Origin of the sequence: Flavobacterium plantiphilum, assembly GCF_046000495.1 — a bacterium.
Taxonomy (GTDB): domain Bacteria; phylum Bacteroidota; class Bacteroidia; order Flavobacteriales; family Flavobacteriaceae; genus Flavobacterium; species Flavobacterium plantiphilum.
On sequence record NZ_JBELQA010000003.1, the window covers coordinates 173,015 to 230,685 of the forward strand.

A 57,671-nucleotide genomic window follows, 5' to 3' on the forward strand; every position below is an offset into this window, starting at 1 on the left:
TTGTGAACAAAAACATCAAAACCATCTGTTTTTTCTCCAGTTTCTTCAAGAAGATTTTGCGCAACAGCTTCTACTTCTTCCTGAATATGAATAAGCTCAGGTGTTTGTTTGTTGATTAATTCTTCAGCATCATAACCCAATAGTTGTTCTGCTCCTTCATTGAAAGTAGTAATAATTCCTTTAGTATCTGTTCCAATAATAGCAACTTGAGTACTAGCATCCAAGAGAGCTTGGTTATAAGCAATGATATTTGCTAATTGGATTTCAAAGGTTTTTTGAGTTGTAATATCTACAATTTGAGAAATAAAATAAAGAATTTTTCCGTTTTCATCTTTTACCATTGATACGCCCAGAATCACATAGACGATTTCTCCGTTTTTATGGAAATAGCGTTTTTCCATGGTATAGCCATCGCGTTTTCCTCCAATTAATTCTTCAAGGAGAATTAAATCGGTTTCTAAATCATTAGGAAAGGTAATGTCCTGGAAAGTGAGTTTTAGTAATTCATCTTTGGTGTAACCTAGTATTTTGCATAGTCTTTTGTTGACTTTTAACCATTGTCCTTTTTCATTAAGCAAAGCCATACCAATGGCTGCCTGTTCAAAGTTAGCTCTAAAAGTCTCTTCGCTGACACGAAGTTTTTCCTGTCTTTCTTTTATTTCAGTTATGTCTTGAAAAGTCCCAAAAAGTTTGGTTCTTTTTCCATTTTCTTCCAATACTTTTCCTGAGGAACGTACCCATTTAAAATTGTTTTTTGCAGTAATAAAACGGCATTGAACATCAAAAGGTTCTCCTGTATTTATAGTGTTTTCTAAGGCATTTATAATAATATGTCTATCGTCAGGATGGTAAAATTCAATTCCTTTGGTTTTGTCAAAAATGAGATCATTGGCTACTTCATGAATTTGATAGACTTCATCAGTCCAGAAAACACTTCCGGTTTTGATGTCGAGTTCCCAGGCACCAATTTTATTAATGCGTTGACTTTCGTTGAATAAAAAATTTGTTTTTTTGAGGGTGTTATTTTGTTCTTCTAATAATGATGTTTTTTTTCGAAGTTCGAGTAACTTGATGGCTTGCTTAGCAAGCAGTTTTAAAGAATTAATCTGTTTTTCGGACAGTTTTTTAGGATTATCATCAATAACGCAGATTGTTCCTAAAGGGAAACCATTTTCTGTTACTAATGGCATACCTGCATAAAAAATTACCGTTGGGTAACCCGTAACCAGCGGATTATCCTGAAAACGCTTGTCTTTTCGGGCATCTTCAACAATAAAAACATTTTCGGGTTGATTAATGGCATGTGCACAGAAAGCTAATTCTTTTGGTGTTTCTCTTTCTTTTATACCATGATGCGATAAAAACCATTGTTTGTCATTAGTTATTAAACTAATTAGGGCAATTTTAGTCTCGCATATTTGGGCTGCCATTTGAGTTAAAAAATCATAATCTTCACTTTCCTAATTCGCCTATTATTTTATAAGAATCTAATTCTGCAATTCTTTTTTCTTCATTTATGGGTATAGTAGGTTGTTGCATTCTTAGTGGGAATTTTAAATATCAGCATGCTTATAGGGGCTCCAAACATATGGCTGATTGCTGTGTTGTATAAATATATCAGTATTGTTTTGAATAACAAAATTTATTTTTAATTCTAATGATATTGAATAAATGAGTTTGCTCTGGTTTATAAAAAAACAAACTCGTTTTGTTGAAAACGAGTTTGTTGAGACTGTGGTGTTTTTTTTATTTGTTTGGTAACAAATAATTTTAAAATGAAGAAGCAGATAAATATGATGTCTGATTTTAATTCGTCTGAGTTTTTATCCACTTCGTTATTTCGGTTAAAGCAACCGGGGCGAGTGTTTGTTCAATGGTTGCATATTCCTGTGGTGAACCCGTTTCGCATTCCTGAAACAAATGGTTTAAGTTAGGAAGTTCTATTATGCTTACATTTTTATTTCCTCCTCTTGATAAGGCTGCTTTTATGGCTGCTAAATTTTCTTTTGGAGGTACTTGTAAATCTTTTTCGCCGTTAAGGGCTAATACCGGACATTTTACTTCTTCTAATGCTGTTGCAGGATTGTACTTGATGAAATACTGCATCCAGGGCGTTGCAATTTGTTGCATTTGCAATCTTACAAATTCTTCCTCAGTCATTCCGGACGGTTTTTCAGCGCTGGGATTTTGTTTTAAATAATGGGCTAAATCAGTTTGTAATTGTTCGGTGCTGGTAGATTTGTTTATAATGTCAAATATTTGAGTATTGTTGAATTTGATTTTTTCTAATGCTTCAGCACTCATTCCTGATGTTTTCCCGATTAATTGTTGTTGCAACAAAAGCAATTGGTCACCCTGAATTCCTGTTCCTGCCAGTAAAATGATAAAAGCTACGTCTTTAGATTGGGTTGCAACCATTGGGGCAATTATACCGCCTTCGCTGTGTCCGATTAAGCCAATTTTACTTTTGTTGATTTCCTTTCTGGTTTTTAAATACTCAATTGCGGCTTCAGCATCTGTGGCGAAGTCTGCAGTTGTGGCAGTTTTAAAATCCCCTTTTGAGGCTGCAACTCCTCTGTCATCATAACGTAATACGGCAATTCCGTTTTTAGTTAAGTAGTCAGAAAGTACCAGAAATGGTTTGTGCCCCATTAATTCCTCATCTCTGTTTTGAGGTCCGCTGCCGCTAATTAAAATCACCGCTGGGAAAACTCCTTCTTGTTTAGGTAATGTTAGTGTGCCTGATAAAGCTATTCCTGCTTTTTTATTTTCGAAAATAATATCTTCAGAATAATAAGAATACGGTTTTTTAGGTTCTTGTGGTCGAATAGGTATTTCTTTTTCTGCTTTTTCTTTTGATAGATTCAAAGGAAAATTTTGTCCCGATTGTTTAAAATTACCAATAATGGTGTTGTCTGTTCCTAAGGTTCCCTCGTATGCAATTTGAGCCTGAGCGATAGCCATTTTTAATACTGAGCTTTCAAAACTACTGCTGCTTACCGGAATTCCTTTGGCTCCCTGATCCGGGCTGTCCATTGTCGCGCTAATGCCATTTGCTGTTTTTTCGATATTAAATACCAATCTTAATTGTGCTCCCGGAACTTTTAAAACACCATGCCATTGACCTGTAATTTCCTGTCCAAAAAAGCTTAGAGAAATTAATCCCGCTAGAATTGTAAATGCTAATTTTTTCATTGATTGATTGTATTTTGTTTTTTTAATTCAATTTTTCCATCAAATTCTTTTGACTGGGTGTAAATTCTAATTCCTAACATTTTCCAGTCGATTGAGCCGGAAACATGATATTCATATAAATTATAGTTGATTTTATTTAGAAATACACTAGAAGGTTTCCATTCGGTTCCCATTTCGATTCCTGTTCTGTTTACAAAAGCTGTTAACAACTTGATTTCATTATTATCTGCTCCGTATCTAATTAACATGTGAAAATCTGTTAAAAGAGTGTGTTCAAGTTTTATGTCATTAAAAAAAGTGTTTCCTTTAAAATTTTCAGGTTCTGTTTTTTGGGATACATTTTGTAAGTCAAAAGTTTTTGTTTTTTTGTCTTCATCTTTTAAGTTTATTTTAAAAGATATAAGACCTAAAACAAGAATAAGAGTGGCTGTGCCTCCTAAATTTTCACGAATAACATTCACTGCTTTAAAGCAAATAATTACAAAGTAAATTAGCACTGCAAAATTGAATATTCCCCAGATTAATTCTAGCATGATGATGGTTATTGATTGCTTTTAGATTCTTTTTTTTATTTCATTTTGTACAGCAATAATTTCTTGATTGATGAGACTGTATTTTTTCTTTTTCTCTGAAATTACTCTGTCATTTTCGGGAATCCAGTATACAGGAAATGTTTTCTTTTGTTTTTTATAATCTTCCAGCATATACCTTGCAGTTGCTTTCCACATGGTTTTAAGGTTTCTGATATGATTTGTCGAAAGTTCTGTGTACTCATTTGGATATTTTGAACTTAAATAGTTTCTTATTGTTCGGTTTTCTCTCAGGTACACCTCTTTATCGATTGTTTTGTTTTTAAATTGGGTGCTTAATTCCTGAAGTTCCGGTGCATGCTCTCTTTCAAAAGCACTTATTTTTGAGACTGCTTCTTTCCAGTTCTTGTAATAGCTTTTTAACTCTGTAGCATTTTCCCAATAGGATGTTACAATTCCATGATCAATTTTTGTTAATGCCATGTGATTTACATCTTCTCTTTCTATTTGTTCTAAGTAATCATTTACTAAAATATAATTAGCTTCAAGTTCTAATTCTGTTTTTCTGTCATTCAATTCGCCAATAGAAAGAGAAGAGTATTTAGAAATATTAGCTTCCGTGGTATTTTTTAAGATTAATTTATCGGACTCGCTAATTAAATTTTTAATAACATCTGAAGTTAACTCATGTCCCTGTAAATAGGGAAAACCTTCCCATACTACAACTCCGGCCGGATTGATAATAACACAATGTGGTATTCCGGTTACTTCAAAAATATTGTATAATCTTTTTTTAGTGTCAATAGCGTTAAAATACTCAATGGCAGGATTGGTTTGGTTTTTGACTACAGGTTCAGGTTCGTCACTTATTCCTATTATAATTAAATCATCTTTAAATTCTTTTTGAAAATTATTTAATTTAGGGATCGCTCTTTTGCATGGACCACACCAACTGGCCCAAAAATCGATTAGTATAAACTTATCTTTTGTTATGTAAGGTTGTTCAGAGATCCATTTTTCCACAATGAGTTCAGGAGCTTGCTTGTTGATGAATGACTTAGCCCATATTTTTTTATCCTGAGCATTGGCTATCATTGATACAATGCATAGTATTAACAAAGTGTTTTTTTTCATGGTTAGTAGCGGTTATTTAATTTTTAATTATCAAATATAAAAAATATTCTTACAGTTGGTGGAGTTTTTTTGGAAAAGTATAATGTGGTTTTTTGTGGGACTGGCGTGAAGAATAGTAATGGAAATATAAAGATTACTTCACTCGATGTTTATTTGAATTAGGAGTTCTGTGAACTTTGTTTGTAGCAAACATCCTTAGTTCCATGGATCAGATTACGAAGGGACATGCCCAAATAAAAGCTTGGAAATGAGATGGACTTTAGCATCTTGAACTCGTTGAAATTCAATCCCGAAGCTTCGGGAAAAAAAGCTTGGTTGGCTGGTTAAAATTTTATAATTTTGCCAGCCAATTTTATTATGTAAATTAAAGAAGAAGATGGATATTAAAAGAGTAGCAATAGATGCTGTAACTGAAACCATTGTAATGACTGTGGTACACATGGATTACAAAGGTCAGGTAGCCAAAAGAATCAACGAAAAAATGCCTTTAGCACAAGTAAAAGGATTTAGAAAAGGGGCTGTGCCTAAAGACTTAGTTGAAAAACAATACGGAAGAGGAATTAAACAAGAAGAGGTTAAGAAAGTTGTTGACCTGGCTTTAGAGCGTTATATTCAGTCTGAAAGATTAAATCTTTTGGGTACTCCACTTCCTAAAGTAAACGAAGATTTAGATTGGTCAGCTGAAGAATTGACTTTTGAATTCGAAATTGGTTTAGTGCCAAACTTTGAATTGGATTTAGATGCTAAAAACGATATCGTAAAATATGTAGTTACTGCTGATGATAAATTAATCGACGGACAAGTAGCTCGTATCCAAAAACAATTTGGTAATGCAATTCCTCAGGATGCTGTTGAAGCAAATTCTGACATTAAAGGGATTTTTACTAACGAAGCGGAAGGAATTGGTAACACCACTACTATCACTTTAGATATTTTTAAAGACAAAGCGACTGCTGATAAATTTATTGGTAAAAAAGTGGGTGATGTTGTTACTGTAAACACTAGCGGTTTATTTGAAGACGATCACCAATTGATGGATTACTTAAAAGTAGGTCATGATAACGTTCACGGTTTAGCAATTGATGTAGATTTTACTATCGAAGCAATTACTGTTTCTGAACCGGCTGAATTGAATCAGGAATTGTTCGACAAATTATTCGGAGAAGGAAATGTAGCTTCGTTAGAAGATTTGAAAGCAAAAATCAAAGAAGATGCTGAATCTCAATTTGCGCAACAGGCAGACCAAAAATTATTAGGTGATGTGACAGAATTTTTAATCGAAAATACAAAATTCGAATTGCCTTCTGAATTCCTTAAAAAATGGTTACAGACAGTAGGTGAGAAAAAATTAACTGCTGAAGAAGCTGAAGTAGAATACGCACGTTCTGAAAAAGGATTGCGTTTCCAGTTAATCGAAGGAAAAGCTTTGGCTCAAAATGATATCAAAATCACTTTTGAAGACTTAAAAGAGTTTACAGCTAAAAATATCAGAGTTCAAATGGCTCAATTTGGTCAAACAAACCCAACTGACGAAGAAGTTCAGGGGATTGTTGCCAGAGTTTTATCTAATCAGGACGAAGTAAAAAGACTTTCTGATCAGGTAGTTGCTGAAAAATTATTGGAATTGTTTAAAGAAAAAGCAAACCCAACAACTAAAGAAGTGACTTACGATGAATTTATTGCTGCGTCTTACGGAGAATAAATATTAGTCTGTAAAGTCGAAAGTAATAAAGTCGAAAGTCAAAATAATATGATTTTATTACAAAGGCTAAATAATAAAAAATAAGTATATTTGAGCGTCAGAAGTTTTTTTTGACGCTCTTTTGTTTAAAAGTTTCGGGTACAAGGACTTGAAAACGGAAACTTTTTAAAGATACAAAGAAGACAAATTGGCATCATTTACAGAAAGGTATAAACTTTGATTTAAGGTTTTATATGACTTTCGGACTTTAGACTTTCAAACTTTAAACATAAAAAAATGAATTACGGTAAAGAATTTAAAAAATTTGCTACAAAGCACCAAGGAGTAAATGCAATGTACTATGATAAAATCGTAGCGGCAATGAATCCTACTAATATGACTCCCTATATTATTGAAGAACGTCAATTGAATATTTCGCAATTAGACGTTTTCTCAAGATTAATGATGGATCGTATTATTTTTCTGGGAACAGGAATTGACGATCAGATTGCAAACATCGTTCAGGCACAATTACTTTTCTTAGAAAGTGCCGATGCTTCTAAAGATATTCAGATTTACCTGAACTCTCCGGGAGGAAGTGTTTACGCAGGATTAGGGATTTATGACACGATGCAATACATCAAGCCTGATGTAGCAACTATTTGTACAGGAATGGCAGCTTCTATGGGAGCAGTATTGTTGTGTGCGGGTGCAGCAGGAAAACGTTCGGCTTTGCCACATTCAAGAGTAATGATTCACCAGCCATCAGGAGGAGCTCAGGGAGTTGCAACGGATATGGAAATCAACTTACGCGAAATGTTGAAATTAAAAGATGAATTGTATCATATTATTTCGCAACATTCCGGACAAACTTTTGATAAAGTGCATAAAGACAGTGAGCGTGATTACTGGATGAAAGCTGCCGAAGCTAAGGAATACGGAATGATTGATGAGGTATTAATAAGAGGATAATTTTTAAAGTTTTCAAGTTACTGAGATACTAAGTTTCTAAGGATTTTTGTAATTTGAAATTCAAACAAAAATAAAAATATTGAGCCACAAGGAAGTAAGTTTTTAAAGCTTATAAACTTAGTATCTTTGCAGCTTAGTAACTTAAATAAAGAATGGCAAAAGAAGTATTAGAGTGTTCGTTTTGTGGAAGGAAAAAGCCAGAAACTAATTTGTTGATTGCTGGTATTAATGCGCACATTTGCGACAGATGTATCGAACAGGCTCACGGAATTGTTCTGGAAGAATTGAAATCTAGCGGAAGTTCAAAATTAATTGGCGATTTGATTTTGCAGAAGCCAAAAGAAATCAGAGCTTTTCTGGATCAGTATGTAATAGGGCAGGACCAGACTAAAAAAGTAATGTCAGTAGCGGTTTACAATCACTACAAGCGTTTAATGCAACAGCAACTGGACGATGAAGTAGAGATTGAAAAAAGTAACATCATCATGGTGGGACAAACCGGAACCGGAAAAACATTAGTAGCAAAAACCATTGCTAAAATGTTAGATGTTCCTTTGGCTATCGTAGATGCTACAGTTTTAACCGAGGCTGGTTATGTAGGTGAAGATGTCGAAACTATTCTGACACGTCTTTTACAAGCGGCTGATTATGATGTGGCTAAGGCTGAACGCGGCATTGTATTTATTGATGAAATAGATAAGATTGCCCGTAAAAGCGATAATCCATCGATTACCAGAGATGTTTCAGGAGAAGGTGTGCAACAAGCTTTATTGAAATTATTAGAAGGAACAGTTGTAAACGTACCACCAAAAGGAGGGCGTAAGCATCCGGATCAAAAATTTGTAGAAGTCAATACACAAAACATTCTGTTTATTGCCGGTGGTGCTTTTGATGGAGTAGAACGTATTATTTCGAAACGTTTGAACCGTCAGGCTGTCGGGTATTCTACTTCAAAAAATGAAGATAATATTGATAAGGAAAACTTGTTACAATACATTATTCCTAAAGATATTAAAGACTTTGGATTGATTCCGGAAATTATAGGTCGTTTGCCCGTGTTAACTCATATGGATCCATTGGACAGAGAAACCCTGCGTTCAATTTTAACGCAGCCTAAAAATGCTTTAATTAAGCAGTACCAAAAGTTATTCTCAATGGATGAGGTAGTATTTTCTATTACTGATGATGCTTTGGATTTTATTGTAGATAAAGCATTAGAATATAAATTAGGAGCCCGCGGATTGCGTTCCCTTTGTGAAGCTATCTTAACGGATGCTATGTATGAATTGCCAAGTTCTGATGATAAAATACTTGAAATTGACGTAGATTATGCAAAGGAAACTTTGAATAAAAATTTATTGAAACGATTAGAGATTGCTTCTTAAAGATTTTTTTAAAAAATAAAATATTCAAAACCTGTTCATTAGTTTGAGCAGGTTTTTTTGTTGTGGTATTTTATTTGAAATTATCTCTGTGTAAAAAACACAAAATCTGTTTTTTTATAAGCAATTTATTGTCGATTTTTGTCGCTTCTAAAATCAATATAGATTAAAAATGGCAATTGAGGATAAAGAGGTTATTTTATTAAAAGTTTCTGGTCAGGATAAACCAGGGGTTACAGCTGGTTTAACATCAGTGTTGGCAATGTATAATGCCATTGTTTTGGACATAGGACAAGCTGATATTCACGACACACTTTCGTTAGGGATTTTGTTCGAAATCGAAGCAGGTTCTTCTTCAGCGCCGGTTTTAAAAGACTTATTGTTTAAAGCATATGAATTAGGTATCAAAGTAAAGTTTATCCCAATTACCGTAGAAGATTATGAAAAATGGGTAAAAACGCAGTCTAAACAGCGTTATATCATTAATATTTTGGGCGAAAAACTCACTGCAGCTCAACTGGCAGCGGTAACTAAAATAATGTCAGACCAAAATTTAAATATTGATTCTATAAAACGATTAACCGGAAGAACATCCATTGTAGAAACGGAGATTTATCCGCGTTCCTGTGTGCAATTATCTGTTTCGGGTGAAGTTGTTGATAAAACAGTATTGACGGCTAGTTTTATGTTAGTTTCCAGAAGTTTAGATGTAGATATTTCTTTTCAGGAGGATACTATTTATAGAAGAAACAGACGTTTGGTGTGTTTTGATATGGATTCTACACTAATTCAAACTGAAGTTATCGATGAACTGGCAGAGCTGGCAGGAGTGGGTGAGCAGGTAAGAGCAATTACTGAATCGGCCATGAACGGAGAGATTGATTTTAGTGAAAGCTTCAAGAAGCGTATGGCTTTATTAGAAGGTTTGAGCGAAGATGTGTTGCATAATGTAGCGATCAATTTGCCTATTACTAAAGGAGCACACCGATTGATGAAAGCATTGAAATACTACGGATACAAAACTGCGATTCTTTCAGGAGGTTTTACTTATTTTGGAAACTATTTGCAAAAAGAGTTAGGAATTGACTATGTTCATGCGAATGAATTGGAAATTAAAGACGGAAAATTAACAGGAAACTATATAGGTGATATTGTTGATGGTCAAAAGAAAGCTGAATTTCTAAAAGCTATTGCTGAAAAAGAAGGCATTCACATCAACCAAACCATTGCTGTGGGTGATGGGGCTAATGATTTACCAATGATTAATCTGGCCGGATTAGGAATTGCTTTCCATGCTAAACCTACGGTAAAAGAAAGCGCAGCTACTTCCATTTCCAGTTTGGGTCTCGATGGAGTTTTGTATTTATTAGGATACCATGACCGCCATATTGATATGATGGACGATATATAAAATGCTCAATGCTAGCATATAAGAAGCCTTAGTTCTGATTTTTGAACTAAGGTTTTTTTATGGAATTTAATTAAAAATTGTATTTTTATAATTCAAGAAAAGGAAAAAATAGTTACAGCTCAAGTAAAAATTCAGAAACTACAGCTACAATTTGTTTTTCTTTTATGGAACTAAAAATGATGTAAAATATAATTTTAACACATTAGAAAATGAAAACATTAACTTTTAAAATTGAAATTAATGCTCCCAAAGAAAAAGTGTGGTCACTTTTATGGGAGGATGCAACTTATAGAAAATGGGCAGCTGTTTTTTGCGAAGGTACTTACGCTGTAAGCGATTGGGAAGAAGGAAGTATGATACAGTTTCTTACCCCGAACGGTGAAGGAATGCATAGTGTTATTGAGAAAAAAACGGCAAACGAATACATGGCTTTTAAGCATTTGGCAATGGTTAAAAATTTTGAAATTGAGCCTGTAGATCTGGCAACTCAGGAATGGGTTAATGCGATGGAAACGTATAGTCTGACAGAGGAAAATGGAGTAACTGTTCTGGAGGCTAAAGTAGATACGACTGAAAAATATGTAGTTTTTTTCAATGATGCTTTTGCAAAGGCATTATCAATAATAAAAGAACTTTCGGAAGCATAATCATTAATTTAAAATACAATGTATGACAACAATTAATCCGTATTTGATTTTTAACGGCACTTGCGAAGCAGCATTTTTGTTTTATCAATCTGTTTTTGGTGGTGAAATACCGTATTTGGGAAAATTTAAAGATATGCCTAAAGACGCTGATTCTCCTGAACTGTCTGAAGAGGATGGTAATAGGGTTATGCATGTATGTCTGTCTGTTGGCTCAATGATGCTAATGGGAAGTGACAGTAATTCAGCAAGTGGTGATGTTACTTTTGGGAGTAATGTTTCTATTTCTGTGAATGTGGAAAGTAAAGAGGAGGCTGATAAAATATTTAATGGGCTTTCAGAACAGGGAAATCCTCATATGCCTATGAATGATACTTTTTGGGGGGCTTATTTTGGGATGCTTACCGATCAATTCGGGATTAACTGGATGGTTAATTTTGACAAAAACGGGAAACAATAATTATGAAAATGAATAATAGAATTGCTGACAAAACCTTAATTCAGCCGAATTGAGGTTTTGTTATACAATCACTTTCTCCTGCATCCCTTTCAATTGTTCGAGATAATCTCTTTGATTGGATAATCTCGGAATTTTGTGTTGTCCGCCCAGTTTGTTATTGTCTTTTAACCAATCATAAAATAAATTCTCTCTGGCAACATTGATGACCAAAGGATTTAGGGTCATGTTGTTGTAGCGTTTGGCTTCATAATCTGAATTTAAGGTTTGCAAAGTTTCGTCGAGCGCTTTTTGAAAAACTTTCATGTCTTCAGGTTTTTTCTTGAACTCAATCATCCATTCGTGAGCTCCTTTTTCTTTACCATTCATGAAAACCGGTGCAACGGTATAGTCTTTAATTTCTGCTCTTGTCAGCTGACAGGCTTTATCTAAAGCCATGTCAGTGTTTTCAACCATCAATTCTTCACCAAAAACATTGATGTGATGTTTGGTTCTTCCGGTTACTCTGATTCTAAATGGATTCAGAGAAGTAAAGCGTACGGTATCGCCCACTAAATAACGAAATAATCCAGAATTGGTTGTAATTACGACAGCATAGTTTTTATCTAATACTACGTCGACCAGACGCACAGCTTTTTGATTAGGAGTTGCAAAAGTATCCATAGGAATGAATTCGTAAAAGATTCCGTAATCCAGCATTAGTAGTAAATCATTGGAATGATTTAAATCCTGAATGGCAAAAAAACCTTCTGAAGCATTATAAATCTCGTAGTATTTAAAATCTTTTTTAGGTAATAAATTTTTGTATTGTTCCCGATACGGGTTAAAACTTACGCCACCATGAAAATAAACTTCCAGATTTGGCCATATTTCAAGCAGATTATCCTGACCGGTTTCTTCGAGCATTCTGTTCATCAGTACAAGCATCCACGAAGGAACACCGGCAAAACTGGTTACATTTTCTCTTTTTGTCTCGTTGATAACGGCGTTCATTTTAGATTCCCATTCGCTCATCAGCGAAATTTTGTTGCTGGGCGTACTGCTAAATTCGGCCCATATAGGCATGTTTTCGATTAATATCGCTGATAAATCCCCAAAATAACTGTTGTTGTCTTCATAAATTTGAGAACTCCCTCCCAAACGCAGACTTTTACCTGTAAACAGTTCTGAATTCTCATTGTTATTCAGATACATGCACAGCAAATCTTTACTGCCTTTATAATGACAATCTTCTAAAGCTTCATTACTTACGGGAATATATTTGCTTTTAGCATTGGTTGTTCCGCTGGATTTTGCAAACCATTTTATAGGGGATTCCCAAAAAACGTTCTGTTCTCCCTGACGAGTTCTTTCAATCAGTGGCTGTAATTCTTCATAAGTAGAAATCGGAATTCTTTCTGAAAAAACAGCATAGGAATTAATGGAAGCATAATCATATTTTTTGCCTAACACCGTATTTTTTGCGGCAGCAATGAGGTTCATAAGTAATTCTTCCTGAACTTCATTAGGATATTTTACAAAGAGTTCAATCTGATGAATTCGTTGTTTTAAGACCCAGGAGGCAAATGAATTGAGGAGTTGTATTGGCATTTTTAAAAAATAGGGTTATGAAAATTACCTTAGGAATAATAACTTTACCAAAAATAGGAAAATTTACGAAACATCACACTTTTTAAAATCCAAACTTAATGCAATACCAAGGCGTACTCACAAAGATGCAAACAGAATACGGAAACCCAATTCAATATTATTTGGTTTTTGAAACTAGTTTTTTAAACGTAAATCAGCTGTTAAACAAAAATATTACTATCAGTTTTGTAGATTTTCAATGTTTAAATTGCAGTAAAAAAAAGAAAGTCTACCGTCAGGGTTTTTGTTATGATTGCTTTTATTCCAGTGCTGCAGCGGGCGACTGGATTATGAGGCCTGAGCTAAGTACTGCACATTTAGGGATTGCCGACAGGGATTTAGTTTATGAAGAAAAAGCACAATTGCAGCCTCATATTGTATATCTGGCTTTATCAAGCGAGATAAAAGTAGGGGTAACACGAAAAACTCAGGTACCTACACGATGGATTGATCAGGGGGCTAATGAAGCCATTGCTGTTGTTGAGGTTCCTAATCGCTATTTAGCAGGAATAACCGAGGTTGCATTGAAAAATCATTATGCAGATAAAACCAATTGGCGTAAAATGTTAACAAATGATATAGAAGCGGTAGATCTGGTTGCAGAACGATTAAAATTACAGAATTTAATTCCAGCCGAAGTTCAGGAATATTTTTATTCCGATAAAATTGATTTGTATCAGATAGAGTATCCGGTCTTGCAGTATCCGACAAAAGTAAAAAGCTTAAATTTAGATAAAACTCCTGTTTTTGAGGGGAAATTAACCGGAGTAAAAGGGCAATACTTATTATTTGAAGATGGTACTGTTTTTAATATTCGCGGAGCAGAAGGTTCGGTAGTGCGTATTGATGTATAGGGTTAATTTTATTGAAAACTAATTGTGAATAGGCTTTTTTGAATGGTGTGTATTAGGATTATGATTTGAAATTATAAGATATTATGAAAATATTATAAAACCGATAGCTTCTAAAGCGGTATTTTTGTAATAGTTTACTATTAAATAAAATTCCATCATCATGTTAAAGAAAGTGTTGCTAATTACAGGAGCTATTTTATTCTTATTTATAGGATCATTATTTGCTATTCCCTATTTTTTTAAGGACCAGATAAAAGCGAAAATTATTGAAGCGATTAATCAAAAAGTTGATGCTAAACTAAGTTTTGCTGATGCTAATCTGAGTTTGTTTAAGAATTTTCCAAATGCAAATGTGACCATTGAAGAACTGGCCATCATTAATAAGGCGCCTTTTGAAGGAGATACCTTGATTGCTCTGGGAGAGTTAAATTTAAAAATGTCTGTTAAAGAACTTTTTAAAGGCGATAATGAACCCATAAATATTGATGGAATTAATTCGAAAAATGGTTTAATCAATATTATTTTCAATAAAGATGGAATTGGAAATTATGATATTGCAATCAAAGATGACAAAAAAGAAGGTCAGGATTCCGAAAGTAAACCCTTAGCACTGAATATTCAGAATTATAAAATAGACAATTTTCAATTTCGATATTTTGATGAAAGGTCCAAAATAAAAATGCTTATCGATAGTCTGAATCATGAAGGAACAGGAGATTTTGCTGCTTCTAAATTAGATCTGGATACGCAGTCATCGGCTAAAATCAGCCTGGATATGGACAAAGTAAATTACATGAAAAATGTTGTCCTGAATTTAGATGCCGTTTTAGGAATTGATTTGGAAAATAACAGATATACTTTTAAAGAAAATAAGGCTTTAATCAATCAGTTACCATTAGAATTTGACGGTTTTATTCAGTTACTTGATGCGGGTCAGGAATATGATTTGAAATTTAAAACCCCAACATCTTCATTTAAGAACTTCTTAGGCGTGATTCCTGCCACTTATGCGGCCAATCTGGATAATGTAAAAACAACAGGCGATTTTACGGTTACAGGTTTTGCCAAAGGAATCTATTCAGATACTACTGTACCAAAATTTAATGTCGAAATTACTTCAGATAATGCATCTTTTAAATATCCTGATTTGCCAAAATCAGTGCAAAATATTGTTATAGATACTAAAATTATCAATCAAACGGGGATTTTGAACGATACTTATGTTAACATAGATAAACTTTCTTTCAGGATTGATCAGGATGTTTTTAATGCTAAAGCTAATATTAAAAACATCACCGAAAATGCTCTTGTTGATGCGATGCTAAAAGGAACCATCAATTTAGCAAATGTAACAAAAGCATATCCTGTTAAATTAGACAAACCTTTAAGCGGAATACTAAAAGCCGATGTCACTACTAAATTTGACATGCAATCAGTAGAAAAAAGCCAGTATCAGAACATTAATAATGCGGGAGCCATAAGCTTGTCTGGTTTTAAATATACCGATGAAAATGGTAAATCCATGAATATTAATAAAGCTGAAATCGTTTTTAATCCGTCCAGAGTGAACTTAAAACAATTTAGTGCTTCTACAGGAAAAAGTGATTTGAATGTTACGGGTGTTTTAGAGAATTTTTATGGATATATTTTTAAAAATCAAAACCTTCAGGGAAATTTTAATCTGACTTCTAATCAAATAGCAGTCGATGATTTTATGACCACAACGGATGAAAAAACTTCTTCAGATGAAACAAAGAAAGATTCGGAAGCAATGAAGATTCCGCCTTTTTTGGACTGTACGCTTACTGCAAAAGCCAATACAGTTTTATATGATAATTTAACCCTGAGAGATGTTTCCGGAAAATTAATTGTAAAAGATGAAAAGTTAACGATGGAAGATGTGAAGACTTCGATTTTTGGAGGTTCAGTGGGACTAAGCGGTTCGGTATCCACTAAAGGGAAGGTACCTGTCTTTAATATGGATTTAGGGATGAAACAGGTGGATATTGCACAATCTTTTACCCAGTTAGATATGCTTAAAAAATTGGCGCCAATTGCAGGAATTGTAAATGGTAAACTGAATTCTACCATTAAATTAAACGGAAATCTGGATGCAAAAGAATTTACTCCTGATTTAAAAACGATTTCGGGAGATTTGTTAGGTCAGTTTCTTTCAACAACAGTTAATGAAAAGAATTCGACATTGTTAAATGCTTTAAGTTCGAATATTAAATTTTTAGATTTAAGCAAAATCAATTTAAATGATTTAAAAGCGGCAATAACTTTTGACAACGGACGAGTAAACGTGAAACCATTTAATATTAAATATCAGGATATACAGGCAACTATTGGAGGAACGCATGGTTTTGACCAAAGCATGAATTATGATATTAAGTTTAATGTTCCGGCAAAATATTTAGGTACGGAAGCTAATGCGCTTATTGCAAAATTATCTGCTGCCGATGCGCAGAAACTGGAAAGCATTCCTGTTAAAGCCATGTTGACCGGAACTTTTTCTAATCCTAAAATAACAACCGATTTAAAAACAGCAGTGACTAATCTGACCAATCAGCTCGTTCAGCAGCAAAAACAGAAATTAGTTACTAAAGGAACTTCGGCTTTAACTGATTTATTAAATAAGAATAAAAAGCCAGGAGACACTACTAAAACAGCTGTTCCTGCAACAAAAGCTGAAACTCAGGAAAAAGCCAAAGAAGAAGTAAAAGCTAAAGCTACTGATTTATTAAACAATTTATTCAATAAGAATAAAAAACCAGCAGATACTACAAAAACAAAATAAATAGTATGCTATTAATAATAAAAAATCCATCTCAGAATATTAAAACTGAGATGGATTTTTTGTTGGATTATACGGTAAAATTAACTTGTCTTTTTGTGAGTTAATTAAGTATTGTTTAGAATATTAATCGTATCCCGGGTTTTGATCGTACAAGCCAGGAGCCGTCAGGAATTCCTGAAGTGGTATTGGATATAACAATGAATTTTTGTCTATAATGCCAAGGCTACCTGAGGTGTCTTCTAAGGTCTTCCATGCATTCAGTGTAGCTATTGCATTCCCGGATCTTATTAAATCAAACCATCTTGTTCCTTCTCCGAAAAATTCCATTCTTCTTTCGTTGAATAATCGGTTTAAATCAACATTGCTTGCATCTCTCGCCAGACCTCCTCTTTCTCTAATGTCGTTGACTATATCATCTACATCTGCTTGTGATCCACCTCCTCCGTGGAGTGTACATTCTGCCATTAACATTAAAACATCAGTATATCTTAAAACAATAAAGTCTACTCCCCAATCAGTTCTTCCATTTCCATATCTGGATGCATCAATATATTTTTTTACTACAGGATTTGCTGTATATGTACCTAAATATGTACCAGATGTAACTGTATAAGTTTCTGCCAGAGTCACTCCTCTACGGGTGTCATTAACATCAAACATGCTTAGAAATGAGGAAGAAATGGGTTTGTATTCTAATGAGCCTTGTTCAGATAAATTTAAGGAAGCAAAATACGGTTGATATCCTAGCTCAATTTCAAAGTTTCCACCAACTCCATTACCAGTATTTTGAGAATATGGTATAACCAAAACATTTTCTTTGTTAGCGTTTCCTTCAGTTTTAAATATTGAAGCATAATCAGTAGCGAATACAAATTGATTACTAATTTTTATATCATTAAGTTGTTGATATGCTTTATCCCATTCATTTAATCCAAGCATTGCACCGTCTATACCATAATTTGGGGATGAACGAGTCATATATACTTGAGCTAATAATCCTTTAGCCCCGTATTTAGTCACTCTTCCATAATTAGCTTCGTCATAAGATGGAGGAAGATTGTCTACTGCAAACTGTAAATCGGAAAGAATTAAATTGTAAATTTCTGTAACAGGTGTTCTGCCTATTTTAGAAACTTCTTGAGGGGATAATGTGTTTTTTATGAGCGGAACTCGCCCAAACCAACGGATTAAATCAAAATAGCAAAATGCTCTTAAAAAGCTAGCTTCTGCCTTCATGTATGTTCTTTCAGTTTCAGCTGTAATTACATTACCATTACTTTCTAATTTTTCTAATAATTGATTTGCTTTATATATTGCATTATAATTAGATACATAAGCTTCTTTTATTAAAGGGTTGGTACTTAGTGATGTGAAAAAATTATTAATACCTTCCCAATCTCTTGATGCTTGTGTGGTAGCATAAAAATTATCAGATCGTACTTCGCTTAAATTTAATATCCTGTTAGGATAACCATATTCATTTGCTCCGTGAAACGCATAAGAATAAGTTGCATTCCGAGCCTGAATAAAATCATTTTGAGTCGAATAAAAATTCTCTGTTGTTTCCTGTGATAGTGGAATTTGGTTGAGTTCGCTTTCACAAGATGCTAAAGCAAAAACAGCAAGAAGATTTGCAATTATATAGATATGTTTTTTCATCTTTGTTTTAATTAAAATTAATATTAAGCCCTAATACAAGAGATTTAGCTAGTGGTGCTCCGCCATAATCGGCAGGAACTGGGAAGCTGTCATTATTACTACCAGAAACATTAGCAGCTTCAGGGTTAAATCCTCCTTTGTATTTGTCTTTGTAAAACCAGTTTTCAGCACTTATATATATTCTTGCATTGTCGATTCTGCTCAATGATTTTAAAGCACTGGAAAGATTATAGCCTAAAGTAATGTTTCTGATACTAATGTAATCTGATTTGTATAACCAGTCAGTATTAGGGACATATCCAAAATTCGTTTTCCAGTTTCCTCTTACTGCAGGGTTTACGTCAAGATTGTTTTCAACAGCACCCATTCCGGTACGGTTGATTCCTCTACTTAACAAACTATAAATGTATCCTCCATTTTGACCTTGTACCAGGATGTTTAAATCTAAGTTTTTGTATTTAAATGTATTTGTGATCCCCCAAATGTATTTAGGATTAGGATTTCCAACATCAACACGGTCGTCTGTTGTTATTTTATTATCTCCATTTTGGTCTATATATCTGGGATCACCTAATACTAAAGGTTTACCTGACCAGGTAGTTCCACCCTTGTCAATATCTGCCTGAGTTATTACCCCATCTTGTTTAATAGCAAAGATGGTGTACATTGGTTTTCCAACTTCTAATTTGTAAAAAGGAACCCCACCACTAAAACTTGAGTTAATTTCGATTTTATCCTGATCCTGTCCTAATGCTAAAACTTTGTTAGTATTGTAGCTGATATTTGCTGAAGTTTTCCATTGAAAATCCTTAGTTGTAATATTAGCAGTATTCAATTCAAATTCCCAACCTTGATTTCTTACCTTGCCAATATTTGTTAGCAAGCTTGTGTTACCTGAAGCAGCTAAAACTGGTACATTCAGTAATAAATCACTATTTGTTTTTGTGTAATAATCAAATGATCCGGAAATTTTATTATTTAATATTCCGAAATCAATACCGTAATCATTTGACTGCGATTTTTCCCAATGTAAATTAGGATTTGGTATGCCTGATACTCCTTTTCCTAGTCCTGTTCCTCCTCCTAAAGCGTAATTATAGGAAGCTAAAGTTGAAAAAGCAGCATAGTTACCAATGTTATTATTACCATTTAATCCTGAACTGGCTCTTAATTTTAAACTGTTAAGCCAGGTTGCATTTTTCATAAAATCTTCTTCAGTAACTATCCATCCCAGAGAAAGAGAAGGGAAAGTACCCCATCTTTGTGCAATACCAAATTTTGAAGATCCGTCACGTCTTATACTTGCAGAAAGAATATATTTTTCTTTAAAATCATACTGAAGTCTTCCAAAGTAGGAGATTTGAACATTTTTTTCAGAATTTGTGCTACCAGTTGAGCCTGAGGGTAGTGTCTCAATAGTATAGCTATTGTAAAGACTTCCAGATGAAAGATTGGAACTAGTTATTTGATAAGAATTATAAGATTGTCCAGCAAGTAATGTGAAGTTGTGATTGTCTTTAATTGTTCCGCTATACGTTAAAGTGTTTTCGTTAACTATATTTTGTCTTCGATAGGTGTTATAGTTCCCTCTAATGCTGAGTAGTGCATCATTTGGAGTATATCCTTCAAATGTATTGTCTGCATTATCAAAGTTTATAGTACTCTTAGCATGTAAGTTGTTAATAATTTCATAATCAATGTAACCTGAAAGCAGGTTTCTAAACATAGAATTCTTACCTGTTCTGCTTAAAAGTGGTAACATACTTGTTGTGCTACTTCCCCATGCGTAACGTGTAGTATATTTTTCTCCTTCATCATTTGTAGTGCTTTCAAAAACCGGCGTTGCACCAAGAGCTTTATGAATAGTACTGTCTTTTCCTTCAACACCCGGATCATTTTTAATTGAATATGAAGGAGCAATGTTGATCCCCATTTTTAGATGTTCAGAGAAATTTACATCGATATTCGCTCTGGCGGAATACAGGCTATAATCTGTGCCAATAATATATCCTTTGTTTTTTTGATAATTTCCAGAAACATAATAGTTAACCATATCTGTAGCGCCTGATGCTGATAGTTGATAATTGTTAAAAATACCTGTACGGAAAATCACATCCTGCCAATTGATATAATCTAATCCAGGATGTCCTTCTATATCCCAGCGTGGGTCATACATATAACTGGTATTAAACTCAGTTGGTCCAAGGTCGGCAACATTCGCAGCATTATTAGCATTAAAAACTGCTCTTCTTTCGTCAACAGTTTGATCTGCAGTTGCACCAGTAATTCCTGAATTGACCCACTGATAATCTATCATAGTTTTAGCTCTGTTAATCCATTGTTCTGCACTGAGCATATCTACTCTTTTAGCTTCCTTGTTTACACCTGTATAAGTATTAAAGGTGAATTTTGGTTTACCCACTTTACCTTTTTTGGTTGTGATTAAAACTACTCCATTAGAAGCTCTTGATCCGTAAATGGCAGCGGCGGCAGCATCTTTTAAGACCTCAATCGATGCAATGTCATTTGGGTTCATATTATCTAAAGGGCTTCCATTAGAAAAACCTCCACTACTACTTGTTCCCTCGGTATGTATAGGGAAACCATCTATAACATATAATGGTTCGTTTCCAGCAGTAATAGAGCCGGTTCCGCGAATATTTATGCTAAATGGTTGTCCGGGAAGCCCTGATGTTTGTTTAACTCTAACACCTGCAACCTGACCAACAAGGCCTTGATCAACTCTTGAAATAGGTCTTTCAGTAAAATTATCTGTTTTTATAGAAGACATTGAACCGGTTGCTAATTTTTTCTTTTGAGTACCATATCCGACAACAACAACTTCCTCAAGTTCTGAATTTGAAGGCTGTAATGAGATATTGTAAGTGTTTGAGGTTCCTACTTTTTGTTCAGATGCCGTATAGCCTAAATAAGTAAACACAATAACATCTCCCGGTTTCGCTGAAATGGAATAATTTCCATCCATGTCAGTTGTACTTCCTTTAGTTGTTCCTTTGATAACTAAGGAAACTCCGGGGATCGGGAGTCCTGATTCATCGATAATTTTTCCTTTGACTAATTTTTCCTGAGCATACATGTTGGAACTTAGCAAAAGAACCATTAGCATACTCAATAAATAAAAAAGTTTGTTTTTCATAATTAACTTGTATTACGGTTAGCAATTAACTCAAAAATAATTTTTCAGATATTTTTAACTATCCTGCTGTGTCTGTATTGCCCGTTTTTACAGGGAAATCCATTACCTGAGTATATTAATTGTTTTTGTTTTTTGTTAAAATCATTTATTCTTTTATTATTTTTTAATTAATTATTTTTTTAAAATAAAAAAATAGTGTTAAAATAATTATGAATATTATAAAAATACTTATTAGCTATTCATCCAATGTGGAGATGCTGCAAAATATCCGGTAGATTAAAAAAACGACTGATAATCAATTTATGCCAAACAGGATGGTGCAGGATGCATTAAAGACAAGTATTTAATATTTTTCGCTGTTCAAACAGAAATAATTTTAAATAGTTTTGTGGTTTTAAACTATTTTAAAAAGTGTTCACAAATCATTAAAATACAATTCAATGAAAATCAAACTTACTTATCTTCCGTTTGTCATCGGAATTTTGTTTTCTTTAAACGGTGCTGCTCAGCAAAATAAATCAGAAACTGCGTGGCCGGAAACTAAAAATGTAAGCAAACCATGGGCACGCTGGTGGTGGATGGGAAGCGCAGTAGATAAACCTAATTTAAAATCCAGTCTAATCGATTTTCAAAAAGTTGGAATTGGAGGCGTAGAAATCACCCCTATTTACGGTGTAAAAGGAGAAGAGAGTAATTTTATAGATTATTTGTCTCCTAAATATATGGAAATGCTGGGCTATACAGTAAAGATTGCTGATAGTTTAGGTTTACAGGTTGATATGGTTCTGGGAACAGGCTGGCCTTATGGCGGACCTCAGGTTTCCTTAGAAAACGCCGCAACTAAATTAGTCGTGGAGAAATATGAGGTAAAGAAAAACGAACAATTTAATAAGGATATAAAAGCAGATCCGGCTCAGGAGAAAGTTCCGGCGCAATTATTAGCTGTTTCCGCTTACGGAGCGGATGGTTCTTATCTTGATTTGACAAATGAATTGAAAGGAAATGTATTAAACTGGAAGGCTAAAAAAACAAATTATACGCTGTATGCCATTTTTGCAGGGAAAACAGGGCAACAGGTAAAACGTGCTGCACCGGGAGGTAAAGGCTATACTTTAGATCATTTTTCTACTGAAGCGCTGAATGCTTATGTGGTTCCTTTTGATAAAGCATTAGTAGGTTTTGAAGGAAAGCTGAGGGCTATATTTAATGATAGCTATGAAGTGTATGGAACTGATTTCACGCCACTTTTTTTACAGGAATTTGAAAAACGCAGAGGGTATGATTTGAAAAAATACCTTCCGCAGTTGTTCAGTAAAGAAGATTCTGAAATTGGAAACAGAATTAAAAGTGATTACAGAGAAACCATTTCTGATTTATTATTGAATAAGTTTGATTTACCGTGGACTAAATGGGCTAATTCTAAAAATTATAAAACGAAGTTACAGGCACACGGTTCTCCGGGGAATTTAATTGATTTATATGCCTCTGCTGATATTCCTGAGTGTGAAACTTTTGGTTCCATGCCTTATGATATCCCGGGATTCAGACGTGAAAAAGAAGATATTCGTGATGGAGATGCTGATCCTGTTATGTTAAAGTTTTCTTCTTCGGCAGCTCATATTGCCGGAAAACCATTGACTTCTTCAGAAACTTTTACGTGGTTGAGAGATCATTTTAAAACGGCTTTGTCACAATGTAAACCGGAAGTTGAGGATTTAATGCTTAACGGAATCAATCACGTTTTTCTTCACGGTTCAACTTATTCACCTAAAAGAGCGGAATGGCCGGGATGGAAATTTTATGCTTCGGTGAATTTTAATGCTACGAATTCTATCTGGGAAGATGCTTCGGGCTTATTCAATTACATTGCTAATTGTCAATCCTTATTACAGGCTGGAAAGCCGGACAATGAAACTTTATTGTATTACCCGGTCTATGATACCTGGGGAAAAAATTTAGGCGGAAATTTATTTTTCCAATTTAAGATTCACTCGTTGAAAGAGTGGCTGCATGGAACACCGTTTTATGATACTACTAAAAAATTAATGGAAAACGGTTACGGCGTTGATTTTGTTTCAGATGCTTTTATTGCTCAGGCAAAAGTAAAAGACGGAATGTTAGTTTTGCCTGGTGGTAGTTATAAATCATTAGTAGTTCCTAATTGTGATAAAATGCCATTGCCAACTTTAGAAAAACTGATTGCTTTGAAAAAAGAAGGAGCACACATTATTTTTGAAGGTTTGCCCAAATCGGTTCCGGGGTTCAATGATTATCAAGCACAAAATGAAAAATTAGAGGCATTACTTTCTTCAAACAAAACAATAGTAAATCCGGTAAGCGATTTGTTTAAAGCTTTGGCAGAAGCCAATGAACAACCGGAAACATTGGTAACAACCGGTTTAAAATTCATCAGACGAGATTTGGATGGAGAAAAAATCTATTATCTGGTAAATCATACTGCTAAGACTATTGAAGGTTTTATCCCTTTGGCTGTAGCCAATAAAGAGGTATTGATTTTAGATCCGTTAAACAGAAAGACAGGAAATGCAATAGTTAAGAAAGAAAGGCAAACAACTTTAGTAAAACTTCGTATTGAATCCGGAAAATCATTGCTTTTGAAAACCGAAAATACTGCTTCTGAAAAACCTTGGAAATATTACGAAGCGACAGCAGAACCTATTGCGTTAAAAGGAGATTGGAAATTGACTTTTGAAAAAGGAGGACCTGCTTTACCAGCGCCTGCAAAAGTAACTACTTTAGAATCATGGACTAAAATTAGCCCTGAAACAGAAGCTTTCTCAGGAACAGCATTGTACACTTTGCAATTTGATGCACCAAAAGTAGCTGCGGATAATTGGCAATTAAATCTGGGTGATGTGAGAGAAAGTGCTAAAATCTGGCTGAATGGGGAGTATATCGGTGAAGCGTGGTCTGTACCATTTACAATCAATTTAGGAAAATTGAAGAAAGGGAAAAATGAGTTGAAAGTTCAGGTGACTAATCTTTCTGCCAATAGAGTTCGCGATATGGAAATGAAAGGAAAAGAATGGAAGATTTTCTACGAAATTAATATGGTGGATAAGGATTATAATAAATTTGATGCTACTAAATGGACTCCAATGCCTTCCGGTTTAACAAGTCCGGTTACGATAACTCCTTTGAAAAATGAAGTGAATTAAACCGTTTTAATTTTTTTTAAAAAGAAAACCTTCCCAATTATAATTTGAATAAGATTACAATTGGGAAGGTTTTTTGCTTTAATAGCCTTATTTTAAAAATATTTTGTTTTGAATGTTTTTAGAGGAACGAACAATAATCGAATCAGAAGAGCCACCTTTGATAGCCAGTTTTACATACTCAGGTGTATTAAAATCAATGTTGTCAAAAACAATATTTTTAGAATCTAATAAAAATAAAGAGGAATCTTTGGTTGTAATTGACATATTCTGAAAAGCAGCATTTTTAAGATCATGTGCGTTAAATAATTCGGTGCAATTCACATTGGCATTCTTAATCGTTAAATTGGTTACCGGAGATTCGGGAATTCCAAAAACTTTTATAAAAGTGGAGCAGTTTTCGATAATGATATCTTTGATTGTGATATTTCGAAATTTTGGAGTCAGTTTATTAATGGGTCTTGCCGGTAAGCGATCTGCTAGGTCACCCACACTGCCGGAAGAACCCAGCATATCCCATTTGATAGCTGTTTGTTCCAGATTCATTCTGATGCGTTCATAGGTTATGTTTTCGCCACCTCCACCACGTGATCTTCGGGTTTTAAAACGGATGCCAACTCCTTCTATATTAAATACGCAATCATGAACATAGAGGTTTCGAATCATTCCTGCTGTTTCGCTTCCGCAGGTGATTCCGCCATGTCCTTTTAAAGCCAGGCAATAACGTACCACTACATTTTCGGTTGATTTGTTGACTCTGATGCCATCTTCTCCACGGCCGGCTTTCATGGTAAAACAATCATCACCGGTGCTCAGATTGCAATATTCAATTAATACATTTTTGCTGGATTCTATGTCAATTCCGTCACCGCGGGCTATTCCGGCAGAATTTACTGTAACACCCCGAATAATGACATTGTCACAGTAAATAGGAACAATATTCCAAAAAGCAGTGTTGGATAATGAAACACCTTCGATATAAACCTTTTTGCAATTAACAGGCGAAATAAACATGGGAGGGAAAATCCAGTCTTGTTTTTTTCCGTCAACAATTCGCTCAGAAACGGGTGTTTTGGGATCAATCACATTATCAATCACGTCTTTTGTTAAAATGCGGTCACGAATAGATCCCGGCTGAGGTCCAACAAGCTTTCCTTTTCCGGTAACGGCAATATTGGTAGCTCCATTAGCATAGATACAAGCACCCAGAGACATCACTTCAATTCCTTCAATTCGGGTAAAAACAACCGGGAGAAAATCTTTTATTTCGCCACTAAAAATTAATTGAGCGTCATTCTCTAAGTGAAAGTTAATGTTATCTTTCAGCTGGATTCTTCCGGTGAGCCATTTTCCGTCAGGAACAATAACCGTTCCGCCACCTTTAGTACTTAAGTCGTCAATTGCTTTTTGAATTTTTGCAGTGTTTAATTCTGTAGCAGATAATTTTAAAATTATTTTTTCAGAAGGGAATAGAGGTTTTTCAAAATTGATGGTGGCAAAAGGAGCTTTGACCGGTTCTATTTCGTCAGGAAGCATTTTTACACCCACTTCATTTTCGGTCATGATGTTGATGGTCTCAGTTGCTGTCTTTAAGTTTTTCTTTGTATTGCAACAAAGCAGGATTAACATTGTTGAAGTGAGTACTGTAATCGTTTTTAATCGGTTCATTTTAGTGAATGTTTGTTTTTGAAAATTTCAGGCAAAAAATATTGAGAGGCAGTATTTTTTTAATTTCTGTGTCCGAATCGCAATTTTTATGCCGAAAATTGATTATAAATTTTAATTTAGCAGGATGCTACAGGACGGAAAAGCGAGACTCTTAAGCTATTTTTACCTAATTAATTATTTTTATCAAAAATAGGAACTTTAAATTTATTATTAATTCACAAAAAATAAACAAATGAAGAAACTGGTTTTAATCGTTACCTCTTTTTTATTATACAATTCGGCTTTGAGTGCGCAAAATCCTTTTAACAAGAAGGAAGTACTGGCTCAAATGGAATTGGCTAATAAATATTTCATGGACAAATGGCCAGATACCGGAAAAACAATTATCACTAATACAGAACGCCCAAGTAATATCTGGACACGCGGAGTATATTATGAAGGATTAATGGCTTTGCACGAAATCTATCCAAAAGAAGCTTATTATAAATATGCTTACGACTGGGCAGAATTCCACAAATGGGGGTTCAGAGGTGGAAATACCACACGCAATGCCGATAATTATTGTGCAGCTCAAACCTATATTGATTTGTATAATTTAGAACCGGATGCTAAAAAACTTAAAAATACGAGAGCAAATATTAATATGTTGCTGAATACTCCACAAAATGACGACTGGTCGTGGATTGATGCTATTCAGATGGGGATGCCGGTTTTTGCTAAAATGGGTGTTTTAGAAAATGATAATAAGTATTATGAGAAAATGTATGAAATGTATATGTTTTCCAGAAATAAACACGGGGATAATGGATTATTCAATCCAAAAGACGGATTATGGTGGCGTGATGCCGATTTTGATCCTCCTTATAAAGAACCAAACGGAGAAGACTGTTACTGGAGCCGCGGAAACGGATGGGTAATTGGAGCATTGGCAAAAGTGTTAACCATCATTCCTGAAAATGCACCTCACAGAGCACAATATGTAAAAGATTTGAAAGCAATGGCAAAAGCCTTAGTGCCTATTCAGAGAGCCGACGGTTTCTGGAATGCAAGTTTGCATGATCCAAATAATTATGGAGAAAAAGAGGCGTCAGGAACTGCTTTGTTTGTTTATGGAATTGCTTATGGAATTAACAATGGTCTTTTAGATAAGAAAACCTATTTGCCGGTTATTGAAAAAGCCTGGAAAGCATTAACCACTGAGAGTTTGCACAAAAATGGATTTCTAGGATACCTTCAATCTACAGGAAAAGAACCAAAAGATGGTATGCCATTAAGCTATGATAAAATTCCTGATTTTGAAGATTATGGTTTGGGTTGTTTCTTGTTAGCCGGATCAGAAATTTACAAAATGGAATAATTAAAAATGCTGTTTTACTTGCTTTGTGTAGAGTAGACAGAGTTTATAATAGAAAAGGGAAGTTTAAAAGACTTCCCTTTTTAATAAAAATTAATTATTTGTAAAATGAAATGTAGAATCCTTAGTACCGTACTGCTTTTGAATAGCTTTTTTCTTTTTGCAAAAGAATTCTATGTTGCTCCTTCGGGAAATGATGCTCATAACGGAACAATTACAAATCCTGTTGAAACGATACAAAGAGCACAGCAGCTAGCCGGTTCAGGTGATACGGTTTTTATAAGAGGAGGAAATTATTCGATGAGAGAGGAACAAATTGCACAGTCAAGAGGCATCTGGGCATATGTTACTAAATTAGATAAAAACGGAATTTCTTATCTGGCTTATAAAAATGAAAAACCGGTTTTTGATTATAAAAACATTAAGCCTGCCGGAAAACGCATCATCGCCTTTTTAGTAAATGCAAATTATATTCGAATAAAAGGAATAGAAGTTAGAGGTGTTCAGGTAACAATTAAAACCCACACTCAATCAGAATGTTTTGAAGTTCGCGGAAGTCATAATGTTCTGGAACAACTCAATATGCATGATAATATGGCTATTGGAGTTTATATGCTGAGTGGTTCGAATAATCTGATATTAAACTGCGATGCTTACAACAACTGGGATTCTGTCTCCGAAGGAGGAAAGGGTGGTAATACCGATGGTTTTGGTGCTCACCTTCAAAAAGGAGATATCAATAATGTTTTCAGAGGTTGTCGTGCGTGGTTTAATAGTGATGATGGCTTTGATTTAATCAATAATGCCGAACCCGTTTTGATAGAAAACTGCTGGGCTTTTTATAATGGTTATACTCCTGATTTTGTGTCCAGAGCTGATGGAAACGGGTTTAAGGCAGGTGGTTATGCTAAAGGCAGAAATCCGTACAGCAATGTAATTGCTAATTTCACTCCAATTCCCAAAAACACAATCCGTTTTTGTCTTGCTGTCGGAAATAAACAAGGCGGATTTTATGCGAATCATCATTTAGAAGGTAATTATTGGCACAATAATACGGCTTATAAAAACAGAATAAATTATGATATGCTTAATTGTCTGGCTCTAAATCCTGTTGATTTTGGAACGGACGGTCCCGGATGGAATCATGAATTAGTTAATAATCTGGGGTTTGATGCTAAAGTAAGGGAGTTAGCAAATATTGATAAATCCCGTTGTGTATTGAAAAACAATTCTTTTGATTTGGCTAATATAAATGTAACCGCTTCTGATTTCAGGAGTCTTGATGAAAAATTATTGATGGCTCCGCGTCAGGCAGATGGAAGTTTGCCCGACACTGATTTCTTAATATTAACACCTTTAAGTAAATTACTAGATGCGGGAATTGATTTAGGTTTTTCATTTAAAGGTAACGCACCGGATTTAGGATGTTTTGAAAGACAATAATTAGATTATTTATAAAAAGGATACAATTAATGAAATAAAATATGATTAAAGTAAACAAAAGATTATTTTTTAGAATTGCTTTTTTAGTGGGATTTTCACTAAATGGCTTTTCTCAGGAGAGTGCAGCATTTGCATTGTGGGATAAGGTTCCGGGAGCAATTAAAAATGAAGCTTACAAAGAAGAACCAAGATTGGATTCAAAAGGCAACCGAACAGGAATCAGAAAGGTAACTGAACCAACGTTAATGCCGTTTTTGGTTGAAAACAAATCATCTAAAAATGCGGCAGTTGTTATTTGTCCCGGAGGAGGATATTCAGTTTTATCTATTGATAAAGAAGGAATAAAAGTAGCTGAATGGTTTAATTCTATTGGGGTTTCGGCCTTTGTATTAAAATACCGTTTGCCATCCGATGATATCATGAAGGATAAAACGGTGGGGCCATTACAGGATGCACAAGAAGCTATTCGTGTTCTTCGCAGAAATGTTGAAAAATGGAACTTGGATGCGGGTAAAATTGGAATCATCGGATTCTCGGCAGGAGGTCATTTAGCCGCAACGGCTTCCACTCATTATTTGGATAAAGTATATGATGCTAAGGATGATATGAGTGCGCGTCCTGATTTTTCGATGCTGATTTATCCGGTAATTTCTATGGAAAACGGAATTACACATAATGGTTCGAAAGAAAGCCTTTTAGGAAAAACAGCTTCGGCTGATTTGATTGCTAAATATTCGAATGAAAAAGAAGTAAATGAAAATACACCGCCTACATTCTTAATTCATGCGACAGATGATGGTGCTGTTCCGGTAGAGAATAGTATTAATTATTATATGGCTTTGAAAAAGAATAAAGTTCCTGCCGAAATGCATATTTATCAAAATGGAGGTCATGGTTTCGGACTTGGGGTAGTGGGTACAAATACCGATTGGCCAAAAGCTTTGGAACATTGGTTAACGGCTAATAAAATAATAGCTGAAAAACCGGTTTATCTTTTTTCTTATTTCAAAGGAAATGGTGAAGATGGGTTACATTTCGCTTACAGTGAAGATGGATATAAATGGCAATCTTTGAAAAACGATGCTTCGTTTCTGACTCCGGAAGTAGGTAAAGATAAACTTATGAGAGATCCCTGTATTATAAAAGGAGGTGATGGCTTGTATCATATGGTATGGACAGTGAGCTGGACTGATAAAGGGATAGGATATGCTTCTTCAAAAGATTTAATCCATTGGTCAAAACAGGAATTTTTACCTGTTATGGCTCATGAAAACGGAACACGTAATACCTGGGCTCCTGAAATTACTTATGACGAAGTAAATAAAGAATATATGATTTACTGGGCGAGTACTATAACAGGAAAATTTCCTGAAACACAATCTACTGAAGATACCGGCTATAATCACAGAATTTATTATACAACTACGAAGGACTTTAAAACTTATGCGCCGACAAAATTACTTTATGAGCCCGGTTTTAATGTAATTGATTCTTCAATTATGAAAGATGATAAAGGATATATTATGTTTTTAAAAGATGAAACAAAAGTTCCTGTGCAAAAAAATCTTAAAGTAGCATATAGTGATAAATTAACAGGACCTTATTCAAAAGCCAGTACTCCAATTACAGGAAAATACTGGGCGGAAGGGCCAACAGCTATTAAAATAGACGGAAAGTGGATGGTGTATTTTGATAAGTACAGAGATCATAAATACGGTGCTTTAAAACAAACAGGAACCGGCTGGGAAGATGTTTCGGATAAAATTAGTTTCCCTTCAGGAACCCGTCACGGAACTGTTTTAGAAATACCAAAATCAGTACTTACGCAGTTAATGAAATAATAAATTTTTTATTTAACATCGCTACATAAATTTTAAAGCCGGTTTGATTAGTTTTTACACAATCAATCCGGCTTTTGTGTATATGATATATTTTTTCGTAAATTATAGTGATTTTGTTTTATTTTTGGACTTTTTATTTTTTATAGTAAAATTATTTTTATATTTGGTAATTGGTTACATGGGTTTATTTGGAGATATTAATTTCTCTTTTTTTAAATTGAAAAGAGAATTGTTCGTATGGAAAAGTAAAATTAATTTATAGGGAAATGGAAAAGTTTTTGACAAAAGAGATGATTGATGAGGGAGTTTCATTTTCAATGAGTTTAAGTGAAAACTCAAGAATCCCAAAATACAAACAGATAGTAGACTCGATAATTGATAGTATTTCTACAGGCAAATTACAGATGGATCAAAAGTTGCCTTCTATCAATATGCTTAGTGAGGAATTTTATCTTTCACGGGACACAGTTGAAAAAGCATATAATATTCTGAAAAAAAGAAAGATAATAACTCCTATCAGAGGTAAGGGATATTATGTAACACGTACCAAGTTAATTGCAAAAGTTAATGTACTTTTTTTAATCAATAAGTTAAGTTCTTATAAAATGAGAATTTACAATTCCTTTATAAATAATATTGGAGGAAATTCTCAGACAGATTTACACATTTACCATTGTGATCAGACATTGTTCCTTAATTTAATTGATAAATATATAGGAGTATATGATTATTATGTAATTATGCCTCATTTTAAAACGGATAATTTAACCCACTTTAGTTCGGGAGAGAGCGTTTTACAGGCAATTAATAAAATTCCAAAAGAAAAATTAGTCATCTTAGATAATAATAAAGGAATTGAAGATTCCATAATTGAAGTTTGTCAGGATTATGAAAACGATATTTATGGTGCTTTAAAACAAGGTATCGAAAAGATTTCAAGATATAATAAACTAATATTAATTTATCCCGAAAGTTCTGTTTATCCTTATCCCAGAAGGATTCTCAACGGGTTTAAAAGGTTTTGTGTTGATTCAGGATTAGAGTACGAGATTTTAAGAGAGGTTTATGATGATATTGTGTTGAAAAAAGGAGATTTGTTTATTACAATCGAAGAATCAGATTTAGTGAGTCTGGTTAAACAAATAAGAGATAAAGATTTTGAATTAGGTAGAGAAATAGGTGTAATATCCTATAATGATACTCCTTTGAAAGAATTGTTGGGAATCACGGTCATTTCAACTGATTTTAAAGTCATGGGAGCGACTGCTGCCAGTATGATTTTAAATAAAGAATCGGGAAAAATTAAAAATCCGTTTAACTTTATTGATAGAAATTCTATTTAAAAAAAATCGGTTTAAGTTTAAACTCAAACCGATTTTTTTTTTTAATTTATCGAAATTTCAAAAGGCATAATCGCCTGGACTCCTTTTCGGGATTGGAATTTTTTAACTTGCTGTAATAACTGGTAATTTTCGGTACCAATTTCTTCTTTTATTATATTCTTTTTACTGCTTGCAAAAGGAAATTGAGAAAGTACATCGTCGAAATCTTTTTCATATTCAGGATAATTCTGAGTGCTGTAATTTTTAATTTTTGATAAACGTGCCGCTTCAGCAACAGCAGCATTCAAACCTCCGATTTTATCTACTAAACCAATTTTTAATGCTTCAGAACCAGACCATACTCTTCCCTGAGCAATAGAATCAACTGCTGAAAAATTCATTTTTCGTCCTTCGGCAACATGATGTACAAAGGTTTTGTAAATATGTTCAATGCTTTCTAAGGTAACGGCTTTGAATTTTTCATCTACAGGAACAAACGGGCTGTAACTTGCAGCATTTTCATGTGTTTTTACCTGTTCTGTGTTAATGCCGATTTTTTTAGATAACTCATTAAAGTTAGGTAAAATTCCAAAAACTCCGATTGAACCTGTTATGGTGTTATTCTGAGCAAAAATAGTGTTGGCATTACAGGCAATATAATAGCCTCCCGAAGCAGCATAATTACCCATAGAAACCACTACAGGTTTTACTTTTTTAGTTAATTCTACTTCTCTCCAGATCAAATCGGAAGTCAGTGCATTTCCTCCGGGACTATCAATTCTTAATACAATTGCTTTTACTTTTTTGTCTTTTCGGGCTTCCTGCAGGGAACGGCGCATAGAACCTTCGCCAATAGTATTTACATCACCTTCGCCACTTTGAATTTCGCCCTGAGCATAAATAATAGCAATCTTGTTATCGCTTTCTGTAACAACTGCGGTTGTAGTCATTTTGCGTGTGTAATCAGTGATTGATATTTTATTGTAATCTTTTTCAGTATCTGCTTTTAGTGCTTTTTTAATGTCATTATGATAAATGTCTTCATAGGCAATATGGTCGATAAGTTTTTCTTTTTTAGCCATTTCAGGAGTCCGGGCCAGCAGTCCATTGGCTATTTCGTTTAATTTGCTGATCGAGAGTTTTCTGCTTTTTGAAATATCAGCAGCAACAGAATTCCAGATGCTGTTTAATAATACTGTTGTTTGTTCTCTGTTTGCATCACTCATTTTATCTTCTAAAAAAGGTTCAACAGCACTTTTGTATTTTCCATGTCGGAGTACTTCCATTTTTACACCTGTTTTTTCCTGTAAATCTTTGAAAAACATAATTTCAGAAGATAACCCTTTAAAATCAAGTTCGCCTACAGGGTTTAAGTAAATACTATTAGCGACAGAGTTCAGGTAGTATTCTTTTTGGGAATAGCTATTAGCATAAGCCATGATAAATTTACCTGATTTTTTGAAGTTTTCTAAAGCGTTTCTCAAATCCTTAGTTTGTGCCATTCCTAATTGGGAATTGTTGTTTAAGATGGAAATACCTTTGATATTATCATCAATTGAAGCAACATCGATAGCATCTATAACATCTGAAAGCCCAATATTTTTTTCTTCAGAGAAAAAACTCATCCACGGATCTTTGTATTTTCCGGCATAGTCATAATGTATGTCTTCAAGATTTAATTCAATTACTGAATTATTTTTAAGGCTTTCTGTTTCTGATTCTCCACCAAAAATTGCGGCAATGAATATAATTCCGAAGAAAAACAGCATTATAAATACAAACAACCCTACAACAGTCGCAATAACATTACTTAAAAACTTCATAATAATAGTTTTGATTTATTAGTGAAAAACATTCTCATTCCTGATTGTTGTATTGAAATAGGATGCTGACACTTTATGCAAATATATTGTTATTTCTAAAATTCTTTAGTTAATTTGTGCTTAATATGAAAGCACAACATCAGGTTATCTTATCCATTGGGAGTAATCAGGGCGACCGACTCGAAACAATCAAAAAATGCATTTGCCTGATACATCAGGAAATAGGAACGATAATCAGGCTGTCCCGTGTTTATGAAACGGCGGCATGGGGTTTTGACAGCGATGCTTTCTATAATTGTGCCTTAATTTTACACAGCCAGTTTTCGGCTCAGGAAGTTCTTCTGAAAGCATTATCGATTGAGCAAAAGTTAGGTCGTATACGCAAAAATGAAAGCGGTTATCAATCCCGGGTTATAGATATTGACATGATTGCTTTTGATGAGGAAATTATCAAAACGGAAGTGCTTAGCATACCGCATCCATTAATGCAGAACCGGAAATTTGTTTTGTTGCCTTTTCAGGATTTAAAAATCAACTGGGTGCATCCTGTTTTTCACAAAACAATTGCTGAATTAATAACCGATTGTCCGGATCAGGGAGACTGTATTGTAGTAGAATCTTTAGAAAACCCGTTACAGGATGCTATTTTTTTTCAAAAAATAAAACATATCGCTTTTGAAGGAAATATTGGAGTGGGAAAAACAACACTGGCTAGTAAAATAGCTGAAGATTTTAAGGGTGTAAAATTATTTGAACGGTTTGCAGATAATTCTTTTTTAGAGAAATTTTATACCGATCAGGAACGGTATGCTTTTTCATTAGAATTATCTTTTTTAGCTGACCGATATGAACAGCTTTCTGAAAATTTAAAACTTTTGAATTTAGAAAACAATTTTCTGGTAGCCGATTATCATGTTTTTAAATCATTGATTTTTGCAAAAGTTACTCTGGAAGAGCAGGAGTTTTTATTGTATAAAAAGTTATTTGAGATTATTTATAAAGAAATGCCCAAGCCGGATTTGTATGTTTATTTATTGCAAAAACCGGAGCAGTTGTTAAAAAATATTCAAAAAAGAGGACGAAGTTATGAGCAGGGAATTTCGGTTGGATATTTAGAAAAAATTAATGAAGCTTATTTGGATTATCTGAATCTGCAAACCGATTTAGATGTTTTAATTATCGATATGAGTAACAGGGATTTTGTCAATAATCAAGAGGATTATCTTTTTGTTTTAGACGAAATTCAAAAGAAAATTCAGGAATAAAATTATCTTTTTAAAGAAAAATGACCCCGTTTCTCAGTTCCTGAATCATCAATTTTTAGTACATACCAATAATCAGCAGCAGGAAGCATTTTTTTATGATAAGTTCCGTCCCAACTGGGATTGTTGCTGTTTAAAATATGGATTAACTTTCCATAGCGATCAAAAATTGTTACCGAAGCTCCGGGGTAAAAATGCAGTCCGTTAATTTCCCACCGATCATTAAAAGAATCGTTATTCGGAGTAAAAAATTTTGGAACATTTATAACTATAAAGTCTTTAACAGCTGTTCCGCAAAAGTTAATTTCTCTTATATAAGCCGTATGTAAACCGCTTGAAACATTAAAAAAGACATTGGAATTTTGATAATTAATACCGTCAACAGCGTATTCAAAATAGTTTTCTTCTTTTTTAGGATAAATCACTACTGTAGTTTCATTCACATCAATATAGTTGATTTCAGGGATATTGCGCTCCAAAACGGTGATTGTTTTTCTACTGGTACAATTGTCGGGGTTAGTAATATCTACAGTGTACGTACCAGCAGTGTTGACTGTAATTTGTTCCGATGTATCGCCTGTAGACCACAAATATTGCATATCTGTTAATCCGGCATTTAGTTCTGTTTCAGATTCTTTGCATAAAATGACAGTTTCATCTGTTACTTCGGGTTTAGGGTATACTACAATATTCACAGGAATTCTGATTCCACTACTGCATCCATTATTAACTGCTTCGGCATAATAAGTGGTATTTTCAGTAAGTACAGGGCTAGTGAATTGTTCTCCGCTTCCTAAAATGGTAGTATCGGCAGAAGACGCGTACCAGTTTATAATTCCGAAATCAGTAGATGCTGTTAAAGTACTAGTTCCTGTTCCGCATAGAGGAACTGTTGTGTTAGGGATGTTTAAGGTTGGAATAGTATTGATAGTTGCTGTAACTTTTAATCTTGTAGATTCACAGTCAGTGACCTGAGCATAAAAAGAGGTGGTGGCTGATAAAAAAGGGGTGGTAAAACTATCAGTCGTTGCTAATAAATTTCCTCCTGCAGGAGCGTCATACCAGCTTATGGTACCGGCCGAAGCGGTTGCTTTTAGAGTTAGTGATCCGTTATCACATCTTGAAGCTGGTGTTGTACTGATAATTTGTGGTATAGTAAGACTGGTGCTCGCTGAAAGTTTTAATACAGGATCTCCGGGCATTCCGCCATATTCAACAATATATCCCCGGGGATGGTAATTAATAACGTTTGGAGGATCTCCTTGATCAGGTAAATCATTCCAGGTTCCGAGTCTTCCAACAGCCGGAGCGGTTATGTGGGCGTAGTTTTCGCCATTTGGTTTATTACTATTTGTAGCATTATTAGGTTCATTAGGAGAGTTCCAATTGGCATAATAATAAGGAGCGGTTGCATATCCATTGGTTTTTCCAATCCAAAAAGTTGTCCCGGCCTCGGGGCCTGTAACCCATTTCCATACGTCTTGCGTTTGGGCATCGCTTCCTCCAATCCATCCTGCACCTGGAGCCTGTGCACCGGCTAATTGGGCTTCATCGGCAGCTGTCAAAGTGGCTAAGTAGCCTTGTAGTCCATAATATTTGCGAATACCAGCTTCGTATTTTGCTCTTGTCCAGGAGACTCCATATAAAGGAACGTATTCGTAATAATGTCCGTTTCGGGGTAAATAACTCAAATTTCCAATCCCTATGCTGATTGAAAAACTCCTTGATCCGGACGGACTCGCAGATGAATTGAAAAACTCCACGGCTTCAATAGCTTTAATAAATTCAGTGTAAGGGACTAAAGTGCCGGCAGTACTGTAAATTTTAAGCTTGCCTTCAGTAACATTAAAAAAACTTGTTATCGCAGGATGAGCAGCAATATAATCATCATTTAATTTTAAGATATCTTGTCCGTTTACGTAACCGGAAGCTATTTGAATATACACTGCATCTGTACTTGTTTCTGATTCATCATCATTAGAGATAATAACATTTTCTGCAATCTTTGTATACGTTTGTGGGCAATAAATATTATTTCCGTCTGCTGTTATAGTTGGCGGATCAATAATGCTTGAATAACATGTGGTTTTAATCAATAATACTATGATTATTATAATATGCAAAAGCTTGGTTCTCATATTATAAAAGTATTATTTTTTTTGAGATGGGCTTATTTTGACCAATGTATTTTTTGAAATAAATCCCAGACTACAATCCCGGCACTCACTGAAATATTTAAGGAATGTTTGGTTCCTAATTGTGGAATTTCAATACAGCCATCACATGCAGCTACAGCTTCCTGAACTACACCATGCACTTCATTTCCAAAAACCAGCGCATATTTTTGATTTTCTTTGACTTCAAAATTTTGTAAAAAAACAGCGCTTTCTACTTGTTCGATAGCCAGTGTGATTATTCCTTGCTTTTTTAAAGTGCTTATAGTGTCAATTACATTTTCGTTATGTTCCCAGCTTACAGTTTCGGTTGCTCCTAAAGCAGTTTTATGAATTTCTTTGTTGGGTGGTGTTGCGGTGATTCCACACAAATAAATTTTTTCAATCAGAAAGGCATCTGCGGTTCTAAAAACCGAACCAATATTGTGTAAACTGCGTACATCGTCCAGAACCAAAATAAGAGGTGTTTTCTCTGAATTTTTAAAATCTTCGATGGATTTGCGTTCTAATTCACTGTTTTCTAGTTTTCTCATTTTAGAAAATAATTTATGAAATAAAAAAAGCTTCCGATTTTAGGAAAGGGAAGCTTTTTGAAAGTTATATAATTTAAAAATTAGCTCTTTTTTGCATCATCAGGAAGTACTGTTCCTTTGATTGTTAAAGTTTTTGTAGGTTGTCCGGCAGCATTAGAAGATACCGTTACCGTTTTTGAAAAAGCTCCAACTCTGTCAGTTGCATATTTTACTCCAATTACACCTTTAGCTCCAGGAGCAATTGGTTCTTTTGGAGTTGAAGGTACTGTACATCCACAAGAACCTACAGCATTTGTAATGATTAATGGTTTGTTTCCGTTATTTGTGAAAACAAATTCGCGTTTTCCGTCTGCATTATGAGCAATAGTTCCGTAATCTATAGTTTCATTTTCAAAAACCATTCCCGCTCCGTTTACTTTTGCCATCTTAGTAGCAGTAGCTTTGATTTTTTTTGTTGTTTCCTGTGCTTTAGAAGTAGTAACTCCAAAAACAACTAGTGCAGCAAGTAAAATTATCTTTTTCATTTTTATTAGAATTTTGTTTGTAGAACAAAGCTAAAGAAAAAATCATGCCAATGGTATAAAAAATCCTTAAAAATATTTTTAATTTTTGAAGTGGTAGTTATTCATTATAAAATTTTTAAATTCGCTTTCATAAATTTTTCACATAAACTAAACAGACTATAAAATTGGCATCTAAAGATAAAGTGGCGAAGGAAACCCCGTTAATGAAGCAGTATAATGAGATAAAAAGAAAGTATCCTGACGCTTGTTTGTTGTTTAGGGTGGGTGATTTTTATGAGACATTTGGAGAGGATGCTATCAGGTCTTCAAAGATACTGGGAATCACACTCACTAAAAGAGGAGCAGGATCAGAAACAGAGACTGCACTGGCAGGATTTCCACATCATTCAATCAATACTTATCTCCCAAAACTAGTCAAAGCAGGACTTCGTGTGGCTATTTGTGATCAGCTTGAAGATCCTAAAATGACTAAAACTATTGTAAAACGCGGTGTGACTGAATTAGTGACTCCCGGTGTTTCTATGAACGATGAAGTTTTACATTCTAAAACGAATAATTTCCTGGCTTCGGTTTATTTTACCAGTAAATGCATTGGAATTTCTTTTTTGGATGTTTCTACAGGAGAATTTTTAACGGCTCAGGGAAATGCTGAGTATATTGATAAGTTATTACAAAATTTCAGTCCTTCTGAGGTTTTGATTCAAAAAAACAATAAAAATGATTTTAAAGGACATTTTGGAGAAGATTTTCATTGTTTTTATTTAGAAGACTGGATTTATAAAGAGGATTATGCCTTTGAAACGCTGACCAGACATTTTCAAACAGTTTCCTTAAAAGGTTTTGGCGTAGAAGAACTGAAAGAAGGAATAATAGCTTCAGGGGCAATTTTGTATTATCTCTCCGAAACACAGCACAACAAAGTACAGCATATAACGGCTATTCAGCGTATTGCTGAGGATGCTTATGTGTGGATGGACCGATTTACTATAAGAAATCTCGAATTGTATCACAGTTATAATCCTAATGCCGTAACACTTTTGGATGTAATTGATAAAACGCTTTCGCCAATGGGAGGTCGTTTATTAAAACGCTGGCTGGCACTGCCACTAAAAGATATCAAAAAAGTACAAAGCCGTCATGATGTGGTTTTTTATCTGAAAGAGAATCAGGAGGTGTTGCAAAAAAAGCAATACCAGATTAAGCAGATTTCTGATTTGGAGCGTCTGATTTCTAAAATTGCAGCCGGAAAAGTTTCTCCTCGTGAAGTGGTTTATTTAAAAGAATCCTTAGATGCGATAATACCAATAAAAACATTAGCTCTGGCAAGTCCTCAGGAAGCGGTTAAAGTAATAGGTGATAATTTGCATAGTTGCGATTTGTTGCGTGAAAAAATCAAAACAACTTTAAATCAGGATGCTCCGGTAGCTATTGCTAAAGGAAATGCTATTGCAAAAGGGGTAAGTCAGGAATTAGATGAGTTGAGGGCGATTTCTACTTCCGGAAAGGAGTTTTTAGAAGGCATTGAGGCAAGAGAATCTGAAAGAACCGGAATTTCTTCTTTAAAAATATCTTTTAATAATGTTTTTGGCTATTATATTGAAGTTAGAAATACGCACAAAGATAAGGTTCCTGCAGAATGGATCCGCAAACAAACACTGGTTAATGCAGAAAGGTATATAACTGAAGAATTGAAAGAATATGAAGCTAAGATTCTGGGTGCTGAAGAAAAGATTCATAAAATAGAAACAGAATTATTCGAACAATTAGTAGCCTGGATAGCAACCTATATTAAACCCGTGCAATTAAATGCAAATTTAGTGGCGCAACTGGATTGTTTGTGTTCTTTTACACAATTAGCGATTGAAAATAAGTATGTTTGTCCGGAACTGGATGAAACTTTCGAATTAGATATTAAGAACGGAAGACACCCGGTTATCGAAAAACAATTGCCTGTGGGGGTTCCTTATGTTGCTAATGATGTATTCTTAGACAGAGAAACACAGCAATTAATAATGATTACAGGACCTAATATGTCGGGTAAGTCGGCTATTTTGCGTCAAACAGCTTTAATTGTACTGTTGGCTCAGATGGGAAGTTTTGTTCCAGCCGATAGTGTAAAAATGGGCGTAGTGGATAAGATTTTTACCAGAGTAGGGGCGAGTGATAACATTTCGATGGGAGAATCCACTTTCATGGTTGAAATGAACGAAACGGCTTCAATTCTGAATAATATCTCTGACAGAAGTTTAGTCTTGCTGGATGAAATAGGAAGAGGAACCAGTACTTATGACGGGATTTCGATTGCCTGGGCTATTGCTGAATTTTTGCATGAGCATCCTTCAAAACCTAAAACGTTATTTGCTACTCATTATCATGAGTTAAATGAAATGGGAGAATCCCTGAAACGTATTCAAAATTATAATGTATCGGTTAAAGAGTTAAAGGATAATGTACTTTTTATTCGGAAATTGGTAAAAGGAGGAAGCGCACATAGTTTTGGTATTCATGTAGCAAAAATGGCAGGAATGCCTCAGATTGTAATTTTGAAAGCACAAAAGATTTTGAAAAAGCTGGAAAAAGATCATTCTGGTGATGCTTTAAACGGCATCAAATCGGATAAGGAAGAAATGCAAATGAGTTTCTTTAATCTGGATGATCCTTTGCTGGAAGAAATAAAAGAAGAGATTTTAAACATCGATATTAATTCGGTTACTCCCGTGGAAGCTTTAATGAAGCTTAATGAAATTAAAAGAATGCTGACCAGGAAATAATTTTTACTTTTAAAGTAAAGTAAATCAAAACCTTACTGAAAATATTGATTTTTTTTTCGAAAAAGTCTTGTTTAAGCGGAAAAAAGTTCTAAATTTGCATCCGCAATACACAACAAGTATAGCGGTTCTTTTTAAGGATTGATAATGCGAAAATAGCTCAGCTGGTAGAGCGCGACCTTGCCAAGGTCGAGGTCGCGGGTTCGAGCCCCGTTTTTCGCTCAGCATCAGATAATGCTCGGATGGTGAAATTGGTAGACACGCTGGACTTAAAATCCAGTGAACAGCAATGTTCGTGCGGGTTCAAGTCCCGCTCTGAGTACAAAAAGCTTCAAACTAATGTTTGGAGCTTTTTTTATTTCTATTAAAATCAGTTTTTTGTTGTTTAATTTGGTAATTTAAGGCTTGTTATAGAGGTGATTTTTGAAATTTGTTTGAATAGAAAATATGGGCACTTTTGTTATTAGTAAAAGATTTAGCGGAGATTATAAGTTTGAATTTACTTCAAGAAAAGGAAAAACTATTTTCACGAGTAATGCGTATGAATTAAGGATGGATTGTGAGGCTGATGCGGAGTATTTGCGATCAGTGTTTGCGACTTGTTCATTTGTTAAATTTAAGACTTCGAAAGGGAAGTTTTTTTTTCGTGTTGTGGCAGAAGGCCGGGTTATTGCTGTAAGCAGGAAATACAGTACTGAATTAATGGTTCAGAAAGGAATTGATGAGATAATAAAATATGGTTCGAAAGCAGAGATATTAGATTTTGCTAATAATGATTTTGTTTTTGAAGATTAGCAGGAAGAATGTTGTGAGTGAAGATAAAATAATAAGCATAAAAAAAGCCGTTACATTGTAACGGCTTATTTTTTACTGTAATTTAAAATTACTCAGCAGCAGGAGCTTCAACAGCAGCAGTATCAACAGCAACAGCAGCAGTATCAACAGCAACAGCAGCAGTGTCAACAACTACAGCAGTAGTGTCAGCAGCAACTTCTTCAGCAGGAGCTTCAGCTTTTTTACAAGATACAACAGTTAAAACAGCAACTACAGCTAAACTTAAAAATACTTTTTTCATCTTACTTTATTATAAAAGGTTAATTATTAATTCGAGGCAAAGATATAAAATTTTTGATATGTAAAATATTTTTTCATTTTTTTTTTAAAATATTATTCGATTATATTTTGCGCAATAAAATGTAAGTTTTGTATATGATATTTGAATTGTATTCAAAAGATTTTTCTTAAATGGCTGTGAATAATGTTTTTTTGACTCTTGTTTTTAGTGTTTTGATTGTGAGTTGTTTATGTTTTTTTAATTCAGCTAAAACGCTGTATTTAGAGATTCCGAAAATGGAGGGTTTGTTTTTTAAGAATAAAATTTTTTTAATCCATGATTTTTGCGATTCGGATAATGGGTTTCTTTTTTTATTTTTTAGTATAAAAAGAATATTTTTAAAATACTGATTTTCTAATTTTTGTTTAGAAATGGTTTCAGTGTCTATTAAATTTCCCCTAAAATTATAGATGTCGCTCCTTTATTATTTTTTACAAAGCTTTCGCAAATATCGCCTTTTTTCTTACGATAAATTTCGTTTGTAAGCAAACAATCGAAAGTTTCGGTTAATTCGTTGCTGTTTGAAATGCTAACACAACCTTCAAGATTTACCAGATCAATTGCTTCGGCAAAATGAGAATAGTTATGTCCAATTACTATGGGTACACCAAAAGTGGCCGGCTCTAATATGTTATGTATGCCAGGGTTGCCAAAACCACCTCCTACATAAGCAATGTCAGCGTAGCTGTATATTTTTGTCAGTATCCCGATAGTGTCAATGATGAATACATCAAAATCAGCCAGTTTTTTATTTTCCTTTTCAGAAAATAATACCGTCTTTTTATGAATACTGTTTCTTAATTGTTGTATTTGTTCATTCTTTATATTGTGAGGTGCAATAATGAATTTTACTTTTTGTGTAGTAGAATTAATGTATTTAACTAAAAGGTCTTCGTCTTTTGGCCATGAACTTCCTATTACTATAGTAGTGGTGTTGTTTTTAAACTCAGCAATAAAATCTAAAGTGTTGTCTTTTTCTAAAATGCTAACCACTCTGTCAAAACGGGTGTCACCGGAAACCGCCACATTTGTATGGTTTAACTCAAGTAGTAGTTTTTTAGATTTTTCATTCTGAACAAAAAAGTAGGTGAAAGTATTTAATGCATTTCTGTAAAATTGTCCGTACCATTTAAAAAACATTTGGTTTTCTCTAAAAATACCTGAGATTAAATATGTAGGGGTATTTGACTTTTTTAATTCGTTCAGATAATTAGGCCAATATTCATATTTAATAAAAAAAGCCATTTCAGGATGAACTAGTTTTAGAAACTTTTGTGCATTTTTTTTAGTATCTATTGGTAAATACACTGTTGCATCTGCTACGGCGTTATTTTTTCTGACTTCATAACCTGATGGAGAAAAGAAAGTCAGTACAATTTTATGTGCAGGATATTTTTCTTTGATTTTTTCAATAACAGGAAGACCTTGTTCGTATTCTCCCAGTGAGGCAGCATGGAACCAAATGGTTTTATCATTTGCATTTACCTTTTGCGAAAGCGTATCAAAAACTTTTTTTCTTCCTGAAACAAACAGCTTCATTTTTGGACTAAAAAGTGCTACGATTTTTAAGAATAAATCGGCAATTGTAATGATGAAATTGTATAGAAAAAGCATTCGGATATTTTTTGGGGCTAAAATACATTTCTTTGGCTTAAAATCATTGGTTTGAAATCAATAATACCTATTTTTGTTTCCCTTTTATGAAAGTTTTATTGTTGTTGAATAAGTGTATAAACAACAGCTTTCTAACTATTAATTAATTTGAAATGAAGAAAATTCAAATGGTTGACTTAAAAAGTCAATATGATAAAATTGCTGCTACAGTAAATACTTCTATTCAGGAAGTTTTAGATAATACTGCTTATATTAATGGACCTCAGGTGCATCAGTTTCAAAAATCTTTAGAAGATTATTTAGGAGTAAAACACGTAATTCCTTGTGCGAATGGTACAGATGCATTACAAATTGCGATGATGGGATTAGGGTTACAGCCAGGAGATGAGGTAATTACTGCCGATTTTACTTTTGCTGCAACTGTTGAGGTAATTGCTTTGTTACAGTTAACTCCTGTTTTGGTAGATGTTGATGTGGATTCTATGAATATTTCTTTGGAAAGAATTAAAGCAGCTATTACACCTAAAACAAAAGCGATTGTTCCTGTACATTTATTTGGTCGTGCGGCAAATATGGATGATATTATGGCTTTGGCTAAGGAACATGATTTATATGTTATTGAAGATAATGCTCAGGCTATAGGAGCAGATTATATTTCGACAAAAGGAATAAAATCAAAAGTAGGAACGATAGGTCATATAGGTGCTACTTCATTTTTTCCATCTAAAAACTTAGGTTGTTATGGAGATGGCGGAGCTATTTTTACCAATGATGATGCGTTGGCACATACCATTAGAGGAATTGTAAATCACGGAATGTACGAGCGTTACCATCATGATGTGGTAGGTGTAAATTCACGATTAGACAGTATTCAGGCAGCGGTTTTAAATGCTAAATTGCCTTTTTTGAATGATTATAATGAAGCGCGTCGTACAGCGGCAGCTAAGTATAATACGGCTTTAGCGGGTCATGTAAATATTATTACACCTTCATTTGACCATACAGAAAACAATCATGTTTTTCATCAATATGTGTTACGCATTATCAATGCCGATAGAAATGCATTGATGCAGCATTTGTTAGATAAAGGAATTCCTTGTGCTATTTATTATCCAATTCCATTGCATTCGCAAAAAGCGTATGCTGATGTTCGTTACAAAGAAGAGGATTTTCCGGTAACGAATGAGTTGGTTAAAGAAGTTATTGCACTTCCTATACATACAGAATTAGAAGACGAACAAATTCAGTTTATTACAGATAGTATTTTAGAATTTTTAAATAAATAATTATGAAAAAGTATTTCTTACTGCTTGTTTTAGTATTAATTTCATTTTCAAATCGGGCGCAAACAAAAACTGTTTCAAATGAAGAAACTGCGGTTGCAAATCAGGTAGAAGCTCTTCGAAAAGCTTTGATAGATCCTACTGAAACGAACTTGAAAGCATTAACATCAAAGGATTTGAGCTATGGTCATTCCAGTGGCGTACTTCAGGATCAAACCGTTTTTATTGAAAAATTACTAAATGGTGAATCGGATTTTGTAACGATAGAATTTCAAAATCAAAGTATCCAAGTTGTTGGAGATGTTGCGATAGTAAGACACAATTTGGCTGCACATACTAAGGATAGTGGTGTTGAAAAAGATATCAAAATAGGTATTATGTTAGTTTGGCAAAAGCAAAAAGGGAAATGGCTGTTAGTAGCCAGACAAGCTTACAAATTGTCTGCATAAACAGAAAGTAATAATTTAAAAATCCCAAATTAACTTAGGTTAATTTGGGATTTTTTATTATAAAACTAATTCTTGGTAAAGTTTTTCAAAAGTGCTGTCTAAATCTTCACTAAAACCAGAATGTGGTCTTGAGGTTTGTATGCTTGAACTTTTTACTGCGGTAAGCCATCTAAAGCGTTCGTCTTTTTCAAATAGAGCAATTGGACCTGCGTTTTTTTTGCCTTCGCAAATAGCCACAAAAGAATCTAAATTAATTTTGAGTTGCTCCAAATCAAATTTTTTGCAAAAAGCATTGATTTTAGCTGCAGGAATTTGATACTGAATGCGTAAATACTTTTGACGCTTGCAATACAGCATTAATCCCACATTAATGAATTCTTCGCGTTCTACTCTTGGTACTACACGAATGACAGCATAATCATATAAGTGTTTTTCGTGCATCCTGAGCTTGTTTTAAAAAGATTTCGGCGTTTTGTAGGCGCAGGCTTAAAAACTGAAAATAAATGGCTTTGATTTCGGTTGGACTTATAGTTTGATCTTCCCATTGCAACCAATCTTCCGGAATTTGATTGACAATTTCTTCAAGGATGGAATCGTTTAGTTTAGCACTGCATGTTTCATGTGCTTCTTCAAGATGAGATGCTTTAGGAAGTAGAACGTGATCTTTAATTAAGGCAAAAGGCGTAACAGCTGTTTTTTCCCAGTTAGTCCAGGAATGATGAAAATAAAACGAAGCGCCGTGGTCAATCAACCAAAGTTCTTTTTTCCAGATTAATAGATTGGTGTTTTTAAATGTCCGGTCAACATTTGTAATGAAAGCATCCAACCAAACAATTTTTGAAGCTAATAAAGCTTCACAATCATTGGCTGCTGCATCATAAGTGATGGCTCCGGATAAATAATGTAAACCTAAGTTTAAACCCTGGCTAAACTTTAATAAATCCTGAATTTCTTCATCGGCTTCTGTTCTCCCAAAAGCCTCATCTAATTCGGCAAAAACTAATTCAGGTACTGGTAAACCTAAAATTTTTGCAATTTGACCACCCAAAAATTCGGCAATCAAAGCTTTCACGCCATGACCAGCTCCTCTGAATTTTAAGACATATTTAAAATCGTCATCGGCTTCCGCCAATGCAGGTAAGGAGCCACCTTCTCTAAGTGGAGTAATGTATCGGGTAACGTTTACTGTTCGTAAATTTGGAATCATAAAAAGAAAATCTTTGAACAAAGATAGCTAAAAATCAGGCTGTAATTATGGGGCTATTTTGTATTTCAAAAATCTTTAATAAACAAAAATCCTCACAAACATTTGGTTTATGAGGATTCTGTATTGTCTAAATCTACTTATGCATTTGCAGTAGCAGCTTCTCTATTGATCTTTCCAATTAATCCGGTTAATACTTTTCCTGGACCAACTTCGGTAAATAAAGTAGCGCCATCAGCAATCATTTGTTGTACCGATTGCGTCCATTTTACAGGAGCGGTCAATTGGATGATTAAGTTTTTCTTAATTTCATTTGCGTCAGAAATAGCAGTAGCCGTTACGTTTTGGTACACCGGGCAAATTGGCGTTGAAAATGCAGTTGCTTCAATAGCTGCAGCCAGTTCTTCTCTTGCAGGTTCCATCATAGGTGAGTGAAAAGCGCCTCCTACCGGTAATAACAACGCACGCTTAGCACCTGCTTCTTTCATTTTTTCGCAAGCTAATTCAACGGCTTTGAATTCACCTGAAATTACTAATTGTCCAGGACAGTTGTAGTTTGCAGCAACCACAACTCCGTCAATAGAAGCACAAACTTCTTCTACAATAGTATCAGCTAATCCTAACACGGCAGCCATTGTGGAAGGAGTTATTTCGCAGGCTTTTTGCATCGCTAAAGCTCTTTGGGAAACTAATTTTAATCCGTCTTCAAATGATAAAGCGCCATTAGCCACTAAAGCAGAGAATTCCCCTAAAGAGTGACCGGCTACCATTTCTGGTTTGAAATCCTCTAGAGTTTTAGCTAAAATAACAGAGTGTAAAAAAACTGCCGGTTGTGTAACTTTAGTTTCTTTTAATTCTTCTGCAGTTCCTTCAAACATAATATCTGTGATGCGAAAACCTAATATTTCATTGGCTTTTTCGAATAATTCTTTTGCTAATGGTGAGTTTTCATATAAGTCTTTGCCCATTCCAGTGAATTGTGCTCCCTGACCCGGAAATACATATGCCTTCATATTTTTCTAATTTAAAGATTAACCCTTCGGCGCGCTCAGGGTGACATTATTAAAAGATTGAAAAATTATTCAATCGGGATGTAAAAGTAGTGTTTTTTTAGGATTTAACAGAAAAGATACAAAAACGGCTAAACTTCAAATTTAAAGTTTAGCCGTTTGTATTTAAAAGAATCAGCGATTAATAATCTTTATTCCTGGATTAATTGTACTTCGATGTTTAAGCGTACCTCTTCTCCAACCAAGACACCACCAGTTTCAAGAGCCGAATTCCAGTTTAATCCCCAGTCTTTTCGGTTTATTTTTCCTGAAATGTTTAATCCTGCTTTTGTATTTCCCCAAGGGTCTTTCATGAATCCGCTAAATTCAGTTGCAAGTGTAACCGGTTTGCTTACACCTCTTATGCTTAGATCACCTGTTAATTTATAATCTTTACCGTCTTTAGTGACTGAAGTAGATTTGAAAGTCAGTTTTGGATGGTTTTCAGCATCAAAAAAGTCACCGCTTTTCAAATGATTGTCTCTGTCGGCGTTATTGGTATTGATAGAATTAATATCAGCCGAAAATTCGATAGCTGCACTTTCTAAATTATCATCTTCAGTAGTAACAGATGCTTCATAAGAGTCAAATTTTCCAGAAACATTTGTAAACATCATGTGTTTTACTTTAAATCCAACTTCTGAATGTGTTGGGTCAATTGTCCATTTAATAGTTGCCATAATTGTATTTTTTTTTAATTATTATTTTATTTTAATACTACAAATTTACAGTAACGATAAGAAAACAACACTTAACCTAGATTAAGAAATAAAAAACAATACTGCAATAACGGTATTGTCAGAGTACAAAATACGGGTTTTTCACCGCACGGTTATCCTGAAGTTCTGTTTCTGATTTTTTATGAGGAAACTCAAATTCATCACGAAATTCATGGATCATCTGAACTAAGTTCTTTTCAATAGTACCGCAAATAGCCGTCATCGGAGTATCTGTTGGTTTATTCTCAAAAGGATCCTGTAAATGAATTGCCATTTTTTCGATAAGGAAAAATGCTGCCCCAATTGTTGTTACTAGCGGAATTTGTAACCAGCCTAATAAATCTGTTAAGGAAAAAGGCAATAAAATAATAAAGAGGCAAAGGGTGAATCTCATATACATACTGTAAGTAGTTGGGAAAATGGTGTTTTTTATTCGTTCGCATTTCCCCATATAATCACATAGGCGGGTAAGAGTATTGTCTATTTCTACCTGTTGATAAGTATTTATTTTGTCATTTTCATATGCATTTCTTAACGCTTTTGAGTGCAGCATTAATATAGCATTTGGCACATGTTTATGTCTCTTGACATACTGAAAATCTTCCTCGTTTAAGATTCTCTTAATTGATTTGTAAGGATCTTTTTCTCTAAGCGACTGATTAAGACTGTAGCACCAGGCAATTTGTCTTTTGGCAAAATTTTCCTTGAAATCATTTGCTTCAATTGAAAAATCAGGGTCTTTGTAAAAAGAACTGACCTGACGTATTAATGATCTGGAGTCGTTTACAATGGCGCCCCATACAATACGGGCTTCCCACCAGCGATCATAAGCCTGATTCGATTTGAAAGCAAGTAACAACGAAATAATAGTTCCTACAATTGTGGGAATGGCAATAGGAATATTGATAGCCTCATTGTCATAATAAGTATTAAATGCTTCAAATGTTATTGCGTATAAAATGACCAGAAAAAGCTCTACTCTAATTTTTCCCAGTACATATTTCATTGGGATTTTCTTTTTTAATAACATGCTTTTCTTTTTATAATTAATAATTTTTACACACTAGACAATTTCTTCATACAATGATAAAATAGGAAGCCCAAAATTTTCGGTAGTATGTATGTTCTCTTTTTTTAGTTTAATCTTTTTTGGTTTTCGGGTTTCGATTAAGAGATCAATATTGTTTTTAGTTATTGCATCATTTAACAATAATTCAAGATCTTCAGTATTCTGATCATTAAAAATTTTAGCCTGACTTACAATCTTGAAACTAAAGTGATCAGGAATTAATTCCTGTAAATCTTCAAGTTGTATTTTAGATTTTGTTTGTTCCAGATACATAGCTTTGGACAGCTGCTGTTCTTCAAAATTTGAGCTGAGATGTAAAATAGGATTTTTACAATTGCAAAGGATTTGTACAAACTGATTGTGAATTCTTTTTTCAGTGTTTCTGTAAGATGGAGTAAGAATAGTTAATTCGATGCCCAGATGTTCAATTAAATTTTTCACTAGCGGAGTCGAAATTCCGTACTGATAATGGATTTTAAGAGTACAGTTTTGTGAAATAGTAACCAGTTCTCTGCAATATTCTAATACATTTTTTTGGGATGCAGAAAGCTCACTTTTCATACTTCTCAAAAAAGTTGCTGTAGAATAGGTGTCAGGAATTTCGCTTACTAAGGCTAAGGTTAAGGTACATTGTTTTCCTTTGGATTGCTGAATTGCAACTTTGACAGCATTTATAGTATCTAATTCTAATGTGGAAGGTATTAATAAATTTTTCATATGTATTATTTAGGTATACATACAAATTAAGTTATTGATTATTAGAATGTACTTTGGTTAAAATTAAAATTCCCTAAGAATGTAAATTAGAAATTCTAATGTTACTTTTTTTCAAAAGTGATATTCACAACCGTTCCTTTCCCGGTTTCTGACTGAATTTGAAGTTCTCCGTTATGCATTCGGATTATTTTCATGGCTAAAGGCAATCCCAGTCCGTATCCATTGTATTTAGACGCAATTTTCCCTCTGAAGAAAGGTTCGTATAAGTAAGGAATATCTTCAGGCGGAATTCCAATTCCAATATCAGTAATGGCAATCTTAATTTTTGATTTATCAACAGACAAAATTACAAAGACTTCATCGTTATTAGAATATTTTACAGCATTAGAAATAATATTATTCAAGGCCAGTTCTAACAATGGGCGGTTGCAGGGAATGGTTAACAGGGATTCATCATCCGGAATGGATTTCAATTTTATGTTAACGCGGTTATCCGGAAAAAGAGTATCAATAGAAGCTTTTGCTTCTAAAAGGATTTCGTCCATTCGCGCAATATCCAATACCTGCTTAGTACCATCATAGCCTGTTTGGGTTAGTTTTAGAAGGCTTTCGGTAAGATTTCCCAGCTTGGAAGCCTGTTTGTTGATATTTTCTAAGGAATGGATGTATTCTTCTTTGTCCCGGTCTTTCAGGAGCATGATTTCTGTTTCGGCAATAATAGTGGTAATGGGCGTTTTTAATTCGTGCGAAGCATTATTAATAAAATTTGCCTGAATTTCAAATGAAGTTTCTAAACGATCCAGCATGTCGTTAAAAGTTTCAGTCAAATCAGAAATCTCGTCTTTTCCGTTTGTATCAGCCAGTCTGTTGTGAAGATTTGATGCGCTGATTCTTTGTACTTCTTTGGTGATGCGGGCAATAGGGTTGATAACTCTTTGTGCAAAAAATTGACCAAAAAAGTATGCCAGTATAAAAAATCCAACACCTCCAAAAAGCAAAATTTGTAAAATATAGATTGCACTTGTATTGCCACGGCGGTCTTTTGCAGTAACAATTACTATGTGTTTGTGTTCTCCTTCCCCAAATAGTTGTCCGTAATAATAGCGGTAATCCTCTTCAAACCAGCTGGAGCCCTTTTTCATTATCGTATTGTAAAATTCCGGCGGCAGGTTTAAATCGGTATTGTATTCAAAGGTGTTTTTTCCTTTTACTTTTAAAATATAATCTTTCTCTTCAATGAGCTCTTCTAATCCTCCTTTTTTGAATTCCTGAAAATAATTTTTCTTCTCTACGGTTTTTTGAGAATGAGCTGAGGAAGCAATTTTAGCTCTGTCCTGAAGTCTTTTTATAAAATAATATTCGTTGTTTTGCTTGAACAGAGAAAAAATAACGAGGCACAAAAGCGAAGTGCTAAAGCACGATAATGCTATATAAGTGATGGTTATTTTTTTTCTGATTTGCATAAATTATGATTTTAGAATGTAGCCTAAGCCTTTAATGGTGTGGATTAGTTTGTTTTGATAAGGTTTATCGATTTTATTTCTCAGATAATTAATGTAGACATCAACAACATTTGTATTCATGTCAAAATTGATATCCCAAACATTATCTAAAATCTTTTCCCGGGATAAGATGTTTTCGGCATTGCGGGCTAAATAATGTAATAATTTAAATTCTTTAGCGGTTAGCTGAATAAGTGCTCCGTTTCTTTTTACTGATTTTGCCCTGCAGTCAATTTCCAAATCATCTATTTTAATCAGATCATTTGGTTTATGTTCCTGATTTGATCTTCGGGCTAAGGCAGAAATCCGGGCTTCTAATTCAGAAAATTTAAATGGTTTTACCAGATAATCATCAGCACCGGAATTTAATCCGGTAACAATATTTTCAGTGGTTCCTAATGCAGTTAAAAGTAAAATAGGAACAAAATTTTTAGCAGCTCTCAGGCGTCTGCAAATTTCGATTCCGTTAATATCCGGAAGCATGATATCTAAAATTACTACATCAAAATTATGATTTAAAATCATTTCCAGAGCTGTGGTTCCGTCAAGAGCGACGCTTACTTCATTGTTTTTCTCCGAAAGTCCTTTTCGTATAATAGATAGAAGGTTAGGTTCGTCTTCAACAATAAGTAGTTTCATAAATGATTTTTTTTTTTTTTTTACACTGTATCAAAAATAGATATTGTGTTCTTAAAATTTTGCAAAATTAAATTTTAAATTTCCGTTTTGCGAATATCTTAGTCCGGAATCCTGTTTTACAGCATATTGTAAAAAAAGAGTCTTTGTAAAGGTTTAATTTTTAGCAAAATAAAAAAGCGTCACTGTATGTAACGCTTTCTCATAGGGTTTGACGGGATTAAAGTTCGATAGATTCTATAATTTCCAGCAAATCATTTTTAAGTTGTTCATTTGTAATTCCTTCATTAGCATTGAAATTTTCATTGAAGCTAGGCAGGGAAAAACTGCCATTAACTACAGCACCCTGAAAAGGAAAACGGTTTTTTGCAATTTCTAAAACAGTAAGACCTCCTCTTGGTCCCGGAGAAGTAGCTAAAATAAGCGTTTGTTTCCCTTGAAAAAACTTAGGATTTATTCGGGAAGTCCAGTCAAAAATATTTTTAAACGCTGTAGAATAAGCTCCGTTATGCTCAGCAAGCGAAACAATAATCAGGTCGGCAGTTCCCAGTTTTTCAAAAAAATGATGGGCTAATTCCGGAATCCCGCTTTTTGCTTCTCTGTCTAAAGAAAAAATAGGCATTTCATAATCGTTTAAGTCCAGGACTTCTGTATCTGCGTTTTCAAATTGAGATGCCGCATAAGCAGCTAATTGTTTGTTGATAGAATTGGTGCTGGATGAAGCTCCAAAAGCAATAATTTTTTTAGTCATTATTTATTTGTTTAAAAAGTAAGTCAACGCTCCCGAAGGACATTTTTTTACCGTGTCAATAATTTTTTCTGTTGTTGAACCTTCCGGTTTTATCCATGGTTTTTCTTTTGGCTGAAAGACATCAGGATTATTGCGGACACAATTTGCTGAATGAACGCATTTTCCTGATTGCCACACAATGGTAACTTCACCATTGGAATATTCTTTTGTGATGTCTTGCGGATTCATAATCAAAGTTGGGTTTTGATAGTTATTTTTCCTTTTAAAATTTTAGAAACAGGACATTTATTGGCAATAAGAATCAATTTTTCTTTCTGTTCTGTAGTTACTTCCTTAGAAAAAGTAATCTGTCTGGAAAAAATGGTTTCAAATTCTCCTTCTTGTTCCTGAGCGGCATTTACGGTAATGTTTATTTCGGGAATATCCCAGCCTTTACGGTCAATATACATGCGTAAAATAGCGATAGTACAGCTGGCCAATGAAGCCAAAAGAGCGGTGTAAGGATCGGGACCTAAATCTTTTCCTCCAATGTTTTCCGGTTCATCCATGATAAACTGGCCGTTACGCCAGCTAATCGTGGAAAAATATTTTTGAGTACCAATGTGTGCCGTGATGTCTTTTTCTAATATGTTTTTCATGATATAATTACTAATCTAAAACCTTTTATAAATTATAAAACATCACTAAATTCAGGAGTTTTATCAAAAACTTTTTTTGCAAACGGGCACAAAGGAAGAATTTTTAATTCTTTTTCTCTGGCAAATAAAACGGCTTTTTCAACCATTTTTTTTCCAAATCCTTTGCCATTGTATTCCGGATTTACCTCTGTATGATCAATGATTATTTTGTGTGGTCCGGCAAAAACAAAAGTCATTTTTGCAGCTTGTGCATTGTTTACTGCTACGTAAAAATAACCTTTTCTTTCGTTGTATTCTAATCCAATAGTTTCTTCCATGATTTTTATTTTTTTAGTGTTTCATTGGGATTTCCATTACTAAAAATTTAGAAGCTTTATTAGCTTTAATTTCAATTTCGGCAGTTTCCCAGATTCCTATCGCATCTCTTGTTTCTAATGTATTGCCATTTACTTCGATTTCTCCTTCTATATTCATAATGTAAAAACCGTTGGCTTCTTTTTTAAGGGATAGTTTTTTAGAAAAATCAGCATCAAAATCACTTAAATAAAACCAGGCGTCCTGATGAATCCATACTCCTGCGTCCTCAGCATCAGGGGATAAAATCTGAGCAAAATCATTTTTTTCTAGAGATTTGTCCAGTGTGATTTGCTGGTATCTTGGAGTAACATCTCTTTGTTTTGGGAAAACCCATATTTGAAATAATTTTGTTCTCTGGTCAGCGTTTGGATTAAACTCACTGTGTCTTATTCCTGAACCGGCACTCATTACCTGTACATCTCCGTTTTTGATAGTAGATTCATTTCCCATACTGTCTTTATGAGCTAAATCTCCTTCCAGCGGAATGGTAATGATTTCCATATTGTCATGCGGATGTGTTCCAAAACCCATTCCTGCCGCAACAGTGTCATCATTTAAAACACGAAGTGCTCCAAATTGTACTCTGTCCGGATTGTACCAGCTTGCAAAACTAAAACTGTGGTATGCATTTAACCATCCGTGATCTGCGTGTCCTCTTGTATCTGCTTTGTGAAAAACTGTAGTTGCCATGATATTTTTTGTTTTATTGATTATTATATTACAAAGATACCCCTGTCATAAGCATTTTGCACTTAACCTAGATTAAGAAAAAGAAAACATGAATTTACTGTTTTTTTTGGGGTGTATAGTTATTCAGTATGATAATTATATAAATATATTAGAAATAGCTGCAACATGAATGGTGCAAACAGTAAGTACTTTTGTGATTAGAAAATAATCTAAAATTCCCGGAATGATCAAGTTATATAAAGTGCTGGTATTTTTGTTTTTAATCTCTTCCAGTGCTTTTTCTCAGGTGGATTATAACAAATTAATTATTAGAAAAAATATATCCCAACAATGGGAATTGGATAGTATTGATAAAAAAGGAACTTTTAGATTAGTTTCCTATCGTCCTATTTATTTTGCTGCAGCACGCTGGTCGAGCAAAAGAAATGAAGCGCCTTTTGATGAAAGCGGTGAATTTGCCACGGATGAAAAAAACATTTTCAATAATATTGAAACTAAATTCCAAATCAGTTTTAAAACTAAATTATTTCAGGGACTATTCTTTGGTACAGGAGATTTATGGGCTGGATATACTCAAAAAGCGCATTGGCAGGTTTATAATAAAAAGTTGTCCAGAGCTTTTAGAGAACTAAATTATGAGCCGGAAATAATTTTAAATTTTCCGGTGAATATTGATTTGTTTCAGGGAAAAATAAGGACTTTTGGAATTATACTCAACCATCAGTCTAATGGAAAAGATATTCCTACTTCGAGAAGTTGGAATAGAATTATTTTAAATATTGGTTACGAATTCAACAACTGGACTGTGAATTTCAGACCCTGGTATCGTATGCCGGATACCGAAGATGAAAATCCGGGAATTACCAGATATGTGGGAGATGCAGAATTAGAATTAGGCACCCACTTTGGTAAACATGAATTTTATACTATCATAAATCATTCTTTCAGTACTTTTGAAAAAGGGAATATTCAGCTGAATTATGTATTTCCTATTCATGGACATTTAAGAGGGCATGCTCAGGTTTTTCACGGTTATGGAGAAACTTTAATTGATTATAATGTAAGCCAGACAACAATAGGGATAGGCGTTTCTTTTGCAAACTGGTAAGAAACCCGGTTGTTAAAGCGGCTGTTTATTTTCGCAATAAACGTGATTTCATTTTGCTGAAAAATTCCGGTGTTACTCCTATATAGGAAGCAATTTGTTTTTGAGGTATTTTATGAGCCAGAGAAGCATATCTTTTATTGAATTTATCAAAACGGTCTTCGGCCGACAAACTTAAATTATCCATTAATCGTTCCTGATTGGCCACTAATGAATTTTCGGTCAGAATTCTGAAAAAACGTTCCAGTTTTGGAATTTCACTATAAAGCAGTTCCTGATTTTCTTTAGAAAGTAATACCACTTCTGCGTCTTCTATTACTTCAATAAATAGATTTCCAGGCTTTTGCGAAATTAAACTGTACATGTCACCCATCCACCAGCCTTCACAGGCAAAACTTAAAACATATTCTACAATGTTGTCGTTAATGTTAAAACTTCTCAAAATTCCGGAATTCACAAAATAAGAATATTTACAAACTTCGCCTGAATTCAATAAAATACTTTTTGCTTTGTAGTGTCGAATTTCTGTTTTATTTAGGAAGAGTTCTTTTTCTTCAGGGGTTAGCGAAACAATTTTTTCTATGTTATTTATGATCAGGGACATCGTTCTTTTTATTTAAAATTTGATTACGCAATATACTTATTTTTAATTTTTTTGTTCTTTTTTAAATTGGAGTATGCTTAAAGTTTTTCATTCAGAATGTTATTTTTTATATATTCTTAAATTCAATAATTTGTTGTTTAAATTGGTATATTAGCATTTAGCATTACGCTCACTAAGAATTTTTAATTTTAACAGACTGATTCGTAATAAATCGGCAATTTCTATATTTAGCAAATTTTTGTAATGTCTGAAACAAAAGAACTTAATAACAAACTACTGGTTGTAAATCTTATGGAAGGAAATGAAAAAGCTTTTAGTGAGCTTTTTAATTACTATCATAATGATGTTTATGCTTATAGTTTAAGTATGCTTAAAAACCAGATTTTTGCAGAAGAAATAGTGCAGGATGTATTTTTGAACATCTGGCAGCATAGAGACAGACTTAATCCTGATTTATCGTTTAAATCTTATGTGTTTACTATTACACGCAACTTAACTTTTAATCTGATCAGCAAAATAGCAAATAATCGTAAATTTAAAGAAGAGGTATTTTACAACAGTCAAAAATCATACAATCCTGTTGAAGACACCATTGCAGATGCTGATTATGATGCCATAAAGAACAAAGCTATTGAACAGTTACCTCCTAAGCGTCGAATTATTTTTGAAATGTCCCGTAATAAAGAAATGAGTTATGAGGAGATCAGTAAAGAATTGAATATTTCTGTAAGTACAGTAAAAGGTCAAATGAGTAAGGCCTTAGCCGAAATTAGAGAT

48 protein-coding genes and 2 tRNA genes (2 of these 50 running past the window's edge) are annotated in these 57,671 nt (G+C 34.1%); 22 read left to right on the forward strand and 28 right to left on the reverse strand.

Going from position 1 to position 57,671, the window contains the following annotated elements:
* The 4 genes from ABS764_RS06160 to ABS764_RS06175 form a co-directional block, all read right to left on the reverse strand.
* Nucleotides 1–1,430, reverse strand: the 5' portion of a protein-coding gene (locus tag ABS764_RS06160) for a PAS domain S-box protein (protein ID WP_408080925.1). Its footprint begins 892 nt before the window's first position; the window shows 1,430 of its 2,322 coding nt (coding positions 1–1,430); the start codon lies at nucleotides 1,428–1,430; the stop codon falls past the left edge of the window.
* 376 nt (nucleotides 1,431–1,806) lie between these two features.
* Complete coding sequence (locus ABS764_RS06165) at nucleotides 1,807–3,195, reverse strand: alpha/beta hydrolase family protein (RefSeq protein WP_408080926.1); 1,389 nt, start codon at nucleotides 3,193–3,195, stop codon at nucleotides 1,807–1,809.
* Complete coding sequence (locus ABS764_RS06170) at nucleotides 3,192–3,728, reverse strand: hypothetical protein (protein WP_408080927.1); 537 nt, start codon at nucleotides 3,726–3,728, stop codon at nucleotides 3,192–3,194. The genes ABS764_RS06165 and ABS764_RS06170 overlap by 4 nt, the downstream gene beginning before the upstream one ends.
* Before the next feature lie 21 nt (nucleotides 3,729–3,749).
* A complete protein-coding gene (locus ABS764_RS06175) occupies nucleotides 3,750–4,859 on the reverse strand; it encodes a TlpA family protein disulfide reductase (protein WP_408080928.1) in 1,110 nt (369 codons plus the stop codon).
* Between the two features lie 376 nt (nucleotides 4,860–5,235).
* Here ABS764_RS06175 and ABS764_RS06180 point away from each other — a divergent pair, with 376 nt between their 5' ends.
* The 6 genes from ABS764_RS06180 to ABS764_RS06205 all read left to right on the forward strand — a co-directional run bounded on the left by ABS764_RS06180 (nucleotide 5,236) and on the right by ABS764_RS06205 (nucleotide 11,409).
* Nucleotides 5,236–6,561 (forward strand): trigger factor, encoded by a 1,326-nt coding sequence (locus ABS764_RS06180; protein ID WP_408080929.1) that lies wholly within the window; start codon nucleotides 5,236–5,238, stop codon nucleotides 6,559–6,561.
* A 276-nt stretch (nucleotides 6,562–6,837) separates the two neighbouring features.
* Nucleotides 6,838–7,512 carry an ATP-dependent Clp endopeptidase proteolytic subunit ClpP gene (gene clpP, locus ABS764_RS06185; RefSeq protein ID WP_073241462.1) on the forward strand — a complete coding sequence of 225 codons (675 nt, stop codon included), beginning with the start codon at nucleotides 6,838–6,840 and terminating at the stop codon, nucleotides 7,510–7,512.
* A 152-nt stretch (nucleotides 7,513–7,664) separates the two neighbouring features.
* Nucleotides 7,665–8,897 carry an ATP-dependent Clp protease ATP-binding subunit ClpX gene (clpX, locus tag ABS764_RS06190; protein WP_408080930.1) on the forward strand — a complete coding sequence of 411 codons (1,233 nt, stop codon included), beginning with the start codon at nucleotides 7,665–7,667 and terminating at the stop codon, nucleotides 8,895–8,897.
* Between the two features lie 169 nt (nucleotides 8,898–9,066).
* A complete protein-coding gene (gene serB / locus ABS764_RS06195; RefSeq protein WP_408080931.1) occupies nucleotides 9,067–10,305 on the forward strand; it encodes a phosphoserine phosphatase SerB in 1,239 nt (412 codons plus the stop codon).
* A gap of 209 nt (nucleotides 10,306–10,514) precedes the next feature.
* Complete coding sequence (locus ABS764_RS06200; RefSeq protein WP_408080932.1) at nucleotides 10,515–10,952, forward strand: SRPBCC family protein; 438 nt, start codon at nucleotides 10,515–10,517, stop codon at nucleotides 10,950–10,952.
* Between the two features lie 22 nt (nucleotides 10,953–10,974).
* Nucleotides 10,975–11,409 carry a VOC family protein gene (locus ABS764_RS06205; RefSeq protein ID WP_408080933.1) on the forward strand — a complete coding sequence of 145 codons (435 nt, stop codon included), beginning with the start codon at nucleotides 10,975–10,977 and terminating at the stop codon, nucleotides 11,407–11,409.
* Between the two features lie 60 nt (nucleotides 11,410–11,469).
* Here the strand turns inward: ABS764_RS06205 and ABS764_RS06210 are convergent, their stop codons facing one another.
* Nucleotides 11,470–12,996, reverse strand: coding sequence for a GH3 auxin-responsive promoter family protein (locus tag ABS764_RS06210; protein ID WP_408080934.1), 1,527 nt, complete (start codon nucleotides 12,994–12,996; stop codon nucleotides 11,470–11,472).
* A gap of 98 nt (nucleotides 12,997–13,094) precedes the next feature.
* Between ABS764_RS06210 and ABS764_RS06215 the strand changes: the two genes are divergently transcribed.
* Together ABS764_RS06215 and ABS764_RS06220 are read left to right on the forward strand one after the other, a co-directional pair.
* Nucleotides 13,095–13,889 (forward strand): DUF2797 domain-containing protein, encoded by a 795-nt coding sequence (locus tag ABS764_RS06215; RefSeq protein WP_408080935.1) that lies wholly within the window; start codon nucleotides 13,095–13,097, stop codon nucleotides 13,887–13,889.
* A gap of 160 nt (nucleotides 13,890–14,049) precedes the next feature.
* A complete protein-coding gene (locus ABS764_RS06220; protein ID WP_408080936.1) occupies nucleotides 14,050–16,689 on the forward strand; it encodes an AsmA-like C-terminal region-containing protein in 2,640 nt (879 codons plus the stop codon).
* 123 nt (nucleotides 16,690–16,812) lie between these two features.
* On the opposite strand, the gene ABS764_RS06225 is transcribed toward ABS764_RS06220, so the two are convergent.
* Both ABS764_RS06225 and ABS764_RS06230 read right to left on the reverse strand, forming a co-directional pair.
* On the reverse strand, nucleotides 16,813–18,348 hold the full coding sequence (locus ABS764_RS06225) for a RagB/SusD family nutrient uptake outer membrane protein (RefSeq protein WP_408080937.1): 1,536 nt from the start codon (nucleotides 18,346–18,348) through the stop codon (nucleotides 16,813–16,815).
* A gap of 7 nt (nucleotides 18,349–18,355) precedes the next feature.
* Nucleotides 18,356–21,505 (reverse strand): SusC/RagA family TonB-linked outer membrane protein, encoded by a 3,150-nt coding sequence (locus tag ABS764_RS06230; RefSeq protein WP_408080938.1) that lies wholly within the window; start codon nucleotides 21,503–21,505, stop codon nucleotides 18,356–18,358.
* A 440-nt stretch (nucleotides 21,506–21,945) separates the two neighbouring features.
* Here ABS764_RS06230 and ABS764_RS06235 point away from each other — a divergent pair, with 440 nt between their 5' ends.
* Complete coding sequence (locus ABS764_RS06235; protein WP_408080939.1) at nucleotides 21,946–24,684, forward strand: glycosyl hydrolase; 2,739 nt, start codon at nucleotides 21,946–21,948, stop codon at nucleotides 24,682–24,684.
* A gap of 87 nt (nucleotides 24,685–24,771) precedes the next feature.
* Here ABS764_RS06235 and ABS764_RS06240 read toward each other — a convergent pair whose 3' ends face one another.
* Nucleotides 24,772–26,349 carry a glycoside hydrolase family 28 protein gene (locus ABS764_RS06240; protein WP_408080940.1) on the reverse strand — a complete coding sequence of 526 codons (1,578 nt, stop codon included), beginning with the start codon at nucleotides 26,347–26,349 and terminating at the stop codon, nucleotides 24,772–24,774.
* Between the two features lie 232 nt (nucleotides 26,350–26,581).
* On the opposite strand from ABS764_RS06240, the gene ABS764_RS06245 reads away from it, so the two are divergent.
* From ABS764_RS06245 to ABS764_RS06260, 4 genes are all read left to right on the forward strand, one after another.
* Complete coding sequence (locus tag ABS764_RS06245; protein ID WP_408080941.1) at nucleotides 26,582–27,706, forward strand: glycoside hydrolase family 88/105 protein; 1,125 nt, start codon at nucleotides 26,582–26,584, stop codon at nucleotides 27,704–27,706.
* A gap of 105 nt (nucleotides 27,707–27,811) precedes the next feature.
* Complete coding sequence (locus ABS764_RS06250) at nucleotides 27,812–29,146, forward strand: right-handed parallel beta-helix repeat-containing protein (RefSeq protein ID WP_408080942.1); 1,335 nt, start codon at nucleotides 27,812–27,814, stop codon at nucleotides 29,144–29,146.
* A 41-nt stretch (nucleotides 29,147–29,187) separates the two neighbouring features.
* Nucleotides 29,188–30,987, forward strand: coding sequence for a prolyl oligopeptidase family serine peptidase (locus ABS764_RS06255; RefSeq protein ID WP_408080943.1), 1,800 nt, complete (start codon nucleotides 29,188–29,190; stop codon nucleotides 30,985–30,987).
* Between the two features lie 266 nt (nucleotides 30,988–31,253).
* Nucleotides 31,254–32,330, forward strand: a complete 1,077-nt coding sequence (locus ABS764_RS06260) for a GntR family transcriptional regulator (protein WP_408080944.1) — start codon at nucleotides 31,254–31,256, stop codon at nucleotides 32,328–32,330.
* A gap of 41 nt (nucleotides 32,331–32,371) precedes the next feature.
* Here ABS764_RS06260 and sppA read toward each other — a convergent pair whose 3' ends face one another.
* On the reverse strand, nucleotides 32,372–34,132 hold the full coding sequence (sppA, locus tag ABS764_RS06265; protein ID WP_408080945.1) for a signal peptide peptidase SppA: 1,761 nt from the start codon (nucleotides 34,130–34,132) through the stop codon (nucleotides 32,372–32,374).
* Between the two features lie 125 nt (nucleotides 34,133–34,257).
* On the opposite strand from sppA, the gene folK reads away from it, so the two are divergent.
* Complete coding sequence (folK, locus tag ABS764_RS06270; RefSeq protein WP_408080946.1) at nucleotides 34,258–35,397, forward strand: 2-amino-4-hydroxy-6-hydroxymethyldihydropteridine diphosphokinase; 1,140 nt, start codon at nucleotides 34,258–34,260, stop codon at nucleotides 35,395–35,397.
* 2 nt (nucleotides 35,398–35,399) lie between these two features.
* On the opposite strand, the gene ABS764_RS06275 is transcribed toward folK, so the two are convergent.
* The 3 genes from ABS764_RS06275 to ABS764_RS06285 all read right to left on the reverse strand — a co-directional run bounded on the left by ABS764_RS06275 (nucleotide 35,400) and on the right by ABS764_RS06285 (nucleotide 38,625).
* Nucleotides 35,400–37,532: a T9SS type B sorting domain-containing protein gene (locus tag ABS764_RS06275; protein ID WP_408080947.1), complete on the reverse strand. Its 2,133-nt coding sequence runs from the start codon at nucleotides 37,530–37,532 to the stop codon at nucleotides 35,400–35,402.
* A gap of 32 nt (nucleotides 37,533–37,564) precedes the next feature.
* On the reverse strand, nucleotides 37,565–38,101 hold the full coding sequence (locus ABS764_RS06280; protein ID WP_408080948.1) for an RNA methyltransferase: 537 nt from the start codon (nucleotides 38,099–38,101) through the stop codon (nucleotides 37,565–37,567).
* Between the two features lie 80 nt (nucleotides 38,102–38,181).
* A complete protein-coding gene (locus ABS764_RS06285; protein ID WP_408080949.1) occupies nucleotides 38,182–38,625 on the reverse strand; it encodes a DUF1573 domain-containing protein in 444 nt (147 codons plus the stop codon).
* A gap of 164 nt (nucleotides 38,626–38,789) precedes the next feature.
* Here ABS764_RS06285 and mutS point away from each other — a divergent pair, with 164 nt between their 5' ends.
* The 4 genes from mutS (at nucleotide 38,790) to ABS764_RS06305 (ending at nucleotide 42,188) form a co-directional block, all read left to right on the forward strand.
* A complete protein-coding gene (mutS, locus tag ABS764_RS06290) occupies nucleotides 38,790–41,396 on the forward strand; it encodes a DNA mismatch repair protein MutS (RefSeq protein WP_408080950.1) in 2,607 nt (868 codons plus the stop codon).
* 146 nt (nucleotides 41,397–41,542) lie between these two features.
* A tRNA-Gly gene (locus ABS764_RS06295) sits at nucleotides 41,543–41,615 on the forward strand.
* Between the two features lie 14 nt (nucleotides 41,616–41,629).
* A tRNA-Leu gene (locus ABS764_RS06300) sits at nucleotides 41,630–41,715 on the forward strand.
* A 125-nt stretch (nucleotides 41,716–41,840) separates the two neighbouring features.
* Nucleotides 41,841–42,188 carry a YegP family protein gene (locus tag ABS764_RS06305; RefSeq protein ID WP_408080951.1) on the forward strand — a complete coding sequence of 116 codons (348 nt, stop codon included), beginning with the start codon at nucleotides 41,841–41,843 and terminating at the stop codon, nucleotides 42,186–42,188.
* A gap of 88 nt (nucleotides 42,189–42,276) precedes the next feature.
* Here ABS764_RS06305 and ABS764_RS06310 read toward each other — a convergent pair whose 3' ends face one another.
* Together ABS764_RS06310 and ABS764_RS06315 are read right to left on the reverse strand one after the other, a co-directional pair.
* Nucleotides 42,277–42,468, reverse strand: coding sequence for a PG1828 family lipoprotein (locus tag ABS764_RS06310; RefSeq protein ID WP_408080952.1), 192 nt, complete (start codon nucleotides 42,466–42,468; stop codon nucleotides 42,277–42,279).
* A 426-nt stretch (nucleotides 42,469–42,894) separates the two neighbouring features.
* Entirely contained in the window at nucleotides 42,895–44,121 is a 1,227-nt protein-coding gene (locus ABS764_RS06315; RefSeq protein ID WP_408080953.1) for a 3-deoxy-D-manno-octulosonic acid transferase, read from the reverse strand.
* 152 nt (nucleotides 44,122–44,273) lie between these two features.
* On the opposite strand from ABS764_RS06315, the gene ABS764_RS06320 reads away from it, so the two are divergent.
* The gene (locus ABS764_RS06320) at nucleotides 44,274–45,407 is read left to right on the forward strand and encodes a DegT/DnrJ/EryC1/StrS family aminotransferase (protein ID WP_408080954.1); all 1,134 of its coding nucleotides are present in this window, start codon (nucleotides 44,274–44,276) and stop codon (nucleotides 45,405–45,407) included.
* 2 nt (nucleotides 45,408–45,409) lie between these two features.
* Complete coding sequence (locus ABS764_RS06325) at nucleotides 45,410–45,853, forward strand: nuclear transport factor 2 family protein (RefSeq protein ID WP_408080955.1); 444 nt, start codon at nucleotides 45,410–45,412, stop codon at nucleotides 45,851–45,853.
* 57 nt (nucleotides 45,854–45,910) lie between these two features.
* On the opposite strand, the gene ABS764_RS06330 is transcribed toward ABS764_RS06325, so the two are convergent.
* From ABS764_RS06330 to ABS764_RS06390, 13 genes are all read right to left on the reverse strand, one after another.
* A complete protein-coding gene (locus ABS764_RS06330; RefSeq protein ID WP_408080956.1) occupies nucleotides 45,911–46,294 on the reverse strand; it encodes a DUF3037 domain-containing protein in 384 nt (127 codons plus the stop codon).
* Nucleotides 46,272–47,060, reverse strand: coding sequence for a HipA family kinase (locus tag ABS764_RS06335; RefSeq protein ID WP_408080957.1), 789 nt, complete (start codon nucleotides 47,058–47,060; stop codon nucleotides 46,272–46,274). Before ABS764_RS06335 ends, ABS764_RS06330 begins: the two co-directional genes overlap by 23 nt.
* Before the next feature lie 137 nt (nucleotides 47,061–47,197).
* Nucleotides 47,198–48,070: an ACP S-malonyltransferase gene (fabD, locus tag ABS764_RS06340; RefSeq protein ID WP_408080958.1), complete on the reverse strand. Its 873-nt coding sequence runs from the start codon at nucleotides 48,068–48,070 to the stop codon at nucleotides 47,198–47,200.
* 188 nt (nucleotides 48,071–48,258) lie between these two features.
* On the reverse strand, nucleotides 48,259–48,786 hold the full coding sequence (locus ABS764_RS06345; protein WP_408080959.1) for a YceI family protein: 528 nt from the start codon (nucleotides 48,784–48,786) through the stop codon (nucleotides 48,259–48,261).
* 118 nt (nucleotides 48,787–48,904) lie between these two features.
* Complete coding sequence (locus ABS764_RS06350; RefSeq protein WP_408080960.1) at nucleotides 48,905–49,831, reverse strand: bestrophin family protein; 927 nt, start codon at nucleotides 49,829–49,831, stop codon at nucleotides 48,905–48,907.
* A gap of 57 nt (nucleotides 49,832–49,888) precedes the next feature.
* A complete protein-coding gene (locus tag ABS764_RS06355; protein ID WP_408080961.1) occupies nucleotides 49,889–50,611 on the reverse strand; it encodes a hypothetical protein in 723 nt (240 codons plus the stop codon).
* A gap of 101 nt (nucleotides 50,612–50,712) precedes the next feature.
* The gene (locus ABS764_RS06360; protein ID WP_408080962.1) at nucleotides 50,713–52,074 is read right to left on the reverse strand and encodes a HAMP domain-containing sensor histidine kinase; all 1,362 of its coding nucleotides are present in this window, start codon (nucleotides 52,072–52,074) and stop codon (nucleotides 50,713–50,715) included.
* A 3-nt stretch (nucleotides 52,075–52,077) separates the two neighbouring features.
* The gene (locus tag ABS764_RS06365) at nucleotides 52,078–52,752 is read right to left on the reverse strand and encodes a response regulator transcription factor (protein WP_408080963.1); all 675 of its coding nucleotides are present in this window, start codon (nucleotides 52,750–52,752) and stop codon (nucleotides 52,078–52,080) included.
* A gap of 217 nt (nucleotides 52,753–52,969) precedes the next feature.
* The gene (locus ABS764_RS06370) at nucleotides 52,970–53,500 is read right to left on the reverse strand and encodes an NADPH-dependent FMN reductase (RefSeq protein WP_408080964.1); all 531 of its coding nucleotides are present in this window, start codon (nucleotides 53,498–53,500) and stop codon (nucleotides 52,970–52,972) included.
* A gap of 3 nt (nucleotides 53,501–53,503) precedes the next feature.
* Nucleotides 53,504–53,728 (reverse strand): (4Fe-4S)-binding protein, encoded by a 225-nt coding sequence (locus ABS764_RS06375; protein WP_408080965.1) that lies wholly within the window; start codon nucleotides 53,726–53,728, stop codon nucleotides 53,504–53,506.
* Between the two features lie 2 nt (nucleotides 53,729–53,730).
* Nucleotides 53,731–54,138, reverse strand: a complete 408-nt coding sequence (locus ABS764_RS06380) for an OsmC family protein (protein WP_408080966.1) — start codon at nucleotides 54,136–54,138, stop codon at nucleotides 53,731–53,733.
* 32 nt (nucleotides 54,139–54,170) lie between these two features.
* Nucleotides 54,171–54,455, reverse strand: coding sequence for a GNAT family N-acetyltransferase (locus ABS764_RS06385; protein WP_408080967.1), 285 nt, complete (start codon nucleotides 54,453–54,455; stop codon nucleotides 54,171–54,173).
* Nucleotides 54,456–54,468: 13 nt separating this feature from the next.
* A complete protein-coding gene (locus tag ABS764_RS06390; RefSeq protein ID WP_408080968.1) occupies nucleotides 54,469–55,185 on the reverse strand; it encodes a pirin family protein in 717 nt (238 codons plus the stop codon).
* Between the two features lie 223 nt (nucleotides 55,186–55,408).
* Here ABS764_RS06390 and ABS764_RS06395 point away from each other — a divergent pair, with 223 nt between their 5' ends.
* Nucleotides 55,409–56,293, forward strand: a complete 885-nt coding sequence (locus ABS764_RS06395) for a phospholipase A (RefSeq protein ID WP_408080969.1) — start codon at nucleotides 55,409–55,411, stop codon at nucleotides 56,291–56,293.
* Between the two features lie 25 nt (nucleotides 56,294–56,318).
* Here ABS764_RS06395 and ABS764_RS06400 read toward each other — a convergent pair whose 3' ends face one another.
* A complete protein-coding gene (locus ABS764_RS06400; RefSeq protein ID WP_408080970.1) occupies nucleotides 56,319–56,894 on the reverse strand; it encodes a Crp/Fnr family transcriptional regulator in 576 nt (191 codons plus the stop codon).
* Between the two features lie 243 nt (nucleotides 56,895–57,137).
* Here ABS764_RS06400 and ABS764_RS06405 point away from each other — a divergent pair, with 243 nt between their 5' ends.
* A protein-coding gene (locus ABS764_RS06405; protein WP_408080971.1) for an RNA polymerase sigma-70 factor crosses the window boundary here: on the forward strand, nucleotides 57,138–57,671 show its 5' portion. 66 nt of this gene lie beyond the right edge of the window; only the first 534 of its 600 coding nucleotides appear in the window; it begins with the start codon at nucleotides 57,138–57,140; the stop codon falls past the right edge of the window.

Coding starts and splice junctions, on each gene's coding strand:
- ABS764_RS06165 (WP_408080926.1), bottom strand. CDS start 3,195: ATGAAAAAATTAGCATTTACAATTCTAGCGGGATTAATTTCTCTAAGC.
- ABS764_RS06170 (WP_408080927.1), bottom strand. CDS start 3,728: ATGCTAGAATTAATCTGGGGAATATTCAATTTTGCAGTGCTAATTTAC.
- ABS764_RS06175 (WP_408080928.1), bottom strand. CDS start 4,859: ATGAAAAAAAACACTTTGTTAATACTATGCATTGTATCAATGATAGCC.
- ABS764_RS06180 (WP_408080929.1), top strand. CDS start 5,236: ATGGATATTAAAAGAGTAGCAATAGATGCTGTAACTGAAACCATTGTA.
- clpP (WP_073241462.1), top strand. CDS start 6,838: ATGAATTACGGTAAAGAATTTAAAAAATTTGCTACAAAGCACCAAGGA.
- clpX (WP_408080930.1), top strand. CDS start 7,665: ATGGCAAAAGAAGTATTAGAGTGTTCGTTTTGTGGAAGGAAAAAGCCA.
- serB (WP_408080931.1), top strand. CDS start 9,067: ATGGCAATTGAGGATAAAGAGGTTATTTTATTAAAAGTTTCTGGTCAG.
- ABS764_RS06200 (WP_408080932.1), top strand. CDS start 10,515: ATGAAAACATTAACTTTTAAAATTGAAATTAATGCTCCCAAAGAAAAA.
- ABS764_RS06205 (WP_408080933.1), top strand. CDS start 10,975: ATGACAACAATTAATCCGTATTTGATTTTTAACGGCACTTGCGAAGCA.
- ABS764_RS06210 (WP_408080934.1), bottom strand. CDS start 12,996: ATGCCAATACAACTCCTCAATTCATTTGCCTCCTGGGTCTTAAAACAA.
- ABS764_RS06215 (WP_408080935.1), top strand. CDS start 13,095: ATGCAATACCAAGGCGTACTCACAAAGATGCAAACAGAATACGGAAAC.
- ABS764_RS06220 (WP_408080936.1), top strand. CDS start 14,050: ATGTTAAAGAAAGTGTTGCTAATTACAGGAGCTATTTTATTCTTATTT.
- ABS764_RS06225 (WP_408080937.1), bottom strand. CDS start 18,348: ATGAAAAAACATATCTATATAATTGCAAATCTTCTTGCTGTTTTTGCT.
- ABS764_RS06230 (WP_408080938.1), bottom strand. CDS start 21,505: ATGAAAAACAAACTTTTTTATTTATTGAGTATGCTAATGGTTCTTTTG.
- ABS764_RS06235 (WP_408080939.1), top strand. CDS start 21,946: ATGAAAATCAAACTTACTTATCTTCCGTTTGTCATCGGAATTTTGTTT.
- ABS764_RS06240 (WP_408080940.1), bottom strand. CDS start 26,349: ATGAACCGATTAAAAACGATTACAGTACTCACTTCAACAATGTTAATC.
- ABS764_RS06245 (WP_408080941.1), top strand. CDS start 26,582: ATGAAGAAACTGGTTTTAATCGTTACCTCTTTTTTATTATACAATTCG.
- ABS764_RS06250 (WP_408080942.1), top strand. CDS start 27,812: ATGAAATGTAGAATCCTTAGTACCGTACTGCTTTTGAATAGCTTTTTT.
- ABS764_RS06255 (WP_408080943.1), top strand. CDS start 29,188: ATGATTAAAGTAAACAAAAGATTATTTTTTAGAATTGCTTTTTTAGTG.
- ABS764_RS06260 (WP_408080944.1), top strand. CDS start 31,254: ATGGAAAAGTTTTTGACAAAAGAGATGATTGATGAGGGAGTTTCATTT.
- sppA (WP_408080945.1), bottom strand. CDS start 34,132: ATGAAGTTTTTAAGTAATGTTATTGCGACTGTTGTAGGGTTGTTTGTA.
- folK (WP_408080946.1), top strand. CDS start 34,258: ATGAAAGCACAACATCAGGTTATCTTATCCATTGGGAGTAATCAGGGC.
- ABS764_RS06275 (WP_408080947.1), bottom strand. CDS start 37,532: ATGAGAACCAAGCTTTTGCATATTATAATAATCATAGTATTATTGATT.
- ABS764_RS06280 (WP_408080948.1), bottom strand. CDS start 38,101: ATGAGAAAACTAGAAAACAGTGAATTAGAACGCAAATCCATCGAAGAT.
- ABS764_RS06285 (WP_408080949.1), bottom strand. CDS start 38,625: ATGAAAAAGATAATTTTACTTGCTGCACTAGTTGTTTTTGGAGTTACT.
- ABS764_RS06305 (WP_408080951.1), top strand. CDS start 41,841: ATGGGCACTTTTGTTATTAGTAAAAGATTTAGCGGAGATTATAAGTTT.
- ABS764_RS06310 (WP_408080952.1), bottom strand. CDS start 42,468: ATGAAAAAAGTATTTTTAAGTTTAGCTGTAGTTGCTGTTTTAACTGTT.
- ABS764_RS06315 (WP_408080953.1), bottom strand. CDS start 44,121: ATGCTTTTTCTATACAATTTCATCATTACAATTGCCGATTTATTCTTA.
- ABS764_RS06320 (WP_408080954.1), top strand. CDS start 44,274: ATGAAGAAAATTCAAATGGTTGACTTAAAAAGTCAATATGATAAAATT.
- ABS764_RS06325 (WP_408080955.1), top strand. CDS start 45,410: ATGAAAAAGTATTTCTTACTGCTTGTTTTAGTATTAATTTCATTTTCA.
- ABS764_RS06330 (WP_408080956.1), bottom strand. CDS start 46,294: ATGCACGAAAAACACTTATATGATTATGCTGTCATTCGTGTAGTACCA.
- ABS764_RS06335 (WP_408080957.1), bottom strand. CDS start 47,060: ATGATTCCAAATTTACGAACAGTAAACGTTACCCGATACATTACTCCA.
- fabD (WP_408080958.1), bottom strand. CDS start 48,070: ATGAAGGCATATGTATTTCCGGGTCAGGGAGCACAATTCACTGGAATG.
- ABS764_RS06345 (WP_408080959.1), bottom strand. CDS start 48,786: ATGGCAACTATTAAATGGACAATTGACCCAACACATTCAGAAGTTGGA.
- ABS764_RS06350 (WP_408080960.1), bottom strand. CDS start 49,831: ATGAAATATGTACTGGGAAAAATTAGAGTAGAGCTTTTTCTGGTCATT.
- ABS764_RS06355 (WP_408080961.1), bottom strand. CDS start 50,611: ATGAAAAATTTATTAATACCTTCCACATTAGAATTAGATACTATAAAT.
- ABS764_RS06360 (WP_408080962.1), bottom strand. CDS start 52,074: ATGCAAATCAGAAAAAAAATAACCATCACTTATATAGCATTATCGTGC.
- ABS764_RS06365 (WP_408080963.1), bottom strand. CDS start 52,752: ATGAAACTACTTATTGTTGAAGACGAACCTAACCTTCTATCTATTATA.
- ABS764_RS06370 (WP_408080964.1), bottom strand. CDS start 53,500: ATGACTAAAAAAATTATTGCTTTTGGAGCTTCATCCAGCACCAATTCT.
- ABS764_RS06375 (WP_408080965.1), bottom strand. CDS start 53,728: ATGAATCCGCAAGACATCACAAAAGAATATTCCAATGGTGAAGTTACC.
- ABS764_RS06380 (WP_408080966.1), bottom strand. CDS start 54,138: ATGAAAAACATATTAGAAAAAGACATCACGGCACACATTGGTACTCAA.
- ABS764_RS06385 (WP_408080967.1), bottom strand. CDS start 54,455: ATGGAAGAAACTATTGGATTAGAATACAACGAAAGAAAAGGTTATTTT.
- ABS764_RS06390 (WP_408080968.1), bottom strand. CDS start 55,185: ATGGCAACTACAGTTTTTCACAAAGCAGATACAAGAGGACACGCAGAT.
- ABS764_RS06395 (WP_408080969.1), top strand. CDS start 55,409: ATGATCAAGTTATATAAAGTGCTGGTATTTTTGTTTTTAATCTCTTCC.
- ABS764_RS06400 (WP_408080970.1), bottom strand. CDS start 56,894: ATGTCCCTGATCATAAATAACATAGAAAAAATTGTTTCGCTAACCCCT.